Source organism: Pseudomonas sp. 1121_17 (assembly GCF_052850745.1).
In genome coordinates this window covers 55,394-110,849 of the sequence record NZ_VXCX01000013.1, presented here as the reverse complement: position 1 = coordinate 110,849, position 55,456 = coordinate 55,394, and the positions used below count along the sequence as shown (strand labels likewise).

The following is a 55,456-nucleotide window of genomic DNA, read 5'->3' as shown; positions in this document are numbered from 1 at the left end:
GATCGACATCAGAACGCCAAACGCTGACAGCAGCGTCACCAACGAAGTTCCGCCATAGCTAATGAAGGGCAGCGGCACCCCCACCACCGGGAGCAAGCCACTGACCATACCAATATTGACGAACACATAAACAAAGAAGGTCATCGTCAGGCTGCCCGCGAGCAGCTTGCCGAACAGGGTCTGCGCCTGCGCGGTGATGACCAGGCCGCGGCCGATCAACAGCAGATAAACGATCAGCAGCATGCAGATGCCGACCAGGCCGAATTCCTCGCCGAGCACGGCGATGATGAAGTCGGTGTGGCTCTCCGGCAAAAAGTCCAGGTGCGACTGCGTACCGAGCAACCAGCCCTTGCCGAATACCCCGCCAGAGCCGATCGCGGCCTTGGACTGGATGATGTTCCAGCCGGTGCCGAGCGGGTCGCTCTCAGGATCGAGGAAGGTCAGCACACGCTGCTTCTGGTAGTCGTGCATGACAAAGAACCACATCGCCACCGCCACCGGCACTGCCGCGGCGATAACACTGATGATCCAGCGCCAGCGCAGGCCACCCATGAACAGCACGAACGCGCCGGAAGCCAGAATCAGCAGCGCAGTACCCAGGTCCGGCTGGCGCACGATAAGAATGAACGGCACGCCGATCAGCACCAGGCTGATCGCCACATGCTTGAGATCAGGCGGCAAGGTGCGCTTGGACAGGTACCAGGCCAGGGTTGCCGGCATGATGATCTTCATGAATTCCGAAGGCTGGAAGCGGATCACCCCGGGGATGTTGATCCAGCGCGTGGCGCCCATGGCGTTGTGACCCATGACGTCGACCACCACCAGCAGCAACACCCCGGTCAGGTACGCCAGCGGCACCCAGCGGGCCATGAAGCGTGGCTCGAGCTGGGCAATGATGAACATCGAGACCAGGCCGATGCCGAACGAGGTCGCCTGCTTGCTCAGCAGGTCCCAGTTCTTGCCGCTGGCCGAATACAGCACGAACAGGCTGCCGGCGGCGAGGGTCAGCAGAATGATCAGCAGTGGGCCGTCGATGTGGATGCGCTGAAGAAAGCTCGCACGCCGACGCATGACGTCTTCACTGGAGAGCATGCGATCAAAATTGTTAATCACTGGGCCTTTTCCTGAGCGACGGTGGCGGGAGCGAACTCGGTTTTCAACTGGCCGTTGGCGTCGAGCAGCCAGGCGTCCATGATCTGGCGCATCACCGGCGCCGCCACGCGGCCACCAGCCTCGCCGTTCTCGATCATCACCGAGACGACAATCTTCGGATCGTCAGCCGGGGCGAAACCGACGAACAGGGCGTGGTCACGGTGACGCTCCTGGACTTTGTTGCGGTCATACTTCTCGCCCTGCTTGATCGCGACCACCTGAGCAGTACCGCTCTTGCCGGCGATGCGGTACTGCGCGCCGGTGGCAGCCGCGCGGGCGGTGCCGCGGGCGTTGTGCATCACCTGCTCCATGCCGTGGGTGACCTTGGCCCAATCGGACGGGTCACGCAGGACGATGTCCTCGATCGGGTTTTCGTCGACCGGCGGCTGGCCCTCGATGGTCTTGGCCAGATGCGGGCGGAACCACTTGCCCTTGCTGGCGATCAGCGCGGTAGCCTGGGCCATCTGCAACGGCGTGGTCTGCATGTAGCCCTGGCCGATGCCGAGGATCAGCGTTTCGCCCGGGAACCACGCCTGGCGGCGGGTGGCGCGCTTCCACTGACGGGTCGGCATCAACCCGGAGGACTCCTCGAACATGTCCAGCGACACGCGCTGGCCGAGGCCGAACTTGTTCATGTAGGTCGACAGGCGATCGATGCCCATCTTGTGCGCAAGATCGTAGAAGTAGGTGTCGTTGGAACGCATGATCGCCAGGTCAAGATCAACCCAGCCGTCACCGGTGCGGTTCCAGTTCCGATATTTGTGGTCGTAGTTGGGCAACTGGTAATAGCCCGGGTCGAACACCCGGCTGCCGGCCGTCACTACACCGCTGTCGAGGCCGGCGATGGCCACTGCGGGCTTGATCGTCGAACCTGGTGGATACAGCCCGCGCAGGACCCGGTTGAACAGCGGCCGGTCGATCGAATCGCGCAGGTCGGCGTAGGCCTGAAAGCCAATGCCGGTGACGAACAGGTTGGGGTCGAAGCTTGGCTGGCTGACCATCGCCAGTACCTCACCCGAGCGCGGGTCAAGCGCCACGATCGCGCCACGCCGCCCACCCAGAGCCAACTCGGCGGCTTCCTGCAGCTTGATGTCCAGGCCCAGCACGATGTCCTTGCCGGGGATCGGGTCGGTCCGCTTGAGCACGCGCAACACGCGGCCGCGGGCGTTGGTCTCGACCTCCTCGTAACCGACCTGACCGTGCAGGGCATCTTCATAGAAGCGCTCGACGCCGGTCTTGCCGATATGGTGGGTACCGCTGTAGTTGACCGGATCAAGGGTCTTCAGCTCTTTCTCGTTGATCCGCCCGACATAACCGACCGAGTGGGCAAAGTGCGCACCCTGCGGGTAATGCCTGACCAGCTGCGCGGCCACTTCCACGCCCGGCAAACGGAACTGGTTGACCGCGATCCGGGCGATCTGGTCTTCGCTGAGCTCGAACAGGATCGGCACGGGCTCGAATGGCCGCCGGCCCTGCTTCATGCGCTTCTCGAACAGGGCACGGTCGTCCGCTGTGAGCCCCAGCACCTCGACGATGGCGTCCAGCACCTCTGGCCATTTGCCGGCGCGTTCGCGGGTCATGGTCAGGCTGAAGCTGGGCCGGTTGTCGGCGATGATCACCCCGTTGCGGTCGAAGATCAGCCCGCGGGTCGGCGGGATCGGCTGCACATGCACCCGGTTGTTCTCCGACAGCGTCGAGTGATAGTCGTACTGGATGACCTGCAGGTAGTACAGCCGAGCAATCAGCACGCACACCAACAACATGATCGCCACAGCGCCGACCACGACGCGGTTGCGCACCAGACGGGCGTCTTTCTCGTGGTCTTTGAGGCGGATCGGCTGCGACATCGGGCGGGCTTACAGGCTCATTTGTGGTAGGGATGCCCGGACAACACGGTCCAGGCGCGGTAGATCTGTTCGCCGATCAGTATCCTTACCAACGGGTGCGGCAAGGTCAGCGGCGACAGCGACCAGCGCTGTTCGCTGCGCGCACACACCTCAGGCGCCAGGCCTTCCGGCCCACCCACCATCAAATTCACCGTCCGCGCATCCAGGCGCCAGCGATCCAGCTCGACCGCCAACTGCTCGGTGCTCCACGGTTTGCCGTGGACTTCGAGGGTGACGATGCGTTCGCCGGGCTGAACCTTGGCCAGCATGGCCTCCCCCTCCTGACGGATCAGGCGAGCCACGTCGGCGTTCTTGCCCCGGGTGTTCAGCGGGATTTCCACCAGCTCGAGCGGCAACTCAGCAGGGAGGCGCTTGGCATATTCATGCCAGCCTTCCTCGACCCACTTGGGCATGCGCGAGCCGACCGCGATCAATCGCAGACGCACGGCGCTTCCTTATTGCTTGTTGAGCTTGTCGAAGTACTCGTTGGCGCCGTTCTCGGAGCTGTGGTGCTTGCCATCGGCAGCACGGCTCTGCTCTGCACCCATCCACAGGCGCTCGAGGTCGTAGAACTGACGCGCAGCGGCGGTCATCATGTGCACGATGACGTCGTTCAGGTCGAGCAGCACCCAATCGCTTTCGCCTTTGCCTTCTTCGCCCAGCGGCATGACGCCCTTGGCTTTGACCAGCTCGCGAACCTTGTCCAGCATCGCGTTGATCTGGCGATTGGAGGTACCGGTAGCGATGATCATGTAGTCGGTCAGGCTGTGCTTGTCACGCACGTCGATCACCTGGATATCCAGGGCCTTGACCTCTCCCAGCGCTTCCTTGGCCACTTCGACCAGTTCTTCGGCAGTGATGTCGTTTTGCTTCTTCATAGTTACTCGTTCAACTCGTTTTGAATGAGGCGCCCCAACGGCGCCCTCAGTTGGACCCACGATACAGATCGTGCGCCTCTATGTAGGCCAGTACTGCATCCGGCACCAGAAACCGTACCGACTTGCCGCTGGCCAGCAGCTGTCGGATTTGCGTGGCCGACACCGCAAGCGGGGTCTGCCAGACGAACGAAATGTGACCCGCCGGGCCGGACATGGCAGTGGGATCGCTTTGCGAGCGCGCAGCCAGCAGATTGCGCAGCTCGTCTGGTGGTTCGACATCCGCATCCGGGCGTTGCAGCACCAGGATGTGGCAATGTTGGAGCAATTCTTCCCAGCGGTGCCAGCCCGGCAGGCCGCAGAACGCGTCCCAGCCCAGAACCAGAAACAACTGGTCATCGCCGCCCAGCTCGGCCCGGATCGATTCCAGGCTGTCGATGGTATACGACGGTTTGTCACGGCCCAGCTCGCGCGCATCGACGCTCAGGCACTCAACCCCGCTGACCGCGCTCTGCACCATCGCCAGCCGCGCCTGAGCGTCTACTTGTGGCGTGTCGCGGTGCGGCGGGCGGGCGTTGGGCAGCAGGCGCAGCTCGTCCAGGCCCATCAGCTCGGTCACCTCCAGCGCACTGCGCAGGTGGCCGATATGAACCGGGTCGAAGGTACCGCCGAAAATGCCGACGCGCCGCACTGCAGGGGCCTGATTCAACTCAGCTCGGCTCCTGGCCGCGCAGCTGGCCATCGCCAATCACTACGTATTTTTCGCAGGTCAGGCCTTCGAGGCCGACCGGACCGCGCGCATGCAGCTTGTCGGTTGAAATACCGATCTCGGCACCCAGGCCATACTCGAAGCCGTCGGCAAAGCAGGTCGGGGTGTTGAGCATGACCGACGCCGAGTCGACCTCGGCGATGAAGCGCCGGGCCTGACCCTGGTGTTCGGTAATGATCGAGTCGGTGTGGTGCGAGCCGTAGTGATTGATGTGCTCGATGGCCTGCTCGAGGCCATCGACCACGCGAATCGACAGGATCGCGTCGAGGTATTCGGTGTGCCAGTCGTCTTCGCTGGCAGGTGCTGCCTGGATGATCGCCCGGGTACGCTCACAGCCGCGCAGCTCGACGCCGTGTTCCTGGAAGCGCAGGGCCATTTCCGGCAGGAAGTCTGCAGCAATGGCCTGGTCGACCAGCAAGGTCTCCATGGCGCCGCAGATACCGTAGCGGTAAGTCTTGGCGTTGAAAGCAACGCGCCAGCCCTTGTCGAGGTCGGCGTGCGCGTCGATGTACACATGGCAGATGCCATCGAGGTGCTTGATCACCGGCACGCGGGCATCGCGGCTGATCCGCTCGATCAGGCCACGGCCGCCACGCGGGACGATCACGTCGACGAACTCGGGCATGCTGATCAGTGCACCGACCGCTTCACGGTCGGTGGTTTCCACAACCTGCACCACTGCCGCTGGCAAACCTGCGGCAGCCAGGCCGCGCTGGATGCAGGTGGCAATCGCGCGATTGGAATGAATCGCCTCGGAGCCGCCACGCAGAATGGTCGCGTTACCCGACTTCAGGCACAGGCTGGCAGCATCGATGGTCACGTTCGGCCGCGACTCGTAGATGATCCCGATCACGCCCAGCGGCACGCGCATCTTGCCGACCTGAATGCCCGACGGGCGGTAGCTCATGTCACGCACGGCGCCTACTGGATCGGGCAGGCTGGCCACCTGGCGCAGGCCGGTGATCATGCCGTCGATACGTGCAGGAGTCAGCGCCAAACGATCGAGCAGCGCCGCTTCCAGACCATTGCTGCGGCCATTGGCGAGGTCCTGCTCATTGGCGGCAGTGAGCTCGGCGCGGGCGGCGTCCAGCGCATCGGCAGCAGCCTGCAAGGCACGGTTCTTCTGTGCGGTGCTGGCGCGGGCGATCACGCGCGAGGCCTGGCGGGCAGCGCGACCCAGGCGGGTCATGTAGTCAAGAACGGACTCAGTCATGGGCTCGGTGTCTTGGCGAAAGGGGAAATCGGCTGATTATAACTGGCGGGCACCAGTACGCCCAGCGGCGGGTGGCGGATGGTAGAAGATGACGCGGTTAATAGACAGGAAAGATGTAACCTGGCTTGACCAAAATGCTACGTGCGAGGCCTGAAAGCCCCGTGGTTGCTGGGCGCCAGCGGTTCGCGCCGGCAAGCAGCCATCTGCAGCAGCGTTCAGCCTCGATTAAGCGATTAATTGCTATGATCGCGCCACTCAATCACGAACAGCCAGCATGCCAGACCCAACCCCCTGCCCGGCCCGCGCCCTGCCAGACAGCTTTTTCGACCGTGATGCCCAAACCTTGGCCAAGGCGCTGCTGGGCAAAGTCATTCGCCACCGTCAGGGCGACCTGTGGCTGGCTGCGCGGATCATCGAAACCGAAGCCTATTACCTGACCGACAAGGGCAGCCACGCCTCGCTGGGCTATACCGAAAAGCGCAAGGCTCTGTTTCTCGACGGCGGGCACATCTATATGTACTACGCCCGCGGCGGCGACTCGCTGAACTTCAGCGCCCACGGCCCGGGCAATGCGGTACTGATCAAGTCAGCCTACCCGTTCACCGACGCGCTCTCGGACGCCAACAGCCTGGCCCGGATGCAATTGAACAACCCCGATGCCAGCGGCCAGCTGCGCCCGCCCGAGCGCCTTTGTGCCGGGCAGACCCTGCTCTGTCGCGCACTGGGCCTGAAGGTGCCGCAGTGGGACGGCCAGCGCTTCGATCCGCAGGCGCTGTATGTCGAGGACTGTGCGCTGGCAGTGCCGCAGATCATCCAGTGTGCTCGTCTGGGAATCCCCCATGGCCGCGACGAGCACCTGCCGTACCGCTTCGTCGATGCCCAATTCGCCCGTTTTTGCACACGGAACCCGCTGCGTCGGGGCCAAGTCGAAGGCCGGGACTACTCAACTCTCGTACAAGGAAGCTGACCCATGGGCCAATGGCTCGACAGCCTGACCGGCTGGCTCAGCGCCAATCCACAATGGCTTGGCGTGGCAATCTTCGTGGTGGCCTGTGTCGAATGCCTGGCGATTGCCGGGATCATCGTGCCGGGCACGGTATTACTGTTTGCCGTCGCCGTGCTGGCCGGCAGTGGCGCATTCACCCTGGGCGAAACGCTGCTGCTGGGCTTTGCCGGCGGTCTGCTCGGGGACGCCATGTCCTATGCCATCGGCAAGTATTTCCACCAGAACATCCGGCGTTTGCCGCTGATCCGTCATCACCCGGAGTGGATCGGCCGCGCCGAGACCTACTTCCAGCGCTATGGCATCGCCAGCCTGCTGGTCGGGCGCTTTATCGGCCCGTTGCGGCCGATGCTGCCGATGGTCGCTGGCATGTTCGACATGCCGTTGCCGCGCTTCATTGCGGTGAGCCTGGTGGCCGGCGCGGGCTGGTCGGTGGCTTATCTGCTGCCTGGCTGGGCGACCGGCGCGGCGATGCGTTTGCCGCTGCCGGAAGGCTTCTGGCTGGATGCAGGGATCATCGCCGGCACCTTGGCCGTGTTGATCGGCCTGAGCCTGAGCAGCAGCATTCGCGACCAGCGCCACGGGACCCGGCTGATCGCCGGGATGAGTTTTCTGGCGCTGGCCGGGGTGTTTCTCGGCTGGCCGTTCCTGCATGAGTTCGATCAGGGCGTGATGACCATGGTGCAGGAGCACCGCAGCCAGGCGTTCGACGGCATCGTGGTGATCGTCACTCGCCTGGGCGACTTCCGCACTCAGCTGTTCCTTGGCGGCTTGCTGACCGGCCTGCTGTTGCTGGCCCGGCAATGGCGCCATGCGGTGTTCGCCGGCAGCGCCCTGATGGGCACCGCGATTGCCAATGGCACACTGAAATGGCTGTTTGCCCGAGCTCGACCAGAAGTGCTCAGCGACCCGCTGACCACTTACAGCATGCCCAGCGGGCACAGTTCGGCCTCGTTTGCGTTCTTTCTGGTGATGGCAGTACTGGCCGGTCGCGGGCAACCGCCGCGGATGCGCCTGACCTGGATCATGCTCGGCTGTATCCCGGCGCTGTCGATTGCCCTGTCGCGAGTCTACCTGGGCGCGCACTGGCCGACCGATATCCTTGCCGGGGCCCTGCTGGCCTGCTGTATCTGCGCCCTCAGCCTGACCCTGGTGCAGTGGCGCCAGCCTTTGACGGCGCTACCGCTGCGGGTATGGTGGCTGATCCTCCCGGCGTGCGTGGCATTGCTGGCGTTTTTTGCCCTGTACGCCCTGCCCCACGCACTGCTGCGCTATCAGTACTGAGTGTGAAGGAGCGCCTGGCCAGGCGCTCCTGATCAGGCAAACAGCTCGCCTTGCATGCGCTCGAGCAGCGATTGAATCGCGGCCAGGCGCTGCTGCGGCGAGTCGATCGCCAGCAGTTCGAGCTTGTCTTCTTCGATAAACGGCAGCAGGTAGGCCAACTGGTTGGCCAACGCCTGGCGCCCCTCGGCGCGCGGCATGTCCAGCGCCGCGACCATTGGATGCTCACCCAGGGCCAGCAGCAGCGCCACCAGGTCATCATCTTCCTCGCTCAACGCGCTGTCGGCGTTGTCGGCCAGCCAGTTCACCTCGGCCAGGAGCAGTTGGTCCTTCTGCACGTTGGTCTGGCCGACTTCGAAGCGGCGCACGCCCTCGACGCGAATCCCGAGCAGGCCGTTGTCCTGCTGTTCGAAGTCGCGGATCAGCGCTTCGCAGCCAATCGGCGCAACGCCCATTGGCGCCTTGCCGACCTGCTCGCCCTCGAGGATGCACACCACGCCAAAGCCAGCGCCCTGCTTCATGCAGCGGCCGATCATGTCCAGGTACCGCGCCTCGAAGATCTGCAGATCGAGCATGCACCCGGGAAACAGCACGGTGTTGAGCGGAAACAGCGGTAGCGTCATGTTCAATCCTCAAGCCACCAGGCTAACCGCCAACGGCAGGAATACCGCCGTGGCCACACCCATCAAACTCATCGCCAGCGCCGCAAAGGCGCCGCATTCGTCACTTTCCTGCAGGGCCACCGAGGTGCCTACCGCATGTGCGGTAATCCCCAACGACATCCCCCGCGCCTCAGCGCTGTGCACGCCACAGCGGCTGAGCAGCGCCGGGCCGAAAATCGCCCCGATCACCCCGGTGATCAACACGAACACCGCCGCTAGCGCGGCCACGCCGCCGATCTGCTCGGCCACCAGCATGGCAATCGGCGAGGTCACCGACTTGGGCGCCATGGTCATCAGGATCATGTGCTCGGCACCAAACCACCAACCCAGCAGCACACAGGCACCGGTGGCGAACACCCCTCCGATTACCAGCGTAGTAAAGGTAGGCCAGAACAACTGGCGAATCCGCCGCAGGTTCAGATACAGCGGCACCGCCAGCGCGACCGTGGCCGGGCCGAGCAGGATATTCATGATCTCGGTGCTCTTGCGGTACTCGCTGTAATCGATGCCGCACAGCAGCAGGATAGTGATCACCACCACCATCGAGACCAGCACCGGCTGTAAAAAGATCCAGCGGGTCTTCTCGAAGGCCGCCAGCACCAACTGGTAAGCACCCAGGGTGATGCCGATGCCAAACAGCGGATGGTGCACTACGGCATCCAGTGCGCCTTGCCAATCGAGGATCATGGGTGCTCCTCCGGCTTGCTCTGGCGCTGGATCAGCTTCTGCATCAAGACGCCGACGAATACCAGGGTCAGCAGGCAAGACAGCACCAGCGCGCCGACGATGGCCCAGAAGTCAGCAGCAATGTCTTTGGCATAGACCATCACCCCAACCGCAGGCGGCACCAGCAGCAACGGCAGGTAACGCAACAGGCTGGAGGCCGCTTCGTTCAACGGTTTGCCGACTTCGCCGCGGGCGATGAGAAATACCAGCAGCAGCAACAGGCCGATGATCGGCCCAGGCAGAATCGGCACCAGCAGGTGATTGAGTGCCGTACCCAGCAACTGAAACAACACCAGCCAGGTCAATCCACGCAACAGCATAAGCTTCTCCTTGGGGCATGGCGGCCATTATAAACACGCGTGGCCGGGCGCGTGGCCAGCACATGGTTGCTTGACCGCGCGCTGCCAACATGATGATCTTGCACGCGCGTACCACTTGAGCAGACACGACAACCTGGAGAGTCACGATGCCCTATGTACCTGTTGCAGCGCTTTCGCAGTACGTTGGTAAGGAACTGGGACGTTCCGCCTGGCTGACCATCGATCAGCAACGCATCAACCTGTTCGCCGAAGCCACTGGCGATTTCCAGTTCATCCACGTCGACCCGGAACAAGCCAGCAAGACTCCGTTCGGCAGCACCATCGCCCATGGCTTTCTGACCCTGTCGCTGATCCCCAAGCTGATGGAAGACATCCTCGTGCTGCCCGAGGGCATGAAGATGATCGTCAACTATGGCCTGGACAGCGTGCGCTTTATCCAGCCAGTCAAGGTCGACAGCAATGTCCGTCTCAAGGTCGAGCTGAAGGAGGCGACCGAGAAAAAGCCTGGCCAGTGGCTGCTGAAGATCCTCGCTACCCTGGAAATCGAAGGCGAAGACAAGCCGGCCTATATCGCCGAGCCGTTGACCCTGTGTTTCGTCTGAGCCGCTGACGGGGCTGCCACGCGGCCCTGCGATTGCTGGCGGGGCACTGTCTCAGCTCACGCATTGTGCGGCATACTCGGCACATCTATCGCCGAGATCCGCCATGCGTGCACTGCTGCCCCTCGCCCTCACCGTTCTGCTCGCTGCCTGTGGCGACGGCGAACCACTGTCGCCGCCAGACGCCCGCCTGCCTGACGGTGGCCGCTACCGTGGCCAGGTGGTCAATGGCCTGCTGCAGGGCGAGGGCCGCATCGACTACCCCAATGGCAGTTGGTACGCCGGCACCTTCGACAATGGCCAGTGGCACGGCCAGGGCGAATGGCATGGCAGCAACGGCGAGGTCTACCGCGGCCAGTTCGCCAGCGGCCTGTTCGAGGGCCTGGGCGAGCTGACCACGCCCGGCAGCCATTATTCAGGTACCTTCAAGCATGGCCGGCGCGACGGTGAAGGCACCCTCAAGCAGAACGATCAGGTCTACCGTGGCCAGTTCAAGGACGACCAGTACCACGGCGCCGGCGAGCTCAAACTCACTGACGGCAGCCAGTATCAGGGCCTGTTTGCCAAGGGCCAGCCGAACGGCGCCGGGGTGCGCAGCGATGCCAGCGGCAATCAGTTCAGTGGCTACTTCGTCGATGGCCAGCTGCAAGGCAGCGGCACCTACGACAGCGCCGATGGCGAGCAATACATCGGCGAGTTCAAGGACAACCGCCTGCAAGGCCGCGGCCGCTTCGAAAACGCCGACGGCGACGTCTGGATCGGTGAGTTCAGCGATGGCTCGCTTGACGGCCAGGGCGAGCTGCTGGGCAGCGATGGCAGCCGCTACAAGGGCGGCTTTCGCAACTGGCGGTTCTCGGGCGAAGGCCGCCTGCAGCTGGCGGACGGCAGCCAGTACATCGGCGGTTTTGCCGACGACGCCTACCAGGGCCATGGCCGCCTGATCCAGGCCGACGGCCGCATCGAGGGCGGCTATTGGGTCAAGGGCGTGCGTGTGCGCGACGAACAGAGCAAGCTGTTGCCCGACCCGCTCGACCTGGCCCTGCTCAATCAGGGCAAGCTGCTCAAGGACGCGCTGACCCAGGTGCCGCCATCCAAGGCGCCGATCCAGCTGTACAGCCTGGTGCTGGCCGGCGATGGCCAGCAAAGCGTATTCATGCGTGAAGCCGACTATGTCAGCAACATGCTCAAGGTGCGCTTTGGTGCCAGCGGCCAGATCACCCTGGTCAACCACCGCGATCACCTGGCCGATCGGCCGATGGCCACCCGCCAGAACCTCACCCGCGCCGCCTCCACCCTGGCTGAGCGCAGCGGCCCGGAAGACCTGATCTTCATCTACCTGACCAGCCACGGCAGCGCCGACCACCAGCTGGTGCTCGACCAGCCGCGCCTGCAATTGGCCGATCTCTCCGCCGATGAGCTGGCCAGCGCCCTCGCGCCGCTCAAAGACCGCGACAAGGTGGTGGTGATCTCGGCCTGCTACTCCGGCGGTTATATCCCGCCGCTGAAGGATGAGCGGACCCTGATCATGACCGCCGCGCGCCCGGACCGGGTGTCGTTCGGCTGTTCGGAAGAGGCCGACTTCACCTATTTCGGCGACGCCCTGTTCGCTGAAGCCCTGAACCAGACCGACGATTTGAAACAGGCGTTTGAACTGGCGCGCGCCAGCGTTGCCGAACGGGAACGTAGGGAAGGTTTCGAGGCCTCTGAACCGCAGCTGTGGGCGCCGCCCGCAGTACTGGCACACTGGCAACGGCTGCGCCAGCAGCAGGCCGAAGAAGCCTTGCGCAATGAAGCTCAGACAGCCGTACCGCCGCAGGCAAAACCACCTGCCAAGCGCTAAGCTGTGTGTAACAAGGGAGAGACATCATGTACTTGACGCCTCAGCATGTCCTGATCGCCGGCGCTACTGGCCTGACAGGTGAACACCTGCTTGACCGGCTGCTCAATGAACCCACCATCAGCCGCGTGCTGGCGCCGACGCGCCGGCCGCTGGCAGAGCACCCACACCTGGAAAACCCGGTCGGCGACCCTGCGGTGTTTTTGCCGCAATTGGGCGGCCGGGTCGATATCGCCTTCTGCTGCCTGGGCACTACCATCAAGCAGGCGGGCTCGGAGTCGGCGTTTCGCGCTGTCGATCTGGACATGGTGGTGGCCTTCAGCAAACGTGCGCGGGAAATGGGTGCACGCCATCTGCTGGTGGTCAGCGCCATTGGTGCAGATCCGAAGTCGTCGGTGTTCTACAACCGGGTCAAGGGCGAAATGGAGGAGGCGCTGAAAGCACAGGACTGGCCCCAGCTGACCATTGTGCGGCCATCGCTGTTGCTCGGTGAGCGGATTGAACCGCGCCTCGCCGAGCGCCTGGCCGCGCCGATTGCCCGGCTGCTGCCTGGCAAGTACGGCGGCATCGAGGCGTGCACCCTGGCCCGGGCACTGTGGCGCCTGGCGCTGGAAGAAGAAGACGGTATCCGCGTGATCGAGTCGGACGAACTGCGCAAACTGGGTAAAAACTAAGCAGTGGCGGGGGCCGCCTTGCGGCCCCAAAATAAGCAGTTCAACTTTGATTGACCGGCACGAGAGACTACCTCGGCAATCTCACAGCCCACCTGATGCATTGAAGCCCACGCCCAGCGCAGTCAGCAACGACAGCGGCAGCAACAGGGTATCGAGCAGCGCGCTGCCGGGCAGGTCCAGCGCTGGATAAGCCGGTGGTTGTGCACCAAAGCGATCCGCCGGGCAGCAGCCCCCATTGATCACATACCAATCCAGACGGGCGCCGGCGTATACCACCGGCGCCCCAGGTTTGTTCGCATCCAGCGTACGCACGGTGGCGCAGCCGCCCAGCGAAGTAGCGATCAGCAAGGCCAGCAGAGCCCGCCTCAATCATCCACTCCGTAGTGATGCTCGCCCCAGCGCGGCAGCATGTCCTGAGGGATGTTCAGCAGGTTGAGAATCCGCGCGACGACAAAGTCGACCAGATCATCGATGGTCTGCGGCTGATGGTAGAACCCAGGCGCTGCAGGCAGAATCACCGCGCCCATCTGCGACAGCTTGAGCATGTTCTCCAGGTGAATGGTCGAGAACGGCGCCTCACGCGGCACCAGAATCAGCTGGCGGCGCTCCTTCAAAGTGACGTCGGCGGCACGCTCGATCAGGTTGTTGCAGGCACCTGTGGCAATCGCCGACAAGCTCCCGGTCGAGCACGGCACCACGACCATGGCCGCAGGCGCGCCGGAGCCTGACGCCACGGGAGACATCCAGTCTTCCTTGCCGTAGACACGAATCTGCCCTGCGGCAGCGCCGGTGTATTCGGTTAGGAAGGTCTGCATCGCCTGCGCCTTGGGCGGCAGTTGCACATCGGTCTCGGTGGCCATTACCAGTTGCGCGGCCTTCGAGATCAAAAAGTGCACCTCGCGGTCTTCCCGTACCAGGCAATCGAGCAGACGCAGGCCGTATTGCGCGCCGGAGGCGCCGGTCATGGCCAGGGTAATGCGCTGCGGGCCGTTCACTTCAAGGCCTCGGCCAGCTTGCCGTGCAGGCCGCCGAAGCCGCCGTTGCTCATGATCACCACATGGGTACCGGGGCGCGCCTGGCCCTTGACCCGCTCGATGATAGCCTCGAGGCTGTCGGCGACAATCGCCGGCACCTTGCACTGCGCGGCAGTCGCGGCGAGATCCCAACCGAGGTTGGCCGGGGCGTACCAGATCACCTGGTCGGCATCGTTGACGCTCTCGGGCAGGCCGTCGCGGTGCGCGCCGAGCTTCATCGAATTGGAACGGGGTTCGATCACGGCAATCACCGGCGCCTCACCGACCTGCTTGCGCAGGCCGTCGAGGGTGGTGGCAATTGCGGTCGGGTGATGAGCGAAGTCATCGTAGATGGTCACGCCCTGTACTTCAGCAACCTTTTCCATGCGCCGTTTGACGCTCTTGAAGGCATTCAGTCCGTCGATGGCCATCGCTGGGACGACGCCGACATGACGCGCCGCAGCCAGCGTCGCGAGGGCATTGGCAACGTTGTGCTGGCCAGTCATTGGCCAATTGACGGTGCCCTGCACCACGCCTTCGAACAGCACTTCAAACTGCGAGCCGTCGGCGCTGAGCAGGCGCGCTTGCCACTGCCCGCCAGCACCGGTGGTCTGCACCGGCGTCCAGCAGCCCATACCGATCACCCGCTCCAGGGCTTGCTCGGTGGTCGGATGAATGATCAGCCCTTCACTCGGAATGGTCCGAACCAGATGATGGAACTGACGCTCGATGGCGGCCAGGTCGGGGAAGATATCAGCGTGATCGAACTCAAGGTTGTTGAGGATCGCGGTACGCGGGTGGTAATGGACGAACTTCGAGCGCTTGTCGAAGAAGGCGCTGTCGTATTCGTCGGCTTCGATCACGAAGAACGGCGTATCGCCGAGACGCGCCGACACCGAGAAGTTCTGCGGCACGCCACCAATGAGGAAGCCCGGGCTCATGCCCGCATGCTCCAGCACCCAGGCGAGCATGCTGCTGGTGGTGGTCTTGCCATGGGTGCCGGCGACAGCCAGGACCCAGCGCCCTTGCAGCACATGATCGGCCAGCCACTGCGGGCCGGAAACATACGGCAGGCCTTTGTTCAGCACATATTCGACTGCCGGGTTGCCACGCGACATGGCGTTGCCGATCACCACCAGATCAGGGGCTGGCTCCAGCTGCGCCGGGTCATAGCCCTGGATCAGCTCGATGCCCTGGGCTTCGAGCTGGGTGCTCATCGGCGGATAGACATTGGCATCGGAGCCGGTGACCCGATGGCCGAGCTCTTTCGCCAGCACGGCCAGGGAGCCCATGAAAGTACCGCAAATACCGAGAATATGAATGTGCATGATCGACCTCGCAAAACGTCGAGGCAGGGTAGCCCAGGGCGCGCCAATTCGCACCCGCTGATTCAGCTTCAACTGACTCGGGTGATGCCGTGTTTGCGCAGTTTGCGATACAGGGTGTTGCGACTGATGCCCAGGTGGCTGGCGACATGGGTCAGGTGCCAGCGCAGTTGTTCAAGGGTGGCCAACAGTGCTTCGCGCTCGGCATCGGCCAACGGCGCGGCCACGCTGGCATTAGCCGTTGCCGGAGCGGTGCGGGTGATGATCGCCGGCAGGTCAGTCAGACCGATGCGCCGATCGTCACACAGCGCCACCAGCGTACGCAGCACGTTGCGCAGCTGGCGCACGTTACCGGGCCAGGCGAAGGCCAGCAGCGCCTCGCGCGCCGCAGGCTCCAGCTCGAGCGGCTGGCCATCGGCCTCCTGCCCCAGGATGAAGTCGAGCAACTGGCCCTTGTCGCTGCGCTCGCGTACTGCTGGCAAGGGCACTTCGAGGCCATTGAGGCGGTAGTAGAGGTCTTCGCGGAAACTGCCCTGCTCGACCCGCTCGAGCAGATCGCGGTGAGTGGCGCTGATGATGCGCACATCTACGGCCTGCGCCTCGCCGCCGATGGGCACTACCTGGCGTTCTTCCAGCACGCGCAGCAGGCGCGTCTGCAAGGCCAGCGGCATGTCACCGATCTCGTCCAGCAGCAAGGTGCCGCCATCCGCCTGGAGCAGCTTGCCGCGCATGCCTTCCTTGCGCGCGCCGGTAAAGCTGCCGCCGCGATAACCGAATAGCTCGCTCTCGATCAGGCTCTCGGGGATCGACGCGCAGTTGATCGCCACAAACGGCTTGTGCCGGCGCTGGCTGGCCTGGTGCACCGCCTGGGCAAAAGCCTCCTTACCGCAGCCGGTTTCACCACGCAGCAGCAATGGCACATCGCGCTCGAACACACGCAGGGCGCGGCCAAAGTCGGTTTGCAGGGCCGGGTCGAGCAGGCAGATCTGCGCTGCTGGCGTCACCACCGGCAAGGGCTGCGCGACGGGCACGGCCCAGGCCGCTACCGGTGCCTGCCCGCGCAGGCTGGCATAGACCTGACGACCATCGCGGGTGTGCAGGGGCCAGGCGGTACTGCCCTGCGGCGTCGCGCGGCCGAGCAACTCGTCGAGGTTGCAGGCAAAGAACATGTCGATCGGTTTGCCCAGCACGCTACTGCGAATGCTGCCCAGCAGGTTCAGCGCGCTCTGGTTGGCCGCGCTGATTCGGCCATCGCCATCAAAGGCAAGCAAGCCTTCACTGAACAGCCCGACCGACTCTGCCTGCAGGTGAAAACGTAGCAGCCATTGGTGCTGGTAGTGGCGCAGGAAGTAGCAACTCTCGATCATCTTCGCCGACAGGTTGACCAGCGCCATGGTGTGGAACTGGCTCTGACGCGACACGTCGGCCCGCGCCGAGGACACGTCGAGCACCGCCAGCAGTTCGCCGTGCGGGTCGAACACAGGGCTCGCCGAGCAGGTCAGGCCGGTGTGGCGGCCACGAAAGTGTTCGTTCTGATGAATGGTCAGCGCCTGGCGCTCGACCAGGCAGGTGCCGATGCCGTTGGTGCCCTCGCTGGCTTCGCTCCAGTCCGCCCCCAGCCACAGCCCGGCGCGCTCGAAGATGCGCCGCTCGGTGGGCGCCGTGACGCAGTTGAGGATCACCCCGTGGGCATCGGTGAGCAGCACCGCATGGCCGGCGCCAGAGAGCTGCTGGTGCAGGCTGTTCATCTCGCCGTCGGCAATGTGCAGCACTTGGCGCAGGCGCTCGCGGGTCTCCAGCAGGCGCCCATGCTCAAGCACCACTGGCGCCTGGCTGCGCGCAGGATCAAGGTGGTAGTCCTCCAGGCAACGCAGCCACGAGCGGGCAATGGAAGGGTCGCTGCCCGGGCCGTTGCCTTCGCCGCGGGCGGCGGTCAGGACCTGCTGGGCATGCTGGCTGAACGTGGTGTTCTGCATTTGTTGTTGGACTCCGCAGATACAGTCTGTGGCCAGCATCCTCCACCCGGGAAGCCTTTGCAATGGTGCGCTGGCGTGGCCGGCACAGGCTGTACCGACCACGGTACAAAGTGTCACCCAGCGCGTGCCAGCGCTGGCACAACGACTGGCCTTCACGCTCGCAGCACTGGGCCAAACCCTTGATCTACATGGCCTGGCAGGCGCTGGCCCGACCTTTGCTCTACGCTTGATAACTCCCTAACAAACATAACTAACCAGGAGAGACACCATGCGTTACGCACATCCCGGTACCGACGGCGCCAAGGTCAACTTCAAGCGTCAGTACGGCAACTTCATCGGTGGCGAGTTCGTAGCTCCGGTCAAAGGTCAATATTTCGAAAACACTTCGCCGGTCAACGGCAAGCTGATCGCTGAATTCCCGCGCTCGACTGCCGAAGACATCGACAAAGCGCTGGACGCCGCACACGCTGCTGCCGATGCCTGGGGCCGCACTTCGGTACAGGATCGCTCCAACGTGCTGCTGAAGATTGCCGACCGTATCGAGCAGAACCTCGAGCTGCTGGCCATCACCGAAACCTGGGACAACGGCAAGCCGATCCGCGAAACCCTCAACGCTGACATCCCGCTGGCGGTCGACCACTTCCGCTACTTCGCGGGCTGCATTCGTGCTCAGGAAGGCGGCGCTGCCGAAATCAATGAAAACACCGTGGCCTATCACATCCACGAACCGCTGGGCGTGGTCGGCCAGATCATCCCGTGGAACTTCCCGATCCTGATGGCCGCGTGGAAGCTCGCCCCGGCCCTGGCTGCCGGCAACTGCGTGGTGCTCAAGCCCGCCGAGCAAACCCCGCTGGGCATCACCGTGCTGGTCGAACTGATCGGCGACCTGCTGCCACCTGGCGTGCTCAACGTGGTGCAGGGCTATGGCCGTGAGGCCGGCGAAGCGCTGGCGACCAGCAAACGCATTGCCAAGATCGCCTTCACCGGCTCGACCCCGGTGGGTTCGCACATCATGAAGTGCGCTGCCGAGAACATCATCCCGTCCACCGTCGAATTGGGCGGCAAGTCGCCGAACATCTACTTCGAAGACGTCATGCAGGCCGAGCCGAGCTTTATCGACAAGGCCGCCGAGGGCATGGTGCTGGCGTTCTTCAACCAAGGCGAAGTGTGCACCTGCCCATCGCGGGCGCTGGTCCAGGAGTCGATCTATCCGCAGTTCATGGAAGCGGTGCTGAACAAGGTCAAGCAGATCAAGCGTGGCGACCCGCTGGACACCGAGACCATGATCGGCGCCCAGGCCTCGCAACAGCAGTTCGAGAAGATTCTCTCCTACCTGGACATCGCCCAGGCCGAAGGCGCCGAGCTGCTCAGCGGCGGCAAGGTGGAAAAACTCGAAGGCGCCCTGGCCACCGGCTATTACATCCAGCCGACCCTGCTCAAGGGCAACAACAAGATGCGCGTGTTCCAGGAAGAAATCTTCGGCCCGGTGGTCAGCGTCACCACCTTCAAGGACGAAGCTGAAGCGCTGGCGATTGCCAACGACACCGAGTTCGGCCTCGGCGCCGGGGTCTGGACCCGCGACATCAACCGCGCCTACCGCATGGGCCGTGGCATCAAAGCCGGCCGGGTGTGGACCAACTGCTATCACCTGTACCCGGCGCACGCCGCGTTTGGTGGCTACAAAAAGTCCGGGGTTGGCCGCGAAACGCACAAGATGATGCTCGATCATTATCAGCAGACCAAGAACCTGCTGGTGAGCTACGACATCAATCCGCTGGGCTTCTTCTAGGCTTGACCGCGCCGGAGGCTGCCCTGCAGCCTCCACGCCGCTTCCGCCACACCTCAGCGCCAGCGCAGCAACCGCTCTGGCGCGCTTCATGCAAGACAAATCACCAAGTGGCCGCACTCCCTTCGGCCCCCAAAAAAAATAACTGGTGAATCCAATGCCAAGCGATCATCCCGCCGGTACGCCGGCTACTTCTTCCGTCGATTTCGAAAAGGTCGGCTCCGACTATTTCCAGCAACGCGAACTGAAAAAAGGCGCCGCCGGCTGGGTCCTGCTGGTCGGTCTCGGGGTCGCCTACGTGATCTCCGGTGACTACGCCGGCTGGAACTTTGGCCTGGCCCAAGGCGGCTGGGGCGGCATGTTCCTCGCCACCTTGCTGATGGCGACGATGTACCTGTGCATGTGCTTCTCGCTGGCCGAACTGTCGTCGATGATCCCTACCGCCGGCGGTGGCTACGGCTTTGCCCGCAGTGCGTTCGGCCCGTGGGGCGGTTTTCTCACCGGCACCGCGATCCTGATCGAGTACGCCATTGCGCCCGCGGCGATTGCGGTGTTTATCGGCGCCTACTGCGAGTCGCTGTTCGGCATTGGCGGCTGGATGATCTACCTGGCCTTCTACATCATCTTTATCGGCATCCACATCTTTGGGGTCGGCGAGGCATTGAAGCTGATGTTCATCATCACCGCGGTGGCGGCGATTGCCCTGGTGGTGTTCCTGCTCGGCATGGTGCCCCATTTTGATGCAGCCAACCTGTTCGACATTGCCCCGACCAATGCCGCCGGCGCCAGCAGCTTCCTGCCGTTTGGTTATCTCGGTGTGTGGGCGGCAATTCCCTATGCGATCTGGTTCTTCCTCGCGGTCGAAGGCGTGCCGCTGGCTGCCGAAGAAACCAAGAACCCGAAACGTGACCTGCCGCGTGGCCTGATCGGCGCGATGCTGGTGCTGCTGGCGTTTGCCCTGCTGATTCTGGTGATCGGCCCGGGCGGTGCAGGCTCGGAAGCGCTGAAAGCCTCGGGCAACCCGCTGGTTGAAGCCCTGTCGAAAGCCTACGGTGGCTCGACCTGGATGGGCGGCTTCGTCAACCTGGTCGGCCTGGCCGGTTTGATCGCCAGCTTCTTCTCGATCATCTATGCCTACTCCCGGCAGATCTTCGCCCTGTCGCGCGCCGGCTACCTGCCGCGCAAGCTGTCGCAGACCAACAAGAGCAAGGCGCCGGTACTGGCCCTGATCATTCCGGGCATCATCGGCTTCGCGCTGTCGCTGACCGGCCAAGGTGATTTGCTGATTCTGGTCGCGGTTTTCGGCGCGACCCTGTCGTATGTATTGATGATGGCGGCGCACATCACCCTGCGTATCCGCCGGCCGAAAATGGACCGCCCGTACCGCACCCCAGGCGGCATCTTCACCTCGGGCGTGGCACTGGTGTTGGCCTGCGTGGCGGTGATTGCCGGGTTCCTGGTCGATCCGCGAGTGGTAATTGGCGCTGCGGTGATCTATGCAGTATTGATCGCCTACTTTGCGTTCTACAGCCGTCACCACCTGGTAGCGGGCACACCGGAAGAAGAGTTCGCTGCGATCCAGAAGGCCGAAGAGGCCTTGCACTGATTGCCGCTATGCGCCGCAGGCCCTGCCTGCGGCGCTCTGGAGAGTCTGTATGGCAAGTTTCGTACACACGGTAGGCCATCTGGTCTACCGCTTCGACAGTCTCAAGGAAGTCATGGCCAAGGCCAGCCCGGCCCGCTCCGGTGACTTCCTCGCCGGGGTCGCCGCCGAAAATGACGGCGAACGCGTCGCCGCGCAGATGGCCCTGGCCAATATCCCCCTCACGCACTTTTTAAGCGAAGCGCTGATCCCCTACGAAGAGGACGAAGTTACCCGACTGATCATCGACAGCCACGACGCTGAGGCCTTCGCCCCGGTCAGCCACCTGACCGTCGGCGGCCTGCGCGACTGGCTGCTCGGCGAGCAGGCCAATGAAGACAGCCTGCGCGCCCTCGCCCCTGGCCTGACCCCGGAAATGGCCGCGGCGGTGTCGAAGATCATGCGTGTGCAGGACTTGATCCTGGTCGCGCAGAAGATCCGCGTAGTCACGCAGTTTCGCGGCACCATGGGTTTGCGCGGACGCCTGTCGACCCGCCTGCAGCCCAATCATCCGACCGATGAGCCAGCCGGGATCGCCGCGAGCATTCTCGACGGCCTGCTGTACGGCAACGGCGATGCGATGATCGGCATCAACCCGGCCACCGACAGCATCTCGTCGATCTGCGCCATGCTGGAAATGCTCGATGCGATCATCCAGCGCTACCAGATCCCGACCCAGGCCTGCGTGCTGACCCACGTCACCACCTCGATCGAGGCGATCAACCGCGGCGTACCGCTGGACCTGGTGTTCCAGTCGATCGCCGGCAGCGAAGCGGCCAACGCCAGCTTTGGCATCAACCTCAATGTCTTGCAGGAAGGCTATGAAGCCGGCCTGTCGCTCAAGCGTGGCACCGTCGGGCAGAACCTGATGTACTTCGAGACCGGCCAGGGCAGCGCGCTGTCGGCCAACGCCCACCATGGCGTCGACCAGCAGACCTGCGAAACCCGCGCCTACGCCGTGGCGCGCCACTTCAAGCCGTTTCTGGTCAATACCGTGGTCGGTTTCATCGGCCCGGAGTACTTGTACAACGGCAAGCAGATCATCCGCGCCGGCCTCGAAGACCACTTCTGCGGCAAGCTGCTCGGTGTGCCGATGGGTTGCGACATCTGCTACACCAACCACGCCGAAGCCGATCAGGACGACATGGACACCCTGTTGACCCTGCTGGGGGTAGCCGGGATCAACTTCATCATGGGCATCCCCGGTTCCGACGACATCATGCTCAACTACCAGACCACCTCGTTCCACGACGCCCTCTACGCGCGCCAGACCCTTGGCCTCAAGCCCGGGCCGGAATTCGAAGCCTGGCTGGAGCGCACCGGCATCTTCACCCAGGGCGATGGCCGCATTCGCTTTGGCGACAACCTGCCGCCCGCTTTCCGCCAGGCCTTGGCGCAGCTCGCATAGGGATGACCATGGATCAGCACACACCAACCACCGACAACCCCTGGCTGGCCCTGCGCAGCCTGACTCCGGCGCGCATCGCCCTGGGCCGCAGCGGCATCAGCCTGCCGACCAGCGCCCAGCTGGATTTCCAGTTCGCCCACGCCCAGGCCCGCGATGCCGTGCACCTGCCGTTCGACCACGCCGGGCTGCGCAGTCAGCTCAGCGACCGCGGCCGCGAAAGCCTGCTGCTGCACAGCGCCGCCAGTGATCGCGACCAGTACCTGCAGCGCCCTGACCTGGGTCGACGGTTGAATGAAGCCTCGGTCGAACAACTGCGCGAGCACGTAAAGGCAAACCCCGGCGGGGTCGATCTGGCTATCGTCGTGGCCGATGGCCTTTCTGCGCTGGCGGTGCATCGGCATACCCTGCCGTTTCTCAGCCGCTTTGAAGAGCAGGCCGCAGCCGATGGCTGGACCAGCGCACCGGTGGTGCTGGTCGAACAAGGCCGCGTCGCGATCGCCGACGAGGTCGGCCAGCTACTCGGTGCACGCATGACGGTCATGCTGATCGGCGAACGACCGGGGCTGAGCTCGCCCGACAGCCTGGGCCTGTACTTCACCTTCGCGCCCAAGGTCGGCCTGACCGATGCTTATCGCAACTGCATCTCCAACGTGCGTTTAGAGGGGTTGAGCTACGGCATGGCCGCGCATCGCCTGCTGTATCTGATGCGCGAAGCGTGTCGGCGCCAGCTGTCGGGCGTGAACCTCAAAGACGAAGCCGAGGTACTGAGCCTCGACTCGTCAGACCCCAGCGCAAAACGCGGTAACTTTTTGCTCGGCGAACAGTAGTTATCACTGCTGGCGGCTGGATTGCGCTTCGCGCCTGCTTTGGGGCAGCATGGGCGCGAACGTTGTCGGCAATCTGTCGTTTGCCTAAATGGACTCTGAGGGCCGTACATGCGCATCATCAAGGCAACCCTGGCACATCTCGACCTGCTCAACCCATTGTTCGTCAAATACCGCGAGTACTACGGGCAACTGCCCTACCCGGACAGCTCACGCAGCTTTCTCGAAAAGCGCCTGCGGCTGGAGGAGTCGGTGATCTATCTGGCCTTCGCCGATGACGATGTCGACGACAGCAAGCTGCTGGGCTTCTGCCAGCTGTATCCAAGCTTCTCGTCGCTGTCGCTGAAACGGGTGTGGATCCTCAATGACATTTATGTCGCCGAAGACGCCCGGCGCATGCTGGTGGCCGACCACCTGATGCGTGAAGCAAAGAAGATGGCCAAAGAAACCAACGCCGTGCGCATGCGCGTATCGACCAGCACCGACAATCAGGTCGCCATGAAAACCTATGAGTCTATGGGCTTTCGCGAGGACACCGAGTTCAAGAACTACACCCTGCCGATCAACTCGGATTGATCGCGCTGTGGCAGCGGCGTACAGCCGCTGCCACAGGCTCCAGCGCCACGGCCTTTGCCGCCGGCCGGTAATCCGCCGCTACAATCTCCCCGGGCACGATCCCAGCTTGTCCGTATAATCCCTTTTTTACATGTGTGAAAGTTTACCTACGCTCACACATGCGTAGCCGATTTCCGTCTTTGCGCGCCCGTTGTCGCGGGTCAAGAACACAGGTGCTGTACATGGATTTCAACCCGCTTGACCTTATCCTGCATCTCGATGCCTACCTTGATTTGCTGGTGAACAACTACGGCCCGTGGATCTACGCCATTCTCTTCGCGGTGATCTTCTGCGAAACCGGGCTGGTGGTTATGCCATTCCTGCCGGGCGACTCGCTGCTGTTCATTGCCGGTGCAGTGGCGGCCGGTGGTGGCATGGATCCGGTGCTGCTGGCCGGCCTGTTGATGGCCGCAGCGATCCTCGGCGACAGCACCAACTACGTGATAGGCCGCACGGCCGGTGAACGCTTGTTCAACAAGCCCAACTCGAAGATCTTCCGCCGCGACTACCTGCAGCGGACCCATGATTTCTACGACAAACATGGTGGCAAGACCGTGACCCTGGCGCGCTTCCTGCCAATCCTGCGCACCTTTGCGCCGTTTGTCGCCGGCATTGCCCACATGCACTACCCGCGTTTCCTGACTTTCAGCGTGGCCGGTTCGCTGCTCTGGGTCGGCGGCCTGGTCACCCTGGGCTACTTCTTCGGCAACGTGCCGTTCATCAAGCAGCACCTGTCGCTGATGGTGGTAATGATCATCGTCCTGTCGCTGGTGCCGATGCTGCTCGGCCTGCTGCGTGGCCGCTTCGGTCGCGCGGCCAAGGCGCACTGATCGGCACATGTGGTCGTTACGCGCCTGGCGGCGCCGGCGCACCCTGGCGCGCTACCCAATCGATGCGCAGTTGTGGCAGGCCGTGCGCCAGCGCCTGCCGGTGCTCGATGGCATAACCGCCGAGGAAGACTGCTGGCTGCGTGAGGCCTGCGTGCTGTTTCTGCATGCCAAACACCTGACCTGCCTGCCCGGGGTCGAACTGGATGACGAGCAGCGCCTGCTGCTCGCTGCCCAGGCGCAACTGCCGTTGCTGCACCTGGGCGATCTTGACTGGTATCAGGGTTTTCACGAGATCATCCTCTACCCCGACGACTTCAAAAGCCCCCAGCGCCACCGCGATGCCAGCGGCGTCGAGCACGTCTATGACGGCGAGCACAGCGGCGAAGCCTGGCAACAGGGGCCGGTCATTCTGGCAATGGACGGGGTACTCGCCGGTGGCGGCTGGGAGGCCTACAACCTGGTGATCCACGAGCTGGCGCACAAACTCGACATGCTCAATGGCGACGCCAACGGCCTGCCGCCGCTGCACCACGGCATGCACGTCGGCGACTGGTCGGCTGCAATGCAGAGCGCCTACGACGACCTCAACCGTCAGCTTGATGCCAAGCCGGATGCCGAGACCGCAATTGACCCTTATGCCGCGGAGAATCCTGGTGAGTTTTTCGCCGTCACCAGCGAATACTTCTTTAGTGGGCCTGACCTGCTACAACAGGCGTATCCGCAGGTCTATCAGCAATTGGTCCAGTTCTACCGGCAGGACCCGCTGGCCCGCCTGACCCGGCTTCAGGCCGAAGATCCGCTGTATTGCGCCGGTCAGCCCTGAGCTGGCCACACATCAGGCAGGGCGTGGCGTGCACTGGCGGAATATGCCTATAATCGCCGCCAATTTTCTGAACAGACACGGGGGCCCTGCCCAATGAGCTACAGCAAGATTCCGGCTGGCAAAGACCTGCCGAACGACATCTACGTCGCCATCGAAATCCCGGCTAACCACGCCCCGATCAAATACGAGATCGACAAGGACAGCGACACCCTGTTCGTCGACCGTTTCATGGCCACCCCGATGTTCTACCCGGCCAACTATGGCTTCATCCCCAACACCCTGGCCGACGACGGTGATCCGCTCGACGTGCTGGTCGTGACGCCGTACCCGGTAGCGCCAGGCTCGGTCATCCGCGCCCGCCCGGTCGGCGTGCTGAACATGACCGACGATGGCGGCGGCGACGCCAAGGTCATCGCTGTCCCGCACGACAAGCTGTCGCAGCTGTACGTCGACGTCAAAGAGTACACCGACCTGCCAGCGCTGCTGATCCAGCAGATCGAGCACTTCTTCGCGAACTACAAAGATCTCGAGAAGGGCAAATGGGTCAAGATCGAAGGCTGGGCCGGCGCCGACGCCGCCCGTGAAGCGATCACCAAATCGGTTGCTGCCTACAAGGGCTGAGCCGAACAAGTCTGAGCGGTGATGCCGTTCAGACCATATGTCTAGGGGCGCTCTGCGCCCCTTTTCATGCCTACTCTTCCCTGCTGCAGATTCCCTCGCCCAAAATCCGTCCTAGGATCCTTCCTACAAACCCTCTGTTTTCCCACAACAAAATCAAACCCTCAGTTCATTTTCCTGCCGTCCTGCCCCCGTTAAACTTCGCCCATGACGACATCCGGCGACCGCCTCAAGGCACTCCTGCAAGAATGCGACCTGACCCCTTCCGATTTCGCCGCCCAGCGTTGCGTTACCCCCCAGCACGTCAACAATTGGTTCAAACGCGGTGTGCCTCTGGCACGCATGGACGAAATGGCCGATCTGTTCTGCGTGCACCGGCGCTGGCTGATGAACGGCGTAGGGCCCAAATACCACAGCGCCATCCTGCGCCAGAGCGGCGTCTGCGCCGAGGCAGTGCACCAACCCACCTCGCTGCTCGACCTGGACGGCCGGCTGCTGCGGATCTCCCTGTACCGGCTGCACGGCAACCAGCTGTCACCTGACATGCAGGGACACCTGACCCTGCCGGCACAATCCCTGGAAACCCTTGGCGTGCTCCCTCAGCAAGCGATCTGCATGCTCATGCCCGCCGGTAACATGGCGCCGATGATCCCGCAGGACGCGATCATTGCCATCGACCGCGGCAGCACGCATGTAGTCGACGGCCAGACCTACGCCCTGCTGCACAGCGGCCAGCTCAAGGTGCACAGTCTCAGCCTCGACCACGACGACACCCTATGCCTGCACAGCCACGACCAGCGCAACTACGCGGTCGAGCGCTACACCTTCGCGCAACGTCAGGAGCAAGGGCTGGAAATCATCGGCTGGGTATTCCACTGGTCATATTTCAACCAGCGGGGCAGTTTCTGAAATAACTCGTGCCATTTTTTGCTGGGCATCGGCTGCCGGCCCTAGTATGCTTCGGCCCACATTACGCCCCACACCGGCCCAGGCCGCGTTGCAGAGGGCTCGGCGACGCCTGACACAGCCGTCTGCCTTCTTTTCATGGCCCTTGAGGTCATACCGTTTAAGGCGGTTGCGGCTTACCAAAAATGAGCCAAGATCGTCCCCGAGAAGCCGGCCACAAGCCGGCTTTTTAATGCCCGCAATTCACCCGCCCTCCCGCAGGTAGCCCATGATGAAAATCGTCCCGCTGCTGATTACCCTCCTGTTCGGCCCCGTCGTCATTGGCCAGACGCTTGCAGCGCCACCTGCCCGCGAGCAGGCGGTCGATTCGAACCGGCTGCAAAACGACAGTCAGGCCTATCGCTTCAGCACCTTGAGGCTGGACTCCGACGATGGCAAGCGCCACTACCAATTGTGGGTCGGCCACCCCAACAGCCCGGCCCCGGCTGCCGGCTACCCGGTGCTGTGGATGCTCGACGGCAATGCAGCGATGGCTGTGCTGCAACCGGGGCTGTTGGAGAAACTCGCCAACGGGCAAGCCCCACTGCTGGTAGCCGTGGGTTATCAGGGTGAGCAACGCATTGACCGAAACGCGCGCAGCTTCGATTACACGCCTAATATTGCAGGCCAGGCCGAACAGCTCGACCCGCTGACAGGTCTGCCCAGCGGTGGTGTCGACGCGTTTCTGGACCTGCTCAGCCAGCGCATGCGCCCGCTGGTCGCCAGCGTCGCGCCAATCGACACCAACCGGCAGACGCTGTGGGGCCACTCCTACGGCGGCCTTGCGGTCCTGCATGCGCTGTTTACCCGCCCAGGCGAGTTCAGCCAATACGCAGCCGCCAGCCCCTCGCTGTGGTGGCATGACGGTGCGATTGGGCGTGAAGCGCATGGCCTGCAGCAGCGTCTTGGTCAGGCTCGACCGTCCCTGCTGTTGATGCGTGGCACAGCCGAACCAGCCAGCCCGCGCGGACAGCAGCAGGCGGATGCCGAGCGGCCGATGCGTGAGCTGGCGACCGAGCTTGGCCAGGTAAACGGCCTGCACGTCTCTTACCAACGCTTCGATGACCTGAGCCACGGAGCAATGCTGCCTGCATCGCTCGCGCATCTGCTGGAAACGCTTTCAAAGTAACCAGCAGGCGGTGTGCTGCGTTATGGATGGACGTACTTGAGCACATACATGGACAAGGCGCGGAACACCTCAGCCGGAATCGCGGGCATCAGCGGGTGGGCTTTGGCCAATGTAGCGCAACACTTCTGAACCATTTTCTGGCGCACCTCTTCGCTTATCAGCCCAGCGTGAACGACTTGCGCATACTGCAGATAAGCGCATGGGGAGTTGGCCTGAGCATTGCGCAGGATGCCAAACTTAACACCCAGATGTGGCACCTGAGCGAACGGCTGGCCCTTGAAGTCCGCCTGCGGCGTGAGCTCTGCATAGTTGTCGCAGGTACTGTGGCAGAGCACTTGGCGCTCCATGTTGGTCGGCAGGTCGCGCTGGTAGAGCGTGATTTCCGAGCCGGGCACTTGAGTGCAGGCATTCTCGAAGGCATCCAGAATCGCCTTGGCGTTGAACTGCGCCTCCTCGATCTGGGTCAATGACACCACTCGTTCAAGCTCGCTGCTTTCGATGCTTTTGACCACTCGATCAAGCGTTGCCCAATGGCTGAGTTCCTTCTGGCAGGCGATCATATGGACCTCGAAACGGTAGCCCGCTGCGGTTGCCGCCGGCGGGAACTTGGCGAATTCGATGTTATCCAGCGCCGACTCCATGATGATGTTGTACTTGTTGGCAAAGGCGTGGGCGAACACCTTGCCGCCCAACGCCCATATGAACGTTTCTGTGTGCTCATACACGTGGAGCACACCCTGCGCCTGCATCTGGGCGTAGCTGGGGTGCAACTCGCGAAACGCTGGCAGGTACAGGCGTACGTAGTTCTGGTAACGCTCACTGGGTAGCAGGTTTTTTTCCAGCAGGTAGGTTTTGCCCGAGCCCTGCGCACCGGCGACGATCAGTATTTTCGGGCTAGGCAACTGGTGGTCGTCAGGGTCGAAGTCACGTGTTACATCGAACAGCGTCGCACTGAGTTGATCGAATGCGTGCTGCACGTCGTCATCGCTGAATGGATATTGACTGGTCATGCGCGTGTGCTCCTGGAGGATCAGCCCTACGTCGGGCGGGTCGACAGGCTGCGGCACGCTCGCCTTGCCCAGGCGGTAGATAATTGCTACCGGCGCCTGCGGCGAAAGTCGCAGGCACCCGCTTGCCAGCCCGGTGCCTCGGTGCTGTATGCTGAGCCGGTCTTCAGGGCGGGGTGCAAGTCCCCACCGGCGGTAAATCGAAAGATGAGCCCGCGAGCGCCCCGACCCGGTCGGGGGACAGCAGATCTGGTGAGATTCCAGGGCCGACGGTCATAGTCCGGATGAAAGAAGGCGTTTGGCAGGGGCCATCAGGTGCCCCTGTGCACGCGTTTTGTTCGCCCCGAGACGTTCATCGATTTTTCACGAGGAGCGTTTCATGTCACCCAAGCACCAACAGCAATTCCCCAATGTTGCCGCCGCACTGGCTGCATTCCAGGCAGGCCGTCCGGTCCTGTTGCTCGACGACAATGACCGCGAGGACGAAGCGGACATCATTGCCGCCGCCGAAAACATCTCGCTGCAAACCATGGCCATGATGATCCGCGATTGCAGCGGTATCGTTTGCCTGTGCCTGGACGAAGCCACGGTCGACGCGCTCGAGCTGGCGCCGATGGTGAAGAACAACCAGGCCCGCCATGGCACCGGTTTCACCGTCACCATCGAAGCGGCCAAGGGCATCACCACCGGTGTTTCTGCGCATGATCGGATCACCACCATTCAGGCGGCGCTGAGCTCGAGTGCCGAGCAGCGCCATATCGTCAGCCCGGGCCATGTGTTCCCCCTGCGAGCGCGCAATGGCGGCGTGCTGACCCGCCGTGGTCACACCGAAGGCACGGTCGACCTGGCGCGCCTTGCCGGGCTGCGGCCGGCAGGCGTGCTGTGCGAACTGATGAACCCGGATGGCAGCATGGCCCGCGGCGAGCAGGTGGCCCTGTATGCCCGTGAAAACAGCATGCCGATGCTGACCATCGAGGAGTTGGCCCAGTACCGCGTGGCGCTGACCCAGATGGAAGCCGTCGCCGTCTGATCGCAACTGGCGCGAGGCGAGCTGTACATCCGGTTTGCCCTGCGCCAGCCTTGATGGCGCTAGCGCAAGCCTAGTGGCACTTTCAGAAACTGATACAAGCCCGCCGCACTCTTGCGATAGCCATCTGCGGTCAGGTGCACCAGATCACCCCGCGCCAGCCCCTGTGTCTGCCACGTTGCAATCGAGCACGGCCCACCCATGTAACCCTGCCAATCCCAGAACAACGCCTTGTGCTTCTGCGCCAGCTGGCGCTGGATGCGCACCACTGCGGCCAATGGCTGCGGCTGCCGTGCTGCACAGCTGCGCGCCTTGCGCTGCTTGATCGAGTCCGGCGGGCCGACCAGCAGGATCGCGCTGCGCGGCATGTCCTGTCGCAAGCGCGTCAGGGTGGCATCCAGTTGCGTCTGGTACAGCGCCAGATCGAGGGTGTCGTCAAACGCCTCGTTGGTGCCGTAGGCGAGGATCACCAGGTCGGGGCGCAGCGCCTTGAGGCTGTCTTGCCAACCTGGCTGCCACTTGTCGACCACCTCCAGGCGGGCGCCGTTGATACCCAACGCCGACAAGGTCACCCCGCTGTTCTTCTGCCCTTGGATGTACCAGCCACCGAGCAGTACGCCCTGGCTGGCCTGCAGGCTCATCTGCACGGGCAAGCCGAGGTTGGGGAAGGCCGGGCTCAGTTGCCACTTGCCGGCGGTGGCCGGGAGCATGCGCCGCTGCGTGCCATTGGCCACCAGCGTGCTGTTGCTGGCTGCCTGGTACAACGCAGAGATGCGATAGCGCTGGTGGTCATCCTCACGCGCCTTGAGGGTGACCACCGGCTGCGCCGCTTGCGGGATGGACAGGTAGCCACCCAACGGAAACTGGCTGCTCTGCTGGTTGCGCGCCGACACCAGCGTCCACTGCCGCGGCTCGCTGTTGATGATCACCCGGTCATGGCGGATTCCGGGCACGGCGGTGGCCGGCACCAGGCCAATGCCACCGTCACCGTAACGCGCCTGCAGCAACCGGCGCAGCTCGCCACTGAACAAGTCTGCAGCGGTATGCGAGTCGCCCAGCTGGACAATCGCCACCGGCGCTCGGCCGGCGTTGCGCAGCTTGCCCGCGAGCAGGCTGACGTTGCCGTCCCGGGTCGGGCTGGGGTTTTTTGCCTGTTTGACCGGCTGCGGCTGTGGCGGCGCGGTTACGCCAGCGCTGCAGCCTTGCATGCTGCTGATCAACAGGGCCAGGCCCAGCAAGTGAGGCCATGGGCGCATATCAGTGTCCTGTAACGGTCAGGCCAGTAAAGCTGATCAGCGACAGCACCTGTGCAGCGATCATTTTCTGGCCGGTAATGGTGAAGTGCACACCGTCGTCGTAGCGCACCTTGACCCGCTTGCCTTCCGGCGTTTGCACGGTGAAGGAGAACTGCTCGTCGGGGTAACCCAGAAACGGGTTGGCGGACACGAAGTGCTGGCCGAACAGCGCCGTCTGTTGTTGGTACAAGCCACTCAGGTAAGCCATTGCAGCAGACAGCCGCGGCTGGTTCATGTTCGGTGGCCCGACCCAGATTACCTGCACATTTCGCGCGCGGGCCTGCTCGAGGATAGCGTCGATCCGGGCACGGTAGGCCAGCTCCCATTCCGCTGACTTGAAGCGCAGGAACGGCTTGCCCTTGCCCTGCGGCATGTCCCATGGATCGTTGGGGCCGAGGAACACCACCATCAGGCGGATGTTCGGCTCCCGCGCCAGCGTGTCGGCGACGGTTTGCGGCCAGTTGAAAAAGCCCGGATAAGCCAGGCCGGTACTCTGCCGGCTGAGGTTGACGGTGTTGATTTGGTAACGCTTGCGCAGGCTGTTGGCCAGGTGAGGGGCGACCCCTTGCATCAACGAGTCACCGACCAGAAACACCTGGTCCCCGGCGGCCAGGACCACGCTGCTACCGGTTTGCGCCAATGGCACTGGCGCCTGCTGGATAACCGGCAGCGGTGCACTTGCGCCAGGCTCGGCCACCCTGTGCACGGGCTCGGGCCTGGCCGCAGGCAGCGGTTGTTCGAGATCGACTGTCACCACCGGCATGCTCGGCGCCAGCACGGTTGTGGCTGGCGCCGCGACCACCTGCTTGTCGCGCTCCAGGCTGGCGATGAAACTATCGCGCGCCGCGCCCAACGCTGCGGTCAGGCTGGCCCCGAAGCGCCAGGCCGGCGCTTGCCCAACCAGCGGCAGCTCGCAGCTCTGGTGATATTTTTGTTGGCAGTAGAGCTTGATCGAGTCCTGGTTGAGCCAGAACAAGATGCCCATCACCACCACGATCGCGTAAAGCGCCTTGGCCGCGTCCAGCTGCACGCGCAGCAATTGCCCTGAATTAGAAGCTGGCATAAATGAACCCCGGTACGCCCGACTGCGAGGCGAAGATGATCAACGACACGAACAGCGCCAACGGCACGGGGTACAACTGCCACGGCAGGCGTTGGCTGGCCGCCAGGCTGCGCTCGAGCAGCTTGAGCAACTGTGGATAAATGGCCAGATACAGCACGCAGGCAAGGATCAGCACGCCGCTGGGCGAGTTCAGCCCGGCCAGGCTGACATGGGCGATATCCGCCAGCATCTCCAGGGCGCCGTCGAGGGTCGGGCTGCGGAAGAAGATCCAGGCAAACGCCACGTAGTGGAAGGTCAGCAAGCGCGCCAGCAGGCCCGCTCCTGGCACGCGGGCAAAGCCAGGCGCCGATTGTGCGAACAGCTTGCAGATCGCCAGGCCAATGCCGTGCAGCGCGCCCCAGATGAGGAAGTTGGCGCTGGCGCCGTGCCACAAGCCGGACACCAGCATGGCCAGCAACATGTTCAGGTTGCCGCGCCAGGCGCCCTGGCGGTTGCCGCCGAGTGGGATATAGACATAGTCACGAATGAACCGCGACAGGCTGATATGCCAACGCCCCCAAAATTCCTTGAGATTGTGCGCAGCGTAGGGTGCTGCGAAGTTGTCCGGCAGGCGGAAGCCCAGCAGCAGGGCAATGCCGGTAACCAGATTGGTATAGCCGCTGAAGTTGAAGTAGATCAGCAGGCTGTAGCCATACACGCTCAGCAACACCTGCTCGGGGCTGGCACTGCCTGGAGTGTCGAACACCGGATCGACCCACTCGCTGCCAAGCCAGGCGCTGAGGAAGAACAGCTTGACCACCGCCATGGCGATTAGCCCCAGCGCCCGTTGCGGCTCCAGCACTTGACGCATCGCCTCGGGGCGAATCTGCGGCAGCATGTGCAGGGCTCGATTGACCGGGCCGGCTACCAGGCTTGGGAAAAACGCCAGATACAGGGCAAGGTCCAACGGCGCCGCCGTGCTCAGCTCGCGACGGTTGATCGAGACCAGGTAACTGACCGAGTGAAAGGCATAAAACGACAGCCCGATCGGCACCAGCAGCTCGACGATGGGCAACGACACATCAAGGCCCAGCGCAGCCAGGGCGTTTTGTGCGCCGCTGACGAAGAACTCCTGATACTTGAATAGATAAAAGCACCCCAACACCAACGTCAGCAGCAAACCGCTGATGAACCAGCGCCCGGGATAGCGCGCCGCGAGCAGCCCGAGGGCGTACACCAGCACGCTGTAACCGAGCAGGATATACAGCGACTGCAGGCTGAAGCTGGCCACCAGGCCATAGCTCGCCGCCAACAGCAGTGCGTTGTGCAGACGCAGGCTCCAGCACAGGCTCCAGTAGAGCAGAAAGAACAACGCAAAGCAGAGGCCAAATTCGATCGAAAGGAAGCTCACAACGTAGTCCATTACGTGACGTGGAGAGAGGGGCGGTAAAGCACCGGAATAGAGCGCGCGGGATTATGTCAGAGGGACCAGAGGGGGACAATCGGACAAGTCTGTAAAACGCAAGATGAGGACGCCAAGGTAAATGCTACAAAATGCGACAGCATCTATTGCATGCCAGTAGGTCCGCTCACGCCCGTCCAATTTGCTCCACATGCCTGCCTCTGCTAGTGTCGCGCCGTTAAGATCGCCACCGAGACCGTCGCCATGGCCCGCAAAAAAACCTCCATCGATTTCGAGCAATCCCTCGCCGACCTGCAAACCCTGGTCGAGCGCCTGGAGAACGGTGAACTGTCGCTGGAAGAGTCGCTGGCCGCCTTCGAGCAAGGCATCGCCCTGACCCGCGACTGCCAGGGCGCGCTCGCCCAGGCCGAACAAAAAGTGCAGATTCTGCTCGAGCGCGACGGCGAACTTGCCGCGCAGCCTTTCGATGCCGAGCCCGAAGCATGATCAAAGCCTATCAGGCCAGCTGCCAGGCCCGCGTCGACGCCGCCCTCGAACCGCTGCTGCAAGCGCCTGCCGAACAATTGCAACGCCTGTATGCGGCCATGCGCTACAGCGTGATGAACGGTGGCAAGCGCGTGCGGCCATTGCTCGCCTATGCCGCCTGCGAAGCCTTCGGCACTCCGGCCGAGCAAGCCAACGGCGCAGCCTGTGCGGTCGAGCTGATCCACGCTTATTCGCTGGTTCATGATGACCTGCCGGCGATGGACGATGACGACCTGCGCCGCGGTCAGCCGACCACCCATAAGGCGTTTGACGAAGCCTGTGCGATTCTTGCCGGCGACGGTTTGCAGAGCCTGGCCTTCACCGCCCTGCTCGACCCGGGCCTGAGCCCGCAAGCCGACTCGATCCGCCTGGCCATGGTGCAAACCCTGGCCAACGCTGCCGGCCCTGCCGGCATGGTCGGCGGCCAGGCCATCGACCTCGGCTCGGTCGGGGTCAAGCTGGATCAGCAGGCGCTGGAATACATGCACCGGCACAAAACCGGTGCCTTGATCGAAGCCAGCGTGCGCCTTGGCGCCCTGGCCAGCGCCCGCGCCGATCAAGCGCAGCTGGATGCATTGCAGGTGTATGCACGCGCGGTTGGCCTGGCCTTCCAGGTGCAGGACGACATTCTCGATGTCGAGAGCGATACCGCGACCCTGGGCAAACGCCAGGGTGCTGACATAGCCCGTGACAAACCCACTTACCCAGCCCTGCTGGGGCTGGACGCGGCCAAAGCTTATGCCGGCGAACTGCGTGACCAGGCCTTGCGGGCGCTGAGCGGCTTTGGCGAGCACGCCGAACCCCTGCGTGCGCTGGCCCGCTATATCGTCGAGCGCCGCCACTGACAGTACTGGCAGTACCCGCTCGCGTTGCATTGGCAGCGCGGCGGCTGAACCTGTGTGAATGGGCAGTTTGCCGAACAATGGGGTAAACTGCCGGGTCTTCAAACCTATAACGACTCGCCTGATGCCCACGACGTTTCAAGAGATCCCCCGCGAACGCCCGGCCACTCCGCTGCTGGACCGCGCCGACACGCCTGCCGGCCTGCGCCGGCTGGCCGAAGCCGACCTGGAGAACCTGGCCGACGAGTTGCGCCAGGAGTTGCTCTATACCGTAGGCCAGACCGGCGGGCACTTTGGTGCCGGCCTCGGTGTGATCGAACTGACCGTAGCCCTGCACTACGTGTTCGATACCCCCGATGATCGTCTGGTCTGGGACGTCGGCCATCAGGCCTATCCGCACAAGATCCTCACCGGCCGTCGCCAGCGCATGCTCAGCCTGCGCCAGAAGGACGGCATCGCCGCCTTCCCGCGTCGCGCCGAGAGCGAGTACGACACCTTTGGCGTCGGCCATTCCAGTACCTCGATCAGCGCTGCGCTGGGCATGGCCATCGCCGCCCGCCTGCAAAACAGCGCGCGCAAGTCGATTGCGGTGATCGGTGACGGCGCACTGACCGCCGGCATGGCCTTCGAGGCGTTGAACCACGCCCAGGAAGTCAACGCCGACATGCTGGTGATCCTCAACGACAACGACATGTCGATCTCGCGTAACGTCGGTGGCTTGTCCAACTACCTGGCCAAGATCCTCTCCAGCCGCACCTATGCGAGCATGCGCGAAGGCAGCAAGAAGGTCCTCTCGCGCCTGCCCGGCGCCTGGGAAATCGCCCGCCGTACCGAAGAGTACGCCAAGGGCATGCTGGTTCCTGGCACCCTGTTCGAAGAGCTAGGCTGGAACTACATCGGCCCGATCGATGGCCACGACCTGCCGACCCTGATCGCCACCTTGCGCAACATGCGTGACCTCAAGGGCCCGCAGTTCCTGCACGTGGTGACCAAGAAGGGCAAGGGTTTCGCCCCGGCCGAGGTCGACCCGATCGTCTATCACGCCATCACCAAGCTCGAACCCGCCGACAAGCCAGTGGTGCCGCAGCAAGCCAGCGGGCCGAAGTACTCGGCAGTGTTCGGCCAGTGGCTGTGCGACATGGCAGCTGCCGACCAGCGACTGGTGGGTATCACCCCGGCGATGAAAGAAGGCTCCGACCTGGTTGCGTTCAGCGAGCGTTACCCCGAGCGCTATTTCGACGTAGCTATCGCCGAACAGCACGCGGTGACGCTGGCTGCCGGTATGGCCTGTGAAGGCGCCAAGCCGGTGGTGGCGATCTACTCGACGTTCCTCCAGCGTGGCTACGATCAGCTGATTCACGATGTGGCCGTGCAAAACCTCGATGTGTTGTTCGCCATCGACCGCGCCGGCTTGGTTGGCGAAGACGGCCCGACCCACGCTGGCGCTTACGACCTGTCGTACCTGCGCTGCATCCCCGGCATGCTGGTGATGACCCCGAGCGACGAGAACGAGCTGCGCAAGATGCTCAGCACCGGCTACCGTTATAACGGCCCGGCTGCCGTGCGTTACCCACGCGGGACCGGCCCGAACACGCCGATCAGTGCCGACCTCGAGCCCATCGAGATCGGTAAAGGCGTGGTTCGCCGCCAGGGCAAAAGCGTGGCCATGCTGGTGTTCGGCGTGCAACTGAGCGAAGCCCTGCAAGTGGCTGAAAAGCTCGATGCGACCGTGGTCGACATGCGTTTCGTCAAACCACTGGACGAGGCCCTGGTGCTGGAACTGGCGGCTAACCACGAGCTGCTGGTGACCATCGAAGAAAACGCCATCATGGGCGGCGCTGGCGCTGCGGTTGGCGAATTCCTCAGCCGCGAAGCGGTGCTCAAGCAATTGCTGCACCTGGGGCTGCCAGATACCTACGTCGAGCACGCTAAACCTGCGCAGATGCTGGCTGAATGTGGGCTGGACGCGGCTGGCATCGAAGCTTCGGTGAGGGCCCGGATGACCAAGCTCGGCTTGTGATTGTTGGGGCCGCTTTGCGGCCCCAAGCGCCGTACGGAACCGTCATGAAACTCGCAACCCTGGCCACCCTCCTCTCCCTCCCCAGCACCCTGCTCGCCGCCGAACCCAGCCGCGATGACGCCCTGAAGCTGCCAGACGTACTGATCAGCGCCAGCCGCCAGGTCGAATCGCGCACCAGCACCGCCGCCGCCAATACCGTGTTCACCCGCAGCGACATCGACCGCCTGCAACCCTCCAGCGTGACTGATCTGCTGACCCGCGTGCCCGGGGTGCAGGCTGCCCCCTCCGGCGGACGCGGCAGTCTGCCCGGGATATTCATCCGCGGCACCAAGGCCGCCCAGAGCCTGGTACTGGTCGACGGCGTGCGCATTGCCAATGCCACCTCCGGCGACAGCGGCCTACAGTTTCTCGACATCGATCAGATCGAGCGCATCGAAGTGCTGCGCGGCTCGCGTTCCGCGGTGTACGGCAGCGATGCCATCGGCGGAGTGATTCAGATCTTCACCCGGCGCAGCGGCGGCCCCGGCCTGCAGCCACGCCTGCGCGTTGCGGCCGGCAGCAACCAGACCTGGCAGCGCAGCCTGGGCTTGTCTGGCGGCAGCGACGCGACCCGCTTCAACCTCGGTGCCAGCCTCGACGAAACCGCCGGCATCGACTCGACCGGGCCGTCGCTGGCCAGCGATGGCGACCATGATGCCTACCGCAACCGTTCGCTCAACCTGAGCCTCAGCCACACGTTCAACGAGCGCTTCGAGGCGGGCCTGAACCTGCTCGACAGCCGAGGCCGCAGTGAATACGACAGCCCGTTCGGCCGTTATGACTTCGCCAGCGGCCAGACCTTCGGCCAGCAGCCCTACACCGACTTCAACGTCAGCAGCCTGGGCAGCTATTTCGATGCACAGCTGAGCGATGTTTGGCATTCGCGCCTTGAGCTGGCACACAGCGAGAACCGAGACGACAAACGCGACAAGTTCAGTGACGAGCGCTTTGTCTTCAACACCTACCGCGACCAACTGACCTGGCAGAACGACCTGACCCTGAGCGAGCAGCACGCGCTGCTGCTGGGTGGTGACTGGTATCAGGACCGCGTGCACGCCAACACCGAGCTGGATCAGGACAGCCGCTGGAACCGTGCCGCATTTGTGCAGCATCGCTATCAGGGTGAGCACTTCTCCAGCGAGCTTGGCGTGCGCCGTGATCAGAACCAGCAGTTCGGCGGCCAGACCACCTGGAGCGCCAGCCTGACGTTACCGGTCAATCAGGCCAACGATGTGCTGCTGTCATACAGCGAAGGCTTCCGTGCGCCGACCTTCAATGACCTGTATTACCCGTCGTTCAGCAATCCCGACCTCAAGCCTGAGCATTCCAAGACCGTCGAGCTGCAGTGGCGCAGCCAGCTCGGCAGCGACAGCCAGCTGGAGGCGTCGCTGTACCGCACCGAATTGAGCGATGCGATCATCTTTGGCCAGGGCTCGATCCCGCGCAACGTTGCCAGCGCGCGGATCAACGGTGGCGAGCTCGCCCTCCGCCAGACGTGGGCTGAATGGCACAGCCAACTTGGCCTGGCCATGATCGACCCGCGTGACCGCGACAGCGGGCACACCCTCGCCCGCCGCGCGCGCCGCACGCTGAGCCTGGATCTGGACCGCCAGTTCGAGCGCTTCGGCGTGGGCGCCAGCTGGCAAGCCGTCAGCAGCAGCTTTGATGACGAAGCCAACCGCAACAGATTGGCCGGCTATGGCTTGCTCGGCCTGCGCAGTAGCTGGGCCGCGAGTGATGAACTAAAGCTGGAGCTGAAGCTGGATAACCTGTTCGACAAAGGCTACAGCCGCGCGCTCTACAGCTACGACAACAGCGCCTACGCCTACCGCGAAGAAGGCCGCCGCTGGCTGTTCAGCGTGACCTGGACGCCGGCACTGTAGCGTCGAGCAAGGCGCACAGCTTGGCGGTAGCTTCAATCATCTGCCCGCTTGGGCGCTCCAAACCGTTGTCCGGCAGCACCAGCAGGTGACCGCCAGCCGTGGCCTTGAGCTGCGGCCAGGCCCGCCAGCTCGCCAGCTGGGCCTGGTCGCCCGCGACAATCACATCCGGGTTACGCGCCAGCACCGCCTCCACACTCACCAGCGGCGCCGGCTGCGGCAGGTCGGCGAACACGTTGCGCGCGCCACATACACTCAGCGCATCGCTGACGATCTGCTTGCCGCCCAAGGTATACAGCGGCTTGTCCCAGACCTGATAGAACACCGTCAGCGGCTGCTCGCGATGGTAGCGTTGCCGCAGCTCTTGCAGGCGCTGGCGCAAGCCATCCGCGTAGCGCTGGCCCTGTTCGGCCCGACCGACACGGATGGCGATGGCTTCGATGTGGATGAGCAACTGCTCGAGCGTGGTTACTTCGCCATCGTAGCTGGCAATGCCCAGCCGGCGCAGTTGCTCGCGCTGAGCGGGGGCAACGGCGCCGGGCCACAACAGCAGCAAGTCCGGCCGCAGGCTGAGCAGGCGCTCCATGTCCAGCTGGCCCTGGCGACCCACCGACGGCAGATGACGCAGCGCCGCTGGCCGCTCGCCGCCGTCGAGCACGCCCACCAGCAGGTCATCGGCGTGCAGTTCGAGCATGATTTCGCTCATCGACGGTGCCAGGCTGACCACCCGCAGTGGCTCGGCGGCAACGGTGCTGCCGAGCATCAGCAGCAGGCAGCAGAGCAGTCGCATCAACCCAGCTGACGCGGGATGCGATAGAGGTACAGGATCACCACGGTGGACAAAGCCAGCAGCACCTGGGGCACTGCCTCCAGCCCGACCAGCACCGACAGTGCGGCGACCCAGGCGGGGATGCAGGCGTACAGCATGGCCAGGCGGCGTACCCGCGCCAGCTCGATCCAGGCCGCGGGCTCTTCGACGCCGCCGAGCACCTTGCTGGTGTGGATCAACGCGCGCTTGTACGCGGCAAACCGCGCAAGGCTGAGAAACATGGTCGCGGCACCAGCAATGAACAACGGCATCGCCAGCACCGGGATCAGGCCGTCACCGCCGCCAAACGCCCAGGCCATGATCGGCAGCGGCAGCAAGCCCAGCGCCAGGTACTGCCACCAGGTCAGGGCCAACCGTCGCTTGACCTCGCTGCGGGTCACGCCTGTGGCACCTCGCCCTGGTGCTCGGTGCCCATCATGTGGCCGAGCTTGCCAGCCTTGGTCGCCAGGTAGTGGCTGTTGTGCGGGTTGTGACCGGTGTGCAGCGGCACGCGCTCGGCAACGTTGATGGCCATGGCGGTCAGCGCCTTGACCTTGCGCGGGTTGTTGGTCATCAGGCGCAGCGACTTCACGCCCAGGTGCTCGAGCATCGGCAGGCACATGGCATAGTCGCGCTGGTCGGCGGCAAAGCCCAGGCGCTCGTTGGCCTCGACCGTGTCGGCGCCGCCATCCTGCAGTTCGTAGGCGCGAATCTTGTTCAACAGGCCGATACCGCGGCCTTCCTGACGCAGGTACAACAGCACGCCGCGGCCTTCGCGGGCAATCGCCTGCAGCGCAGCTTCAAGCTGCGAACCGCAGTCGCAACGCTGGCTGAACAGCGCATCCCCAGTCAAGCACTCGGAGTGCAGACGCCCGAGCACCGGCTCACCATCAGCGATATCACCCAGGCTGAGCACGACGTGCTCGCGGCCCGTGGCTTCGTCAAGAAAGCCATGCATGGTGAAGGTCGCAAAAGGAGTCGGAAGTTTCGAGGCGGCAACAAAGACGACGGGCACGTTGTGCTCCTGATTAGTAACTTGGAATTTCACGTGGGCCGATTGTATCAGCAGGCTGACGAGCGTGCGCACGGTGAATACCGTCAGTTAAGATCGAAAGGTTCGATGCTTAGCGAGGATATGCTCAGCGAGGCTGGCTGTCGGCAGTGAACGGATAGGGCTGCTTCCACTTCTTGAAGACCGCTTCCAGCTCGCCGCTGCGCACCAGTTGCTGCATGCGCTGGTCAAACAGCTCACTCAGCGCCTTGCCTTGCTCATTGCGAGCAAAGGCAAGATAGAGCGGCAATTCTGCAACATGAGTGCGGCGAAAGCTTTCCGGCTTGGGCGCCTGGGCCTGGACGTACTCGACTTCTGTGAGTGAATCGACATAGAAGTCGACCCGGTTATGCTCGAGCATCGGCAGAATCCCTTCGCGGCGCTGGATTTCCCTGAACTTATGAACATTCGGCAAGTAACTGCCGTAATCGTAGCCGCGCACCCAGGCCAGGCGATAGTCGCCGATATTGGCGGGGGTCGGCACTGGCTTGCTGGTCAGACCCAGCGCATAGATATGATCGACATCGAAGTGCCAGCGCGGGTAGAGGTTGTCGTCGCTCTCCTGCTTGTAGGAGCCAACCCAGGCATCCGCCTCGCCACGTTTGACCAGGCCAATGGCACGGCTGTAGGGCGCGCTCTGGATGGACACCTTGACCCCGGCGGGCTCGAACACCTGGCGCAACACATCCCACGCCAGACCTGTGCCGTCGGCGTTGGTGTAGTCGAGCCAGTCTTCACTGACCAGATGGATCTGGCCCAACTGAGGCTTGTCGCTGGCGTTGGCAACAGCGCCGCCAAGCAGCATCAGCAACAGCAGCACCGCCGTCCGTAAACCCATCTGCCACTCCCGTATCAGGCGACTGCCCAGACCAGAACCTGCATGCTCAGCCAGGCGAAGACGCCGGCGAGGATATCGTCAAGCATGATCCCGAACCCGCCATGCACGTGTTTGTCGATCCAGCGAATCGGCCACGGCTTGAGGATGTCGAAGAAGCGGAACATGAGGAACCCGGCCAGCAACCACTGCCAGCCCTCCGGCACCAGCCAGAGGGTGATCCACATGCCGACCATTTCGTCCCAGACAATGCCTTCATGGTCGTGAACGCGCAAGTCGGTGGCGACCTTGCCGCACAGCCAGAAGCCGAACAGCATGGTCACGCCCAGCAGTAGCCAGTAGCCCCAGTCGGGCAACATCTGCCACAGCGGAATGAACGGCAGCGCTACCAGCGAGCCCCAGGTGCCGGGGGCCTTGGGCAAAGTGCCGGAACCGAAGCCAAAGGCGATGAAGTGCCACGGGTTGCGCCAGACCGAAGGCGGAACGAACTCCGCAGGCACCTGATTGGGGTGGTCGGTCACGGTGTCTCCCTAAAATGTTGATAGCCGCATTGTCGCGGGGTGATGTCCTGGCCGTGTTCGTCGCGTAAAACCACGCCTTCGCCAGCCACTGCCCGGCCGATGACATGCACCGCCAGGCCAGCGTCACGCAGCGCGGGCAGGTGCTGCGCGGGCAAGGTGAACACCAGGACATAATCGTCGCCACCGGTCAGCGCCGCCTGGCGGGCTGCCGCTGGCCCTGAAAAAGCCACTAGAGCAGGTGACACTGGCACCTGGGCCAGGTTCACCTCGAGCGCCAGCCGGGACGCCTTGGCGATATGGCCGCAGTCGGCCAACAAGCCATCGGAGATATCCAGCGCCGCGGTGGCCTTGCCGCGCAAAGCGCGGCCCAGGGCAAACTGCGGCGAAGGCGACCAGTACTGTGCCAGCAGCGGCGCACTGATCTCGGCCGCCGCTTCGCGCTCGCCCAGCACCAACGGCAAGGCGCCAGCGGCATTGCCCAGCTCGCCGCCCACACAGAGCAAGTCACCCACCTGCGCGCCCGAACGCAGCAGGGCCTGCCCGGCCGGAACCCGGCCAAACACAGTCATGGTGATACTCAGTGGGCCGCGGGTGGTGTCGCCGCCAATCAGGCTCAGGCGGCACTGCCGCGCCATGCGATCGAGGCCTTCGGCATACGCCTTGAGCCACTGTTCGCTGACCTCGGGCAAGGTCAGCGCCAGGGTAAAGCCGACGGGCGTGGCGCCCATGGCTGCCAGGTCACTGGCTGCTACGGCCAGCGAGCGCTGGCCCAGTAGCGAGGGGTCGCAGGCGTGCGGAAAATGCACGCCGGCGACCAAGGTATCGGTAGACACTGCCAGCTGCGCGGCAGCCGGCAGGTCAAGCAGGGCACAGTCGTCGCCGATCCCCAACGCAACACCTGCGCCGCCCTGCGCACAGGGCGCGGCGGCGAAGTAATGACGGATCAGCTCGAACTCACCCATGGCTGGTCAGCGCCGCAATCAGCGCTTGAACGCCTTGACTTCCGCTTCACGGACCTGCGGCGCCAGCTTGTCGAGTACACCGTTGACGAACTTGTGGCCGTCGGTGGCGCCGAAGATCTTGGCCAGCTCGACGCCTTCGTTGATCACGACCCGGTAAGGCACGTCAACGCGCATCAGGAACTCCCAGGTGGACAGGCGCAGAACCGCCAGTTCAACCGGGTCGAGCTCTTCCAGCGGGGTGTCCAGGCAAGGCTTGAGCGCGGCATCGATGTCGTCTTTCTTCGCCGGAACCCCGTGCAGGATCTCGCGGAAATAAGCGCCGTCGATGTCGGAGAAATCGTTGTCGACGCGGAACTGCGCCTCGATTTCGTTCAGCGATTGCTTGGCCATGTGCCACTGATACAGCGCCTGGGTCGCGAGCTTGCGTGCTTCGCGACGCTTGGCGCTTTTCGATGGTTTGCCAGCATCCGCAGGTTTTGGATCGCGCGGGTTGAAACGATCGCTTTCGTCGCTAATCACTTGGCCTCCAACTGCGCCAGCAGGCTGACCATTTCCAAGGCGGACAGGGCAGCTTCAGCGCCTTTGTTGCCGGCTTTGGTGCCGGAACGTTCGATGGCCTGCTCGATCGAGTCGACGGTCAGTACGCCGAACGCGACTGGCACACCGAACTCCATCGACACCTGGGCCAGGCCCTTGGTGCATTCGCCCGCAACGTATTCGAAGTGCGGAGTACCACCACGGATCACGGCGCCCAGGGCGATGATCGCGTCGTAAGCGCCTTGCTGGGCGACTTTCTGTGCAACCAGCGGGATTTCGAAGGCGCCAGGAGCACGGATGATGGTGATGTCGCTTTCGCTGACGCCATGGCGTACCAGCGCATCAACGGCACCGCTCACCAGGCTTTCGACGACGAAGCTGTTGAAACGGCCAACCACCAAAGCATAGCGACCTTTGGGGGCGATGAAGGTACCTTCGATGGTCTTCAGGGTCATTGCGGTGTTCTCATTTTAAAGAGCGAGGCCGCCCTAGGCGGCCTGCAGGAGGGTTTGGACACGAGCGCCAGGGCGATTGGCGCGCCTGTGTCATTCAGAGGGCACGTATTCTACAACTTCCAGATCGAATCCGGATATCGCATTGAACTTCATCGGCGAGCTCATCAGGCGCATCTTGCGCACACCTAGGTCACGCAGGATCTGCGAACCGGCGCCGACCGTGCTGTAGGTGCTCGGCGTCTTGACCTGGGTTTCGCCGGCGCTTTCGCGGATATGCGCCAGCACCACGTCGCCATCGAGCGGGTGACCGAGCAGCAGCACCACGCCGCTGCCAGCCTCGGCCACGGCGCTCATGGCGGCGCGCAGGCTCCAGCGGCCGGGCTGTTTGACCATCAAAAGGTCGCGTAGCGGGTCCATGTTGTGCACTCGCACCAGGGTCGGTTCTTCGGCGCAGATCTTGCCCAGGGTCAGTGCCATGTGCACATCGCCTTCGACCGAATCACGGTAGGTGACGAGGTTGAACTGGCCCAGTTCGCTGTCCAGTGGCTGCTCGGTGACCCGCTGAACGGTACGTTCGTGGATCATGCGATAGTGGATCAGGTCGGCGATGGTGCCGATCTTCAGGCCGTGCTCGGCGGCGAACACTTCCAGCTCGGCGCGACGCGACATGGTGCCGTCGTCGTTCATCACTTCGCAGATCACCCCGCTCGGCTCGAACCCGGCCATGCGCGCCAGGTCACAGGCCGCTTCGGTGTGGCCGGCGCGGGCCAGGGTGCCGCCAGGCTGGGCCATCAGCGGGAAGATATGGCCAGGGCTGACGATATCGTCGGCCTTGGCATCCTTGGCTGCCGCGGCCTGCACGGTGCGCGCACGGTCGGCTGCGGAGATCCCGGTGGTGACGCCTTCGGCGGCTTCGATCGAGACGGTGAACTTGGTGCCGAAGCCCGAGCCATTGCGTGGCGCCATCAGCGGCAGCTTGAGGGTTTCGCAGCGCTCGCGGCTCATCGGCATGCAGATCAGGCCACGGGCGTGCTTGGCCATGAAGTTGATGTGCTCGGGCTGGCAGCACTCCGCGGCCATGATGATGTCGCCTTCGTTCTCGCGGTCTTCGTCATCCATGAGGATGACCATCTTGCCTTGGCGGATGTCTTCGACCAGCTCTTCAATACTGTTGAGCGCCACGCGGCACCCCCTTCTCGATCAGGATTTCAGGTAGCCGTTGGCGGCCAGGAAGCTTTCGGTGATGCTACTGCCCTTGCTCGGTTCAGCAGCCTTGTCACCCAGCAGCAGACGCTCCAGGTAACGGGCCAGCAGGTCGACCTCAAGGTTCACCCGACGCCCGCTGCGGTAGTCGGCCATGATGGTTTCGGACAGGGTATGCGGCACGATGGTCAGCTCGAATTCGGCGCCATCGACCTCATTGACCGTCAGGCTGGTGCCGTCGACGGTGATCGAGCCCTTGTGGGCAATGTACTTGGCCAGCTCCTTGGGTGCGCGCACGCGGAACTGGATCGCACGAGCGTTATCGCTGCGCGAGATGATTTCGCCGACGCCGTCGACATGGCCGCTGACCAGGTGACCGCCCAGGCGGGTGGTCGGGGTCAGGGCTTTTTCCAGGTTGACCGGGCTGCCGCTTTTCAAATCATTGAACGCGGTGCAGTCGAGGGTTTCGCGGCTGACGTCAGCCCAGAAGCCGTCGCCAGGCAGTTCCACCGCAGTCAGGCAGACGCCATTGACGGCAATGCTGTCGCCCAGTTTGACGTCACCCAGGTCGAGCTTGCCGGTCTGGACGTAGACGCGCACGTCGCCGCCCTTGGGGGTCAAGCTGCGGATGGTGCCGATCGATTCGATGATGCCGGTGAACATTGGGTTCTCCTCGGAAACTGGGCGGCGTTGGGCCAGCCGGGCATTATACGCCGGTGGCCGGCTGGGGGATGGCTGTGACTCGCCAGTCATCGCCCACCGCGCGCATTTCGGTGATTTTCAGTCGCGGCGCTTCGCTCATCTTCGCCAGCGGCCAGTCCAGCAGTGGCCGGGCCTGGGAGCCGAGGAAGGTGCCGGCGACAAATAATTGGTATTCGTCGATCAAACCGAGCTGGGCAAACGCGCCGACCAGGCCAGCGCCCGCCTCCAGCAGAATCTCGTTGACCCCGCGCGCCGCCAGGGCGCTGAGCAGGGCGGGCAGATCCACCCGGCCATCGGCGCCGGGCAACTGCAGCAGCTCATGGCCGGCCTCGGCGTAGCGTGGGTCAGCGGCAGCGCCGGTGACCACCAGTACCGGCCCGGCCTGGAACAAAGGCGCAGTCAGCGGCAGGCGCAGGCGGCTGTCGATCAGTACCCGCAGCGGTGGCCGCGACAAGGCCAGGGCGGTGGTATCAGGGTCCAGGCCCAGCTCGCCGCCGCGCACGGTCATCCGCGCATTGTCGGCCAGCACGCTGCTGGCGCTGGTCAGCACCACGCTGGAACGCGCGCGCAAGCGTTGCACCGCTGCACGGGCAGCCGGGCCAGTAATCCACTGGCTTTCACCACTGGCCATGGCGGTGCGCCCGTCCAGGCTCATCGCCAGCTTGGCGCGGACGAACGGCAGGCCATGCTCCATGCGCTTCAGGAAGCCGGGATTGAGCGCGCGCGCTTCTTGCTCGAGCACGCCACTGGCAACTTCGATACCGGCCTCGGCCAGGCGCCGCAGGCCTTGCCCGGCAACTTGCGGGTTAGGGTCCTGCATGGCTGCGACCACCCGGGATACGCCCGCATTGACCAGCGCTTCGGCACACGGCGGGGTGCGCCCGTGGTGGCTGCACGGTTCAAGGGTGACATAGGCGCAGGCGCCCTCGGCGCGCTCGCCGGCTTGGCGCAGGGCATGCACTTCGGCGTGCGGCTCGCCGGCGCGCACATGCCAGCCCTCGCCGACCACCTCGCCATCACGCACGATGACGCAGCCAACGCGCGGATTGGGATGGGTGCTGTACTGGCCTTTGCGGGCCAGTTGCACGGCCAGGGCCATGTAGTGGGCGTCGAGAATTGCGGTCGGGCTGGGCATGCTTACTCTTTGCCCGGCTGGCGCGCCAGGCGGTCGATTTCTTCGCGGAATTCGTCAAGGTCCTGGAAACGCCGGTAGACCGAGGCAAACCGAATGTAGGCGACTTCGTCGAGTTGACGCAGCGCCTCCATGACCAGCTCACCGACCACCAGCGACTTGACCTCGCGCTCGCCGGTGGCGCGCAGCTTGTGCTTGATCTGCGCCAGCGCCGCTTCCAGGCGCTCGACGCTGACCGGGCGCTTTTCCAGCGCGCGCTGCATGCCGGCTCTCAGCTTGTCTTCGTCGAATGGCTGGCGGGTGCCGTCTTGCTTGATCAGCCGCGGCAGTACCAGTTCGGCGGTTTCGAAGGTGGTGAAACGCTCGCCGCAGGCGACGCATTCGCGCCGGCGACGCACTTGTTCGCCCTCGGCGACCAGGCGCGAATCGATGACCTTGGTGTCGTTGGCACCGCAAAAGGGACAGTGCATGGTGGCAGGCAACAAAAAAAGGGAGGGCCATGGTAGCGCATCCGACTGGCAAGACAAGCCAAAGGGGTTACCATCCACTCAAATCTGCCCCTGAAGGACTTCTCCATGCACTTTCGAGCGCTCGTCGTGCTCTGCCTCGCTGGCCTGATGACGGCCTGCAGCAGCGATAAACCTAAAAACGAACCGGTGCCCGCAACGCCGGCGCCGAAAACGGTGAAAAAGGCCCCGGCGCTCGGCCCGCTGCCGGCTTATCAACGGGAAATCAGCGGCAGCCTGCAAGACGTGCCAGCGGGTACCGAGGTCGAGCTGGCATTGCTGGTGATCGACGAACGTGATCGCCCGCAGCGGCTGCTGGCCAGCAGCACCCTGACCGGTACCGGTCAGGACCTGCCCTACCAACTGCGCTTCAACCCAGAAGCATTCCCGGCTGGTGCCCGCGTCGAGTTGCGCGGTCGCGCCAGCCGCTCGGGTCAGTTGATCATGCACCTGCCGCCACAGCGCATCGTCCAGGCCACGAGCCAGGCCACCGGCCCGCTGCGCTTCGAGAAAGCCCCGTAAATGGCGCCAATGCAGTTGCAGCATGCGCTCAGCGGCCTGATCGGCGAAGCACAGCTGGTTGCCACTGCGCTGCCGGAGTGCGCGCTGAAACTGTGGCTGCTCGGCGCCGACAACATGCACCGCGCATTCACCCGCGAAGAGACCCAGCGCATTCTCGATGAGCCGCCGTACTGGAGCTTCTGCTGGGCCAGCGGCCTGGCCATGGCCCGCTACCTGGCGGCCAATCCACAGTGGGTCGAGGGCAAGCGCGTGCTCGACTTTGGCGCCGGTTCGGGCATTGCCGGGATCGCGGCAGCGCGGGCGGGTGCTGTCGAGGTGGTTGCCTGCGACCTTGATCCGCTGGCCTTGGCTGCGTGCCAAGCCAATGCTGCGCTGAACCAGGTCGAGCTCGGTTACAGCAGTGATTTTTTTGCCGAGGCCGACCGCTTCGATCTGATTCTGGTGGCTGATGTGTTGTACGACCCGGCCAACCTGCCGTTGCTCGATGGTTTTCTCAGCCGTGGCCGCCAGGTGCTGGTGGCCGACTCGCGGGTGCGCAATTTCAGCCACCCGCTGTACCGTCAGTTGGACGTGCTCGAAGGCTTGACCCTGCCCGACCTGGCCGAACCGCACGAATTCCGCCGGGTCAGCCTGTACCACGCCAGCCGCGAGCCTTTATAGTGGCGTCATTCAGAGATTTGCGAGAGTTGCGATGAGCCAAGCCCCCGATACCAACGCCCTGCCGTACATTTTCGATGCTACCGACGCCAACTTTCAGCAGTTGGTCATCGAGAACTCCTTCCACAAACCGGTGCTGGTGGATTTCTGGGCCGAGTGGTGTGCGCCATGCAAGGCGCTGATGCCGTTGCTGGCCAAGATAGCCGAGGGTTATCAGGGCGAGCTGTTGCTGGCCAAGATCAACTGCGACGTCGAGCAGCAGGTGGTTGCCCAGTTCGGTATCCGCAGCCTGCCAACCGTGGTGCTGTTCAAGGACGGCCAACCGGTCGACGGCTTTGCCGGTGCGCAGCCCGAATCGGCGATTCGTGCCCTGCTCGAGCCGCACGTGCAGATGCCTGCCGCGCCGACTGCCTCGCCACTGGAAGAAGCCAAGGCGCTGTTTGCCGAAAGCCGCTTTGCCGAGGCCGAAGCGACCCTCAAGCTGTTGCTGGGCGAAGACAACAGCAATGCCGAGGCGTTGATCCTGTACGGCCGTTGCCTGGCCGAGCGTGGTGACCTGAGTGAAGCTGAAGCCGTGCTGGGTGCGGTCAAGAGCGATGAGCACAAGGCAGCGTTGGCCGGCGCCAAGGCGCAGTTGACCTTCTTGCGCCAGGCCGCCAGCCTGCCGGAAGCCGCCGAGTTGAAGAGCCGTCTGGCGCAGAACCCTGAGGACGACGAAGCCGCTTATCAGCTGTGCATTCAGCAGTTGGCGCGCCAGCAGTACGAAGCGGCGCTGGATGGGTTGATGAAACTGTTCCAGCGTAATCGCGGCTACGAAAGCGGCCTGCCGCACAAGGCGCTGCTGCAGGTGTTCGAGCTGCTTGGCAATGAGCATCCGCTGGTCACCGCGTACCGGCGCAAGCTGTTTGCCTTGATGTATTGATCTGCGTTGCATAAATCATGGGGCTGCTTTGCAGCCCTTTCGCGACACAAGGCCGCTCCTACAGGCGACCGAGTCCTGTAGGAGCGGCCTTGTGTCGCGAAAGGCCAGCGCAGCTGGCCCAGCGATGCATGCGATGCCGCCAAACTCGCGGCCTGGCTCAACTCAACCCAGCCAGTAATAGACCGGTGCATCCCCCGCACTTTCCACTTTCACTTCTGCACTGTGACGCAAGCGCACCAGCAGCCGCTTGCCCGCCGCCGTGCTGCCGGTCAACTGCTCCAGTTGCTCAAGTAATTCTGGCCCAGTCATCTGTCCGGCCACGCGCAAGGCTTCGCGCGCAGCTTGCCACTGGTCATCGGTCTGCCGCACCGCCGGTGCCGGCGTGGCCTTTTCCGCCGGCGCAGCCAACTCCACCTGATGCCCAAGCTGCGCCCATTCCGCCGGCTCCAGCTCGATGGTCAGGTCCACCGGCCATTCGCCGATCGTTCCTCGTATTCTCACGCTGACTTCCTCGATCACGATTGCATGGCGCCCATGCTCCCACGACATGAAACCTTCGCCAAGCGGCTGGCATTCGCTAGAAAAATTGTTATAACATTACTAAATCATTTGCCCTGCTCTCTGGAGTTGTTCATGCGCCGTCTGTTGCTTGCACTGCCCTTCGCCCTGCTGCCCCTGGCCGTGGCGCATGCCCACGATGAGCATGACCACGATCACGACCACACCGCGCTGGGCGCCCATGAACACGGCGTGGCCAAACTCGACGTAGTGCTGGATGGCAAGACCCTCGAGCTTGGCCTGGACAGCCCGGCGATGAACCTGGTGGGCTTTGAACACGCCGCCAGCAGCGATGCCGACAAGGCCAAGGTAGCCAGCGTACGCCAGCAACTGGAGCAGCCGCTGCAGCTGTTGGGTCTGGCCAAGGACGCTGGCTGCAGCATCGACGCGCAGGAGCTGCAAAGCCCGCTGTTCGACGCACCAGCAGCCGCTGCCGGCAAAACCGAGAAACACGCCCACAGCGATATCGAAGCGCACTATCAGTTCACCTGCAGCAACCCGGGCAAACTCGCCAGCATCGACCTCGCGCCGCTGTTCAAGGCTTACCCGGCGATGCAGAAGATCAACGTGCAGTTGATCGGCCCTAATGGCCAAAAAGGCCTTGAAGCAACGCCGACCACCGCGACGGTCGCGTTCTGAATGAGCCAGGCGTTGATCGAACTGCGTGATCTGCTGTTCGCCTGGCCCGGCCAGGCGCCGCTGCTGGATATCCCGCAGTTTCGCCTGGAAGCGGGCGAAGCGCTGTTTCTCAAGGGCCCCAGCGGCAGCGGCAAGACCACCCTGCTCGGCCTGCTCGGCGGTGTGAACCTGCCGGCGCAGGGCAGCGTGCGCCTGCTCGGTCAGACCTTGGCCGAGCTGGGCCAGGGCGCGCGCGATCGCTTCCGTGTCGATCACACCGGCTACATTTTTCAGCAGTTCAACCTGCTGCCGTTTCTGTCGGTGCGGGAAAACGTCGAACTGCCTTGTCGTTTTTCTGCCAGCCGCGCCAAGCGTGCCCGCCAGCGCCATGGCAGCGTCGATCAGGCCGCCACGCAACTGCTCGCACACCTGGGCCTGGCTGACCCGGCAATGCTCGCGCGGCGCGCCGATAGCCTGTCGATCGGCCAGCAGCAACGAGTAGCCGCGGCCCGGGCGCTGATCGGCCAGCCGGAGCTGGTGATCGCCGACGAGCCAACCTCGGCGCTCGATGCTGACACCCGCGAAGCCTTTATCCGGCTGCTGTTCGATGAATGCCGCGCTGCCGGCTCCAGCCTGTTGTTCGTCAGCCACGACCAGAGCCTAGCGCCGCTGTTCGATCGACACCTGTCACTGGCCGAACTCAATCGCGCCGCCGCGCCCCGGGAGGCCTGATGTACCTGCTCCGCCTTGCTCTGGCCAGCCTCGCCAACCGGCGCTTCACGGCCTTTCTTACCGCCTTCGCGATTGCCCTGTCGGTCTGCCTGCTGTTGGCCGTGGAACGGGTCCGCACCGAAGCCCGCGCCAGCTTTGCCAGCACCATCAGTGGCACCGACCTGATCGTCGGCGCCCGCTCGGGCTCGGTCAACCTGCTGCTGTACTCGGTGTTTCGCATCGGCAATGCCACCAACAACATCCACTGGGACAGTTATCAGCACTACGCCGGCGACCCGCGGGTGAAGTGGGCGATCCCGATTTCGCTGGGCGACTCGCATCGCGGCTATCGGGTGATGGGCACCAGTACCGACTACTTCAGCCACTACCAGTACGGCCGTCGCCAGCACCTGGAACTCAGCCAAGGCCGGCCGTTTGCCGATAACCCGTTCGACGTGGTGCTCGGCGCTGAAGTCGCCGAGGCACTGCACTACAAACTCGGCGACAAGCTGGTGCTGGCCCATGGCGTAGCGGCGATCAGCCTGGTCAAGCACGATGACAAGCCGTTCACTGTGGTCGGCGTGCTCAAGCGCACCGGCACCCCGGTTGACCGCACCCTGCACATCAGCCTGGCCGGCATGGAGGCCATTCACGTCGACTGGCACAACGGCGTACCGGCTCGCGGCGCCGGCCGCATCAGTGCCGAGCAAGCGCGCGGCATGGACCTGCAACCGACTGCGATCACCGCCTTTATGCTTGGCCTGAACAACAAGATCGCCACTTTCAGCGTGCAGCGCGAGATCAATCAGTACGTCAACGAGCCGTTGCTGGCGATTCTCCCGGGTGTGGCCCTGCAGGAGCTGTGGAGCCTGATGGGTACCGCCGAGCAAGCCCTGTTCGTGGTGTCGTTGTTTGTCGTGCTGACCGGCTTGATCGGCATGCTCACGGCGATTCTGACCAGCCTCAACGAGCGCCGCCGGGAGATGGCCATTCTGCGCTCCGTGGGTGCTCGGCCCTGGCATATCGCCGGCCTGCTGGTCCTCGAGGCGCTGGCGTTGGCGGTAGCCGGTATCGTCGCCGGGCTTGGCCTGCTGTATGCCGGCATCGCTCTGGCTCAGGGCTACGTGCAGGCCAACTATGGCTTGTACCTGCCACTGGCCTGGCCGAGTAGCCATGAATGGACGCTACTGGCTATCATCCTCGGCGCAGCGTTGCTGATGGGCAGCGTGCCGGCCTGGCGTGCCTATCGGCAGTCATTGGCTGATGGCCTGTCGATTCATTTGTGAGTGATTACCATGCGTCTGCCCCGCCTTCGCGCTCAGTTCCCGCGCTGCCTCATGCTACTGGTGCTGCTCTTCGGCTCGCCGGTGTGGGCGGCTGAGCCGCGTGAGCTGGATTGGCCGGCATTGATCCCCGAAGGCGCGCCAGTGCAAGCCCCGCAGCTGGCGCCGCTGCACGACCTGTCGCAGATCGGCAACGCGCTGGCGGCCGAGTCCGCACCGCCAGCACCACAGCAGTCGGCCAATGCTCCGGTGGTGCAGGCGCTGGACAATCAGCAGGTCAAGCTGCCGGGCTATATCGTGCCGCTGGAAGTCAGTGAAGAAGGCCGTACCACCGAGTTTTTGCTGGTGCCGTATTACGGCGCCTGCATTCACGTGCCGCCACCGCCGTCGAATCAGATCGTGCATATTTTCAGCGAGATGGGCGTACGCGTCGAAGATCTGTACCAGCCGTACTGGATCGAAGGGCGCATGCAGGTCAGAGCCAGCAGCAGCGAGCTGGCCGACGCCGGTTACCAGATGGAAGCCGAAAAAATCTACGCCTACGAGCTGAAATAAGCCGGCAGGACGGCTATGCCGCGCTTCGTTGAGCTGGGTCAAACATTTGGTTTAAGCGCCTCCGTACCATTAGGCCATTGATTACCAATGTCCTTTCGGAGCTTCCATGAACAAGTCCTTGCTCGGCGCCTCGCTCGTCGCCCTGGCCCTCGTTGCGCCTGCTGCCCACGCTCACCAGCCGGGTGATTTCATTGTCCGCGCCGGCGCCATCACTACCGCGCCCAATGAAAGCAGCGGCGACTTGCGCTTCGACGGCAACAAGGTAGCCGGCACCAAGGCAACCCTGACCAGCGACACGCAGCTGGGCCTGACCTTCGCTTACATGCTCAGCGATCACATCGGCGTTGAGCTGCTGGCGGCCACGCCGTTCCAGCACACCGTTGGCGTCAAGGGCCTGGGCGGCGGCCTGGATGGCAAGCTGGCCGACATCAAGCAACTGCCACCGACCCTGTCGCTGCAGTACTTCCCGATGGACCCAGCCTCCAAGTTCCAGCCGTACGTGGGCGTGGGCATCAACTACACCCTGTTCTTCGATGAAGACCTGAGCAGCGCGCGCAAGCAGCAAGGCTTCAGCAACTTGAAGATGCAGGACTCGATCGGCATCGCCGGCCAGGTCGGCATGGACTACATGATCACCGACAACGTGCTGGTCAACGCCTCGGTCTGGTACGTCGACATCGACACCAAAGCCACCGTCGACGGCCCTGCCGCACTGGGCTACAGCAAGACCAAGGTCGACGTTGAAGTCGATCCATGGGTGTACATGGTCGGTATCGGCTACAAGTTCTGATCGTTGCTGCATGACAAAGCCGTTGCCATCAGGCAGCGGCTTTTTGCTGTCAGCGCTGGCCATTGCCTGTTTGCCAGCGCAGATACAGCCAATAAATCAAGGCCAGTGCGCTGAACCCCGCGCCCACTCCGCACACGGCCATCCAGCCCCAGCGCGCATAGACCCAGCTCGCCGCCACTGCCCCCACCCCGCTGCCCAGCGAATAGCAGCACATATAGGCCCCGATCAGGCGGCTGGCCATCTCACTGCGCCCTTTCAGCAGCAATGTCTGGTTGGTGACGTGCACCGCCTGGACGGCAAAATCGAGCATTACTACGCCCAGCACCAGCGCCAGCAATGAGTATTCAAGAAAGGCCGTGGCTACCCACGACAGCAGCAACAGCAGCAAGGCCACGCCGGTGGTTCGCTGCGCGTGACCCTGATCAGCCAGACGCCCGGCACGTGACGCTGCCATCGCACCGGCTATTCCGGCCAGGCCAAACAGGCCGATCTGGGTATGGCTCAGCGCCAGCGCTGGTGCGCTCAGCGGCAGTACCATTGCACTCCACAGCACGCTGAAAGCGGCGAAGGTCAGCAAGGCCAACAGCCCACGCTGGCGCAACAGTCGATCGTGTCGATACAGACCGACAACCGACGCCAGCAATTGCCGATAGCTGGCGCTGCGGGCGCCTGGCTGCGCGCTCGGCAACTTGCGCCAGAGCAGCAAAGCCATCAACAGCGCCAACCCGGCAGCAACAAAATAGACGCTGCGCCAGCCGGCAACGTCGGCGAATGCACCAGCCACCAGCCGCGCCAGCAAGATGCCCAGCACCACCCCGCTGGTGACCTGGCCGACCACGCGCCCTTGCTCCTGCGCTGTCGCCAAGGTCGCGGCATGCGCCACCACTACCTGCACCACGACTGCCAGCAGCCCGACCAGGCTCATCGCCAGCAGCAATACGGCCCAGTCCTGCGCCAGCCCGACCGCCAGCAGTGCCGCGGCCGAGAGCAGCAGTTGACAGACGATCAAGCGCTTGCGCTCGAACAGATCGCCCAATGGCACGACCAGCAACAGGCCAATCGCATAACCGGCCTGAGTCGCGCCGACAACCAGCCCG

Annotated in this window: 59 protein-coding genes and 1 riboswitch (2 of these 60 cut by a window edge); of the genes, 28 read left to right on the top strand and 31 right to left on the bottom strand. The window is 63.6% G+C overall.

From position 1 onward, the window contains the following. The 6 genes in view from rodA to FW789_RS20965 are tightly spaced (at most 46 nt apart) and all read right to left on the bottom strand, a layout consistent with a single transcriptional unit that may run on beyond the window. On the bottom strand, window positions 1-1,071 hold the 5' portion of the coding sequence (gene rodA, locus FW789_RS20990; protein WP_178080848.1) for a rod shape-determining protein RodA. 33 nt of this gene lie to the left of the window's left edge; only the first 1,071 of its 1,104 coding nucleotides appear in the window; the start codon lies at window positions 1,069-1,071; the stop codon falls past the left edge of the window. A gap of 38 nt (window positions 1,072-1,109) precedes the next feature. Further along, the gene (gene mrdA, locus FW789_RS20985; RefSeq protein ID WP_103435112.1) at window positions 1,110-2,999 is read right to left on the bottom strand and encodes a penicillin-binding protein 2; all 1,890 of its coding nucleotides are present in this window, start codon (window positions 2,997-2,999) and stop codon (window positions 1,110-1,112) included. A 17-nt stretch (window positions 3,000-3,016) separates the two neighbouring features. Then, entirely contained in the window at window positions 3,017-3,484 is a 468-nt protein-coding gene (gene rlmH, locus FW789_RS20980; protein ID WP_101322267.1) for a 23S rRNA (pseudouridine(1915)-N(3))-methyltransferase RlmH, read from the bottom strand. A 9-nt stretch (window positions 3,485-3,493) separates the two neighbouring features. Continuing rightward, window positions 3,494-3,916: a ribosome silencing factor gene (rsfS, locus tag FW789_RS20975; protein ID WP_101322268.1), complete on the bottom strand. Its 423-nt coding sequence runs from the start codon at window positions 3,914-3,916 to the stop codon at window positions 3,494-3,496. Between the two features lie 46 nt (window positions 3,917-3,962). Next, a complete protein-coding gene (gene nadD, locus FW789_RS20970; protein ID WP_103435114.1) occupies window positions 3,963-4,655 on the bottom strand; it encodes a nicotinate-nucleotide adenylyltransferase in 693 nt (230 codons plus the stop codon). Continuing rightward, window positions 4,624-5,895 carry a glutamate-5-semialdehyde dehydrogenase gene (locus tag FW789_RS20965; protein ID WP_186701548.1) on the bottom strand — a complete coding sequence of 424 codons (1,272 nt, stop codon included), beginning with the start codon at window positions 5,893-5,895 and terminating at the stop codon, window positions 4,624-4,626. Before FW789_RS20965 ends, nadD begins: the two co-directional genes overlap by 32 nt. Before the next feature lie 274 nt (window positions 5,896-6,169). Here FW789_RS20965 and FW789_RS20960 point away from each other — a divergent pair, with 274 nt between their 5' ends. Both FW789_RS20960 and FW789_RS20955 read left to right on the top strand, forming a co-directional pair. Beyond that, window positions 6,170-6,862, top strand: a complete 693-nt coding sequence (locus tag FW789_RS20960; protein WP_186701547.1) for a DNA-3-methyladenine glycosylase — start codon at window positions 6,170-6,172, stop codon at window positions 6,860-6,862. A gap of 3 nt (window positions 6,863-6,865) precedes the next feature. Beyond that, window positions 6,866-8,182, top strand: coding sequence for a bifunctional DedA family/phosphatase PAP2 family protein (locus FW789_RS20955; protein ID WP_103435116.1), 1,317 nt, complete (start codon window positions 6,866-6,868; stop codon window positions 8,180-8,182). Between the two features lie 32 nt (window positions 8,183-8,214). Here the strand turns inward: FW789_RS20955 and FW789_RS20950 are convergent, their stop codons facing one another. Genes FW789_RS20950 through FW789_RS20940 form a run of 3 tightly spaced genes read right to left on the bottom strand, consistent with a single transcriptional unit; the run spans window position 8,215 to window position 9,887 of the window. Beyond that, on the bottom strand, window positions 8,215-8,802 hold the full coding sequence (locus tag FW789_RS20950) for an LON peptidase substrate-binding domain-containing protein (protein ID WP_103435117.1): 588 nt from the start codon (window positions 8,800-8,802) through the stop codon (window positions 8,215-8,217). A gap of 9 nt (window positions 8,803-8,811) precedes the next feature. Continuing rightward, entirely contained in the window at window positions 8,812-9,528 is a 717-nt protein-coding gene (locus FW789_RS20945) for an LrgB family protein (protein ID WP_101322274.1), read from the bottom strand. Continuing rightward, entirely contained in the window at window positions 9,525-9,887 is a 363-nt protein-coding gene (locus FW789_RS20940) for a CidA/LrgA family protein (protein ID WP_101322275.1), read from the bottom strand. Before FW789_RS20940 ends, FW789_RS20945 begins: the two co-directional genes overlap by 4 nt. A gap of 146 nt (window positions 9,888-10,033) precedes the next feature. Between FW789_RS20940 and FW789_RS20935 the strand changes: the two genes are divergently transcribed. The 3 genes from FW789_RS20935 (at window position 10,034) to FW789_RS20925 (ending at window position 12,997) form a co-directional block, all read left to right on the top strand. Next, a complete protein-coding gene (locus FW789_RS20935) occupies window positions 10,034-10,489 on the top strand; it encodes a MaoC family dehydratase (protein ID WP_101322276.1) in 456 nt (151 codons plus the stop codon). A gap of 103 nt (window positions 10,490-10,592) precedes the next feature. Then, window positions 10,593-12,326 (top strand): C13 family peptidase, encoded by a 1,734-nt coding sequence (locus tag FW789_RS20930; protein WP_446431970.1) that lies wholly within the window; start codon window positions 10,593-10,595, stop codon window positions 12,324-12,326. Between the two features lie 26 nt (window positions 12,327-12,352). Beyond that, window positions 12,353-12,997 carry an oxidoreductase gene (locus tag FW789_RS20925; protein WP_101322278.1) on the top strand — a complete coding sequence of 215 codons (645 nt, stop codon included), beginning with the start codon at window positions 12,353-12,355 and terminating at the stop codon, window positions 12,995-12,997. An 81-nt stretch (window positions 12,998-13,078) separates the two neighbouring features. Here the strand turns inward: FW789_RS20925 and FW789_RS20920 are convergent, their stop codons facing one another. From FW789_RS20920 to FW789_RS20905, 4 genes are all read right to left on the bottom strand, one after another. Further along, entirely contained in the window at window positions 13,079-13,366 is a 288-nt protein-coding gene (locus FW789_RS20920; RefSeq protein WP_103435119.1) for a YceK/YidQ family lipoprotein, read from the bottom strand. Continuing rightward, window positions 13,363-13,992 carry a flavin prenyltransferase UbiX gene (gene ubiX / locus FW789_RS20915; RefSeq protein ID WP_101322280.1) on the bottom strand — a complete coding sequence of 210 codons (630 nt, stop codon included), beginning with the start codon at window positions 13,990-13,992 and terminating at the stop codon, window positions 13,363-13,365. The genes FW789_RS20920 and ubiX overlap by 4 nt, the downstream gene beginning before the upstream one ends. After that, window positions 13,989-15,338, bottom strand: a complete 1,350-nt coding sequence (mpl, locus tag FW789_RS20910) for a UDP-N-acetylmuramate:L-alanyl-gamma-D-glutamyl-meso-diaminopimelate ligase (protein WP_446431969.1) — start codon at window positions 15,336-15,338, stop codon at window positions 13,989-13,991. Before mpl ends, ubiX begins: the two co-directional genes overlap by 4 nt. A 68-nt stretch (window positions 15,339-15,406) precedes the next feature. Further along, window positions 15,407-17,311, bottom strand: a complete 1,905-nt coding sequence (locus FW789_RS20905) for a sigma-54-dependent Fis family transcriptional regulator (protein ID WP_340612385.1) — start codon at window positions 17,309-17,311, stop codon at window positions 15,407-15,409. Window positions 17,312-17,579: 268 nt separating this feature from the next. Here FW789_RS20905 and exaC point away from each other — a divergent pair, with 268 nt between their 5' ends. The 10 genes from exaC to FW789_RS20855 all read left to right on the top strand — a co-directional run bounded on the left by exaC (window position 17,580) and on the right by FW789_RS20855 (window position 27,931). After that, the gene (gene exaC / locus FW789_RS20900; RefSeq protein ID WP_101322283.1) at window positions 17,580-19,100 is read left to right on the top strand and encodes an acetaldehyde dehydrogenase ExaC; all 1,521 of its coding nucleotides are present in this window, start codon (window positions 17,580-17,582) and stop codon (window positions 19,098-19,100) included. Window positions 19,101-19,254: 154 nt separating this feature from the next. After that, window positions 19,255-20,703: an ethanolamine permease gene (gene eat, locus FW789_RS20895; protein WP_101322284.1), complete on the top strand. Its 1,449-nt coding sequence runs from the start codon at window positions 19,255-19,257 to the stop codon at window positions 20,701-20,703. A 49-nt stretch (window positions 20,704-20,752) separates the two neighbouring features. Continuing rightward, entirely contained in the window at window positions 20,753-22,147 is a 1,395-nt protein-coding gene (locus FW789_RS20890; RefSeq protein WP_103435121.1) for an ethanolamine ammonia-lyase subunit EutB, read from the top strand. A gap of 8 nt (window positions 22,148-22,155) precedes the next feature. Continuing rightward, window positions 22,156-22,974 carry an ethanolamine ammonia-lyase subunit EutC gene (gene eutC, locus FW789_RS20885; RefSeq protein WP_186701542.1) on the top strand — a complete coding sequence of 273 codons (819 nt, stop codon included), beginning with the start codon at window positions 22,156-22,158 and terminating at the stop codon, window positions 22,972-22,974. 108 nt (window positions 22,975-23,082) lie between these two features. Next, window positions 23,083-23,547 carry a GNAT family N-acetyltransferase gene (locus FW789_RS20880; RefSeq protein WP_101322286.1) on the top strand — a complete coding sequence of 155 codons (465 nt, stop codon included), beginning with the start codon at window positions 23,083-23,085 and terminating at the stop codon, window positions 23,545-23,547. Between the two features lie 221 nt (window positions 23,548-23,768). Next, on the top strand, window positions 23,769-24,416 hold the full coding sequence (locus FW789_RS20875; RefSeq protein WP_103438659.1) for a DedA family protein: 648 nt from the start codon (window positions 23,769-23,771) through the stop codon (window positions 24,414-24,416). A 7-nt stretch (window positions 24,417-24,423) separates the two neighbouring features. Beyond that, window positions 24,424-25,239, top strand: coding sequence for a M90 family metallopeptidase (locus FW789_RS20870; protein WP_446431968.1), 816 nt, complete (start codon window positions 24,424-24,426; stop codon window positions 25,237-25,239). Window positions 25,240-25,332: 93 nt separating this feature from the next. Next, window positions 25,333-25,860, top strand: a complete 528-nt coding sequence (gene ppa, locus FW789_RS20865; RefSeq protein WP_101322289.1) for an inorganic diphosphatase — start codon at window positions 25,333-25,335, stop codon at window positions 25,858-25,860. 204 nt (window positions 25,861-26,064) lie between these two features. Beyond that, window positions 26,065-26,766 carry a LexA family transcriptional regulator gene (locus FW789_RS20860; RefSeq protein ID WP_103435123.1) on the top strand — a complete coding sequence of 234 codons (702 nt, stop codon included), beginning with the start codon at window positions 26,065-26,067 and terminating at the stop codon, window positions 26,764-26,766. 268 nt (window positions 26,767-27,034) lie between these two features. After that, window positions 27,035-27,931 carry an alpha/beta hydrolase gene (locus FW789_RS20855; protein WP_446431967.1) on the top strand — a complete coding sequence of 299 codons (897 nt, stop codon included), beginning with the start codon at window positions 27,035-27,037 and terminating at the stop codon, window positions 27,929-27,931. 20 nt (window positions 27,932-27,951) lie between these two features. Here FW789_RS20855 and FW789_RS20850 read toward each other — a convergent pair whose 3' ends face one another. Beyond that, a complete protein-coding gene (locus FW789_RS20850) occupies window positions 27,952-28,941 on the bottom strand; it encodes a zeta toxin family protein (RefSeq protein WP_103435125.1) in 990 nt (329 codons plus the stop codon). A gap of 155 nt (window positions 28,942-29,096) precedes the next feature. Continuing rightward, a riboswitch (FMN riboswitch) is annotated at window positions 29,097-29,238 on the top strand. A gap of 79 nt (window positions 29,239-29,317) precedes the next feature. Here FW789_RS20850 and ribB point away from each other — a divergent pair. Further along, on the top strand, window positions 29,318-29,968 hold the full coding sequence (gene ribB / locus FW789_RS20845; protein WP_446431966.1) for a 3,4-dihydroxy-2-butanone-4-phosphate synthase: 651 nt from the start codon (window positions 29,318-29,320) through the stop codon (window positions 29,966-29,968). A gap of 59 nt (window positions 29,969-30,027) precedes the next feature. Here the strand turns inward: ribB and FW789_RS20840 are convergent, their stop codons facing one another. From FW789_RS20840 to FW789_RS20830, 3 genes are read right to left on the bottom strand one after another with little or no spacing between them, the layout of a single operon-like run. Further along, complete coding sequence (locus FW789_RS20840; RefSeq protein WP_207073842.1) at window positions 30,028-31,221, bottom strand: SGNH/GDSL hydrolase family protein; 1,194 nt, start codon at window positions 31,219-31,221, stop codon at window positions 30,028-30,030. A gap of 1 nt (window position 31,222) precedes the next feature. After that, complete coding sequence (locus FW789_RS20835; RefSeq protein WP_103435128.1) at window positions 31,223-32,323, bottom strand: SGNH/GDSL hydrolase family protein; 1,101 nt, start codon at window positions 32,321-32,323, stop codon at window positions 31,223-31,225. Further along, window positions 32,310-33,713 (bottom strand): MBOAT family O-acyltransferase, encoded by a 1,404-nt coding sequence (locus FW789_RS20830; RefSeq protein ID WP_446431965.1) that lies wholly within the window; start codon window positions 33,711-33,713, stop codon window positions 32,310-32,312. The genes FW789_RS20835 and FW789_RS20830 overlap by 14 nt, the downstream gene beginning before the upstream one ends. A gap of 255 nt (window positions 33,714-33,968) precedes the next feature. Here FW789_RS20830 and FW789_RS20825 point away from each other — a divergent pair, with 255 nt between their 5' ends. The 4 genes from FW789_RS20825 to FW789_RS20810 all read left to right on the top strand — a co-directional run bounded on the left by FW789_RS20825 (window position 33,969) and on the right by FW789_RS20810 (window position 39,034). Next, window positions 33,969-34,211, top strand: a complete 243-nt coding sequence (locus FW789_RS20825) for an exodeoxyribonuclease VII small subunit (protein WP_101322296.1) — start codon at window positions 33,969-33,971, stop codon at window positions 34,209-34,211. Beyond that, on the top strand, window positions 34,208-35,095 hold the full coding sequence (ispA, locus tag FW789_RS20820; RefSeq protein ID WP_103435130.1) for a (2E,6E)-farnesyl diphosphate synthase: 888 nt from the start codon (window positions 34,208-34,210) through the stop codon (window positions 35,093-35,095). Before FW789_RS20825 ends, ispA begins: the two co-directional genes overlap by 4 nt. A 121-nt stretch (window positions 35,096-35,216) precedes the next feature. Next, window positions 35,217-37,112, top strand: coding sequence for a 1-deoxy-D-xylulose-5-phosphate synthase (gene dxs / locus FW789_RS20815; protein WP_207073843.1), 1,896 nt, complete (start codon window positions 35,217-35,219; stop codon window positions 37,110-37,112). 44 nt (window positions 37,113-37,156) lie between these two features. Then, window positions 37,157-39,034: a TonB-dependent receptor domain-containing protein gene (locus FW789_RS20810; protein WP_446431964.1), complete on the top strand. Its 1,878-nt coding sequence runs from the start codon at window positions 37,157-37,159 to the stop codon at window positions 39,032-39,034. Here FW789_RS20810 and FW789_RS20805 read toward each other — a convergent pair. From FW789_RS20805 to nrdR, 12 genes are all read right to left on the bottom strand, one after another. After that, a complete protein-coding gene (locus FW789_RS20805; RefSeq protein WP_411562517.1) occupies window positions 39,006-39,821 on the bottom strand; it encodes a cobalamin-binding protein in 816 nt (271 codons plus the stop codon). The genes FW789_RS20810 and FW789_RS20805 overlap by 29 nt on opposite strands. Continuing rightward, on the bottom strand, window positions 39,821-40,240 hold the full coding sequence (locus FW789_RS20800) for an MFS transporter (protein ID WP_103435134.1): 420 nt from the start codon (window positions 40,238-40,240) through the stop codon (window positions 39,821-39,823). Before FW789_RS20800 ends, FW789_RS20805 begins: the two co-directional genes overlap by 1 nt. After that, window positions 40,237-40,854 carry a GTP cyclohydrolase II gene (gene ribA, locus FW789_RS20795; protein WP_103435135.1) on the bottom strand — a complete coding sequence of 206 codons (618 nt, stop codon included), beginning with the start codon at window positions 40,852-40,854 and terminating at the stop codon, window positions 40,237-40,239. The genes FW789_RS20800 and ribA overlap by 4 nt, the downstream gene beginning before the upstream one ends. A 124-nt stretch (window positions 40,855-40,978) precedes the next feature. Continuing rightward, window positions 40,979-41,728: a substrate-binding periplasmic protein gene (locus tag FW789_RS20790; protein WP_207073846.1), complete on the bottom strand. Its 750-nt coding sequence runs from the start codon at window positions 41,726-41,728 to the stop codon at window positions 40,979-40,981. Between the two features lie 14 nt (window positions 41,729-41,742). Next, window positions 41,743-42,246: a phosphatidylglycerophosphatase A family protein gene (locus FW789_RS20785; RefSeq protein WP_103435137.1), complete on the bottom strand. Its 504-nt coding sequence runs from the start codon at window positions 42,244-42,246 to the stop codon at window positions 41,743-41,745. Next, window positions 42,243-43,208 carry a thiamine-phosphate kinase gene (thiL, locus tag FW789_RS20780; RefSeq protein ID WP_411562516.1) on the bottom strand — a complete coding sequence of 322 codons (966 nt, stop codon included), beginning with the start codon at window positions 43,206-43,208 and terminating at the stop codon, window positions 42,243-42,245. Before thiL ends, FW789_RS20785 begins: the two co-directional genes overlap by 4 nt. A gap of 18 nt (window positions 43,209-43,226) precedes the next feature. Next, window positions 43,227-43,727, bottom strand: a complete 501-nt coding sequence (gene nusB / locus FW789_RS20775) for a transcription antitermination factor NusB (protein WP_101322306.1) — start codon at window positions 43,725-43,727, stop codon at window positions 43,227-43,229. Further along, on the bottom strand, window positions 43,724-44,200 hold the full coding sequence (gene ribH, locus FW789_RS20770; protein ID WP_003255395.1) for a 6,7-dimethyl-8-ribityllumazine synthase: 477 nt from the start codon (window positions 44,198-44,200) through the stop codon (window positions 43,724-43,726). Before ribH ends, nusB begins: the two co-directional genes overlap by 4 nt. Window positions 44,201-44,290: 90 nt before the next feature. After that, window positions 44,291-45,382 (bottom strand): bifunctional 3,4-dihydroxy-2-butanone-4-phosphate synthase/GTP cyclohydrolase II, encoded by a 1,092-nt coding sequence (ribBA, locus tag FW789_RS20765; protein ID WP_101322307.1) that lies wholly within the window; start codon window positions 45,380-45,382, stop codon window positions 44,291-44,293. A gap of 18 nt (window positions 45,383-45,400) precedes the next feature. Beyond that, window positions 45,401-46,066: a riboflavin synthase gene (locus tag FW789_RS20760; protein WP_103435139.1), complete on the bottom strand. Its 666-nt coding sequence runs from the start codon at window positions 46,064-46,066 to the stop codon at window positions 45,401-45,403. A 43-nt stretch (window positions 46,067-46,109) separates the two neighbouring features. Beyond that, window positions 46,110-47,240 (bottom strand): bifunctional diaminohydroxyphosphoribosylaminopyrimidine deaminase/5-amino-6-(5-phosphoribosylamino)uracil reductase RibD, encoded by a 1,131-nt coding sequence (gene ribD / locus FW789_RS20755; protein WP_103435140.1) that lies wholly within the window; start codon window positions 47,238-47,240, stop codon window positions 46,110-46,112. A 2-nt stretch (window positions 47,241-47,242) separates the two neighbouring features. Next, on the bottom strand, window positions 47,243-47,707 hold the full coding sequence (nrdR, locus tag FW789_RS20750; protein ID WP_101323120.1) for a transcriptional regulator NrdR: 465 nt from the start codon (window positions 47,705-47,707) through the stop codon (window positions 47,243-47,245). 105 nt (window positions 47,708-47,812) lie between these two features. On the opposite strand from nrdR, the gene FW789_RS20745 reads away from it, so the two are divergent. The 3 genes from FW789_RS20745 to trxA are packed head-to-tail and all read left to right on the top strand — an operon-like array spanning window position 47,813 to window position 49,844. Beyond that, window positions 47,813-48,265, top strand: a complete 453-nt coding sequence (locus tag FW789_RS20745; protein ID WP_446431963.1) for a YbaY family lipoprotein — start codon at window positions 47,813-47,815, stop codon at window positions 48,263-48,265. After that, complete coding sequence (locus FW789_RS20740) at window positions 48,266-48,925, top strand: class I SAM-dependent methyltransferase (protein WP_446431962.1); 660 nt, start codon at window positions 48,266-48,268, stop codon at window positions 48,923-48,925. A gap of 31 nt (window positions 48,926-48,956) precedes the next feature. Further along, entirely contained in the window at window positions 48,957-49,844 is an 888-nt protein-coding gene (trxA, locus tag FW789_RS20735) for a thioredoxin (protein WP_207073851.1), read from the top strand. Window positions 49,845-50,006: 162 nt separating this feature from the next. Here trxA and FW789_RS20730 read toward each other — a convergent pair whose 3' ends face one another. Next, window positions 50,007-50,345, bottom strand: a complete 339-nt coding sequence (locus tag FW789_RS20730; RefSeq protein ID WP_186701614.1) for a hypothetical protein — start codon at window positions 50,343-50,345, stop codon at window positions 50,007-50,009. Between the two features lie 132 nt (window positions 50,346-50,477). On the opposite strand from FW789_RS20730, the gene FW789_RS20725 reads away from it, so the two are divergent. The 5 genes from FW789_RS20725 to FW789_RS20705 all read left to right on the top strand — a co-directional run bounded on the left by FW789_RS20725 (window position 50,478) and on the right by FW789_RS20705 (window position 54,359). Then, window positions 50,478-51,041, top strand: a complete 564-nt coding sequence (locus tag FW789_RS20725; RefSeq protein WP_186701613.1) for a DUF2796 domain-containing protein — start codon at window positions 50,478-50,480, stop codon at window positions 51,039-51,041. Then, window positions 51,042-51,752, top strand: coding sequence for an ATP-binding cassette domain-containing protein (locus FW789_RS20720; protein WP_186701612.1), 711 nt, complete (start codon window positions 51,042-51,044; stop codon window positions 51,750-51,752). Beyond that, on the top strand, window positions 51,752-53,017 hold the full coding sequence (locus tag FW789_RS20715; RefSeq protein WP_186701611.1) for an ABC transporter permease: 1,266 nt from the start codon (window positions 51,752-51,754) through the stop codon (window positions 53,015-53,017). Before FW789_RS20720 ends, FW789_RS20715 begins: the two co-directional genes overlap by 1 nt. A gap of 9 nt (window positions 53,018-53,026) precedes the next feature. Beyond that, window positions 53,027-53,569: a DUF3299 domain-containing protein gene (locus tag FW789_RS20710; protein ID WP_446431961.1), complete on the top strand. Its 543-nt coding sequence runs from the start codon at window positions 53,027-53,029 to the stop codon at window positions 53,567-53,569. Window positions 53,570-53,675: 106 nt separating this feature from the next. Further along, window positions 53,676-54,359 carry an OmpW family outer membrane protein gene (locus FW789_RS20705; RefSeq protein WP_101322316.1) on the top strand — a complete coding sequence of 228 codons (684 nt, stop codon included), beginning with the start codon at window positions 53,676-53,678 and terminating at the stop codon, window positions 54,357-54,359. 49 nt (window positions 54,360-54,408) lie between these two features. On the opposite strand, the gene FW789_RS20700 is transcribed toward FW789_RS20705, so the two are convergent. Next, window positions 54,409-55,456, bottom strand: the 3' portion of a protein-coding gene (locus tag FW789_RS20700; protein WP_186701609.1) for an MFS transporter. The gene runs 146 nt beyond the window's last position; only the last 1,048 of its 1,194 coding nucleotides appear in the window; the start codon falls outside the window, past its right edge — the gene reads right to left on this strand; the stop codon is at window positions 54,409-54,411.

Coding starts and splice junctions, on each gene's coding strand:
- FW789_RS20965 (WP_186701548.1), bottom strand. CDS start 5,895: ATGACTGAGTCCGTTCTTGACTACATGACCCGCCTGGGTCGCGCTGCC.
- FW789_RS20960 (WP_186701547.1), top strand. CDS start 6,170: ATGCCAGACCCAACCCCCTGCCCGGCCCGCGCCCTGCCAGACAGCTTT.
- FW789_RS20875 (WP_103438659.1), top strand. CDS start 23,769: ATGGATTTCAACCCGCTTGACCTTATCCTGCATCTCGATGCCTACCTT.
- ribH (WP_003255395.1), bottom strand. CDS start 44,200: ATGACCCTGAAGACCATCGAAGGTACCTTCATCGCCCCCAAAGGTCGC.
- nadD (WP_103435114.1), bottom strand. CDS start 4,655: ATGGCCAGCTGCGCGGCCAGGAGCCGAGCTGAGTTGAATCAGGCCCCT.
- FW789_RS20705 (WP_101322316.1), top strand. CDS start 53,676: ATGAACAAGTCCTTGCTCGGCGCCTCGCTCGTCGCCCTGGCCCTCGTT.
- eutC (WP_186701542.1), top strand. CDS start 22,156: ATGGATCAGCACACACCAACCACCGACAACCCCTGGCTGGCCCTGCGC.
- FW789_RS20950 (WP_103435117.1), bottom strand. CDS start 8,802: ATGACGCTACCGCTGTTTCCGCTCAACACCGTGCTGTTTCCCGGGTGC.
- FW789_RS20930 (WP_446431970.1), top strand. CDS start 10,593: ATGCGTGCACTGCTGCCCCTCGCCCTCACCGTTCTGCTCGCTGCCTGT.
- nrdR (WP_101323120.1), bottom strand. CDS start 47,707: ATGCACTGTCCCTTTTGCGGTGCCAACGACACCAAGGTCATCGATTCG.
- mrdA (WP_103435112.1), bottom strand. CDS start 2,999: ATGTCGCAGCCGATCCGCCTCAAAGACCACGAGAAAGACGCCCGTCTG.
- ppa (WP_101322289.1), top strand. CDS start 25,333: ATGAGCTACAGCAAGATTCCGGCTGGCAAAGACCTGCCGAACGACATC.
- FW789_RS20760 (WP_103435139.1), bottom strand. CDS start 46,066: ATGTTCACCGGCATCATCGAATCGATCGGCACCATCCGCAGCTTGACC.
- FW789_RS20745 (WP_446431963.1), top strand. CDS start 47,813: ATGCACTTTCGAGCGCTCGTCGTGCTCTGCCTCGCTGGCCTGATGACG.
- FW789_RS20890 (WP_103435121.1), top strand. CDS start 20,753: ATGGCAAGTTTCGTACACACGGTAGGCCATCTGGTCTACCGCTTCGAC.
- eat (WP_101322284.1), top strand. CDS start 19,255: ATGCCAAGCGATCATCCCGCCGGTACGCCGGCTACTTCTTCCGTCGAT.
- FW789_RS20835 (WP_103435128.1), bottom strand. CDS start 32,323: ATGCCAGCTTCTAATTCAGGGCAATTGCTGCGCGTGCAGCTGGACGCG.
- rsfS (WP_101322268.1), bottom strand. CDS start 3,916: ATGAAGAAGCAAAACGACATCACTGCCGAAGAACTGGTCGAAGTGGCC.
- trxA (WP_207073851.1), top strand. CDS start 48,957: ATGAGCCAAGCCCCCGATACCAACGCCCTGCCGTACATTTTCGATGCT.
- FW789_RS20855 (WP_446431967.1), top strand. CDS start 27,035: ATGAAAATCGTCCCGCTGCTGATTACCCTCCTGTTCGGCCCCGTCGTC.
- FW789_RS20905 (WP_340612385.1), bottom strand. CDS start 17,311: ATGCAGAACACCACGTTCAGCCAGCATGCCCAGCAGGTCCTGACCGCC.
- exaC (WP_101322283.1), top strand. CDS start 17,580: ATGCGTTACGCACATCCCGGTACCGACGGCGCCAAGGTCAACTTCAAG.
- FW789_RS20880 (WP_101322286.1), top strand. CDS start 23,083: ATGCGCATCATCAAGGCAACCCTGGCACATCTCGACCTGCTCAACCCA.
- FW789_RS20710 (WP_446431961.1), top strand. CDS start 53,027: ATGCGTCTGCCCCGCCTTCGCGCTCAGTTCCCGCGCTGCCTCATGCTA.
- dxs (WP_207073843.1), top strand. CDS start 35,217: ATGCCCACGACGTTTCAAGAGATCCCCCGCGAACGCCCGGCCACTCCG.
- FW789_RS20945 (WP_101322274.1), bottom strand. CDS start 9,528: ATGATCCTCGATTGGCAAGGCGCACTGGATGCCGTAGTGCACCATCCG.
- FW789_RS20805 (WP_411562517.1), bottom strand. CDS start 39,821: ATGCGACTGCTCTGCTGCCTGCTGCTGATGCTCGGCAGCACCGTTGCC.
- FW789_RS20925 (WP_101322278.1), top strand. CDS start 12,353: ATGTACTTGACGCCTCAGCATGTCCTGATCGCCGGCGCTACTGGCCTG.
- ispA (WP_103435130.1), top strand. CDS start 34,208: ATGATCAAAGCCTATCAGGCCAGCTGCCAGGCCCGCGTCGACGCCGCC.
- FW789_RS20740 (WP_446431962.1), top strand. CDS start 48,266: ATGGCGCCAATGCAGTTGCAGCATGCGCTCAGCGGCCTGATCGGCGAA.
- FW789_RS20810 (WP_446431964.1), top strand. CDS start 37,157: ATGAAACTCGCAACCCTGGCCACCCTCCTCTCCCTCCCCAGCACCCTG.
- FW789_RS20725 (WP_186701613.1), top strand. CDS start 50,478: ATGCGCCGTCTGTTGCTTGCACTGCCCTTCGCCCTGCTGCCCCTGGCC.
- FW789_RS20870 (WP_446431968.1), top strand. CDS start 24,424: ATGTGGTCGTTACGCGCCTGGCGGCGCCGGCGCACCCTGGCGCGCTAC.
- FW789_RS20940 (WP_101322275.1), bottom strand. CDS start 9,887: ATGCTGTTGCGTGGATTGACCTGGCTGGTGTTGTTTCAGTTGCTGGGT.
- FW789_RS20935 (WP_101322276.1), top strand. CDS start 10,034: ATGCCCTATGTACCTGTTGCAGCGCTTTCGCAGTACGTTGGTAAGGAA.
- FW789_RS20850 (WP_103435125.1), bottom strand. CDS start 28,941: ATGACCAGTCAATATCCATTCAGCGATGACGACGTGCAGCACGCATTC.
- thiL (WP_411562516.1), bottom strand. CDS start 43,208: ATGGGTGAGTTCGAGCTGATCCGTCATTACTTCGCCGCCGCGCCCTGT.
- FW789_RS20790 (WP_207073846.1), bottom strand. CDS start 41,728: ATGGGTTTACGGACGGCGGTGCTGCTGTTGCTGATGCTGCTTGGCGGC.
- FW789_RS20825 (WP_101322296.1), top strand. CDS start 33,969: ATGGCCCGCAAAAAAACCTCCATCGATTTCGAGCAATCCCTCGCCGAC.
- FW789_RS20860 (WP_103435123.1), top strand. CDS start 26,065: ATGACGACATCCGGCGACCGCCTCAAGGCACTCCTGCAAGAATGCGAC.
- FW789_RS20955 (WP_103435116.1), top strand. CDS start 6,866: ATGGGCCAATGGCTCGACAGCCTGACCGGCTGGCTCAGCGCCAATCCA.
- FW789_RS20840 (WP_207073842.1), bottom strand. CDS start 31,221: ATGCGCCCATGGCCTCACTTGCTGGGCCTGGCCCTGTTGATCAGCAGC.
- FW789_RS20720 (WP_186701612.1), top strand. CDS start 51,042: ATGAGCCAGGCGTTGATCGAACTGCGTGATCTGCTGTTCGCCTGGCCC.
- ribD (WP_103435140.1), bottom strand. CDS start 47,240: ATGCCCAGCCCGACCGCAATTCTCGACGCCCACTACATGGCCCTGGCC.
- FW789_RS20715 (WP_186701611.1), top strand. CDS start 51,752: ATGTACCTGCTCCGCCTTGCTCTGGCCAGCCTCGCCAACCGGCGCTTC.
- mpl (WP_446431969.1), bottom strand. CDS start 15,338: ATGCACATTCATATTCTCGGTATTTGCGGTACTTTCATGGGCTCCCTG.
- ribB (WP_446431966.1), top strand. CDS start 29,318: ATGTCACCCAAGCACCAACAGCAATTCCCCAATGTTGCCGCCGCACTG.